This window comes from Chryseobacterium sp. AG844 (assembly GCF_003182335.1).
In the GTDB taxonomy this organism is placed as follows: domain Bacteria; phylum Bacteroidota; class Bacteroidia; order Flavobacteriales; family Weeksellaceae; genus Chryseobacterium; species Chryseobacterium cupriresistens.
This window is the reverse complement of record NZ_QGTV01000003.1, coordinates 57,672-115,342: the sequence shown is the minus strand read 5'-3', so window position 1 is coordinate 115,342 and position 57,671 is coordinate 57,672. Positions and strand designations below refer to the sequence as shown.

Below are 57,671 nucleotides of genomic sequence, written 5' to 3'. Positions count from 1 at the left end.
TGGTGATTGTATCTTTCATAATTGCTTAATTCAAATTCATTGATCATTCCTGCTTGGGAATGACTCCATAACTAAGGATAAATATACAGATTTACTCCATTAATATTTTTAATAATTTGCATGATCTGGCTTTATCATTACAGTTAATATGATGATATGAATTAAAATTTTCCGACATTTGCTCCAATTATAATAGAAGCTTACGCATGGAAGAATTTGAAGTACCGGTAACCTATAAGGGTAAAGAACTGCTTTTCAATGGAAAGCTTGCCACATTCTCTTATGGATATAAACTGTATGTAGACGTAGATGGAACTGAAGTCGTTATTGAGCGTGATGATCACGGTGACTTAAGAGCTCTTCTCCCCGATGCTGCTTCCGAAAAAAATGTAGATAAAGGACTTATTGAAGCCATTATAGAAGTATTTAAAGAGCTTCAGGTTTTATAATTTGTTCTGCATAAAAAAGAGACTTTTCAGAAGTCTCTTTTCATTCCTATATATTGAGTTTCATTTATTCGAAAACTACATAATTGACCTTATCTACACCTGTATTTCCCGTTTTTTCATGATAAGCATACACAACAAGTTCATAGTTTCCCGGCGAACTGATGATATGATCTCCTTCAAACAGATTGGTTGAAACTAAAGACATCTCTACATTTTTCACAAATTTTCCGTCTTTCTTCAGGATTCCTTTCACTTCTATTTCATCGGAATTCCACACTCCTCCTTTATCAATAACACATCCGCACATCATCACAATATTGGCCTGAAACAGGAAAGGTTTATCTTTAATACTTTTCAGTGCAATATACTGATGGGTTCTGGGTTTCAGAATATCAATAATATACCCCGGAATCTCAAGGATAATTCCTTCTCCTAAAATATGTTTCCCGGGAATCAGCCATAGCTCTGTACTTACTACCGCCTGAGCCTGCTTGCTGTTCAAAGGAGAAATTACTTCTATATTCACAAATGTAGGTTCATCAATATCTATGGCAGCCATAAAACCTCCTGTCTGTTCATCTGCAATGGAGTTTCCTCTTACTTTGGGTGTTTTCATAATCAGATCGGTGTTTCCCGTGCTTCCGGTAGTGTTTCCTTCTGCCAGAATCCTTTGATTAAGCTTATTTCTGATGATAATATGAGCGCCGCCCAATGAAGTTCCGATAAACTTTGCATCTTTTGCTTTGGCTCTGATCATGATTTTCGTTTCTGTTGCCGAAATCAAATTCGTGGAAAAAAGAAATGCTGTAATGAGAAGTAATGCTTTCATGATTGAATTGATTTTAAATATTCCTGTTTAAATCTGTGATGAAAAGATTCATTTTTTAATTTCTGATCAATATGATCCAGATACGTAAAAATCGACAGATCTTCTGATAATACCTTCAGAATTGCTTTTTCACAACAGTCCCAGATCTGCTTCAGCTGAGGAAGCATATCAATGGCTTTGGGAGATAATGAAATGATCTGCTTTCGCTTATCTGCACTATCTTTTTTGATGATGAGATAACCGCTTTCGCTCATTTTTTTGACGATAGCCACAACGGATGGATGCGAATAGCCCAAAGGCTCAGCGATATCGGTAATAGAAATTTCGCCTTTTTTTTGCAGCAACATAAAAACCAGATACCAGTTGGGTTCCACATCAATTCCGAATTCTTTATAAAACTTCCGCACATCATGAGACATGCGGTCACTGATTCTCTTCAGTCTGCTATCCAAAGCTTTATATCCTAATTCTTTAATAAAGTCAAAATCCATCTGAAATATATTTGCTGTAAATATATAAAAATATAAAGTCAACTATATAGCTAACTTTATATTTTTTAAAATCAAATTTTAACCTAATAAAAAAGGCCTTCTTATAAAAAGATATTTACTTGAAACTTTTCCTGTATTCTCCGGGAGTTACTCCTCTGTATTTCTTGAACAGTTTGGTAAGATGGCTTTCATCGCTGAACTGGAGCTCGTAGGCAATCTCACTGAGTCTGACACTGCTGTATTTTAAATAGGTTTCCACCAGTTTTAATCTATAGTCCAGCAGATAATCCTGATAAGAAATTCCGGTTTGCTGTTTAAAATATTCTCCGAAATAAACAGCTCTAATTATCGATAAATAGGTCTGTACAAATACAATCGGGAAAGGGTTTAGTATGATTTCCTGAAGACTTTCATCTGACCCGCCATAATCGCCAGTAAAATCCCAAAGCAGGCAAAAAGACCATATGAGTACCTGAGATCAAAACTTTCTGCAATATATCCGATAAGAGGCGGCCCCATCAGAAATCCTAAAAATGATATGCTGGAAACAAATGACAAAGCAATACTCGGAGCTACTGTACTCACTTTTCCTACTGTACTGTATACGGAAGGTACACTCAGGGAACTTCCAAGGCCAATAATCATAAAGGCGATAATGCAGATCCACAGTTCAGGAAAGAAAACACTTAGAAAAAGCCCGCTGCTCATCAGCAGTCCACAACACTGCAGAACGATCTTTTTTCCATATTTTTCAATGATTTTATTCCCGATAAAACGACCTAAAGTCATCATTAAGATAAAACTTGTATATCCCATTATGACAAGGTTTTCAGGTGCCTTAACTATAGTTTGAAAATAAACCCCGCTCCAGTCGAACATTGCGCCCTCAATCGCCATACTCAGGAAGCCTATAATTCCCAAACCAATCAGTGTAGGATTCACCGCTTTGAAAATTGAACGGGTCTGCGGTTCTGCTTTATGAATAATATTGGTCAGATTTTTTGTACTGTAAAACCAAAGTATTCCTACCAGAGTGAAAATAAAAACAAAATGGTAAAAAGTTCCTACATGGAGATTAATCATCAGCAACCCGATTAAAGCCCCTGTAAGCCCTGCAAAGCACCATGCCCCGTGATAGGAAGAAAGAAGGGTTCTTTTTGTGATAGATTCTATCTCAATTGCCTGTGTATTGATGGCAATATTGCAAATATTCCCGGACACGCCGAAAAAGAACAGAACGGCCCCTAAAGTCCAATAAGAAGGTGATAAGCCAATTAAGAGAAGAAAAAAAGGATACAGCATAAAGCATCTTTTAATAATTCCGCTGCTTCCGTAAATACTGATCAGTTTTCCGGCCAGAACCATCGTCGACAGCTGTCCTATCGGCATAAGAAGCAACAGCGTTCCCAACTGTGCTTCAGTAATGGAAAGAGCAGTTTTAATGATAGGAATCCGGCTCGCCCAGGAGGAAAAAACAAGCCCGTGGGCAAAGAATAGTAAAAAACAGGCGGTCGGCATTTTTGCATTAAAAGATGGGATCTCGTTCATTATAACAGGGTAATAAAAATCCTTTTTGCAAATTTAGACACGCTGCGCTATTAAAATGTAGTTCATTTTTGTCATTTTTATGTTCCATTTTAACCAATTAATGAAATTGCCGACCTCATTATGGTGGAAAATCACCTTATTTTTTGAACACAAATTTTTATTTTCAAGTCTGTTTAAACTTAACCACAAAAGTCACAAAAGTTTTTATTTTCTAAACACTTTGGTATACTTTAGAAAGTTTAAGGAAATACCGTGTAATTAAGTTCACATAAAATGAAAATCTTTGATTTTCAACAAAACTTTAGGATACTTTTATACACAAAGCATATAACTTAAAATAGTTTAAGTGTTTAAAAAGCTTTTGTGTCTTTTTTGTGGTTTTATAACGTTTAAATAACTTTTTCATTAATTTCGTTGTATAAAAAATGAGCCATGAAAGAAAAATGGATCGCCTATCCAACTATTTTGGAAGGAGAAACTGTTGAATTAATTCCCCTTGAAAATGAGCATTTTGAAGAATTATATGCTGCTGCTTCAGATAAAGAACTCTGGGAACTGATTCCTACCGATTGTTCTGAAGAAACCCAGTTTTATAAAACGTATGAATTCGCCTTATCAGAAAGAGAAACCGGAAATCAATATCCATTTGTAATACGACATAAAGAAACCGGAAAACTCATCGGCTCCACCCGCTTTTTTGAAATATATCCTGCAGACAGAAAACTGGAAATCGGATGGACATGGATCACCAAAGAGTTCTGGGGAACAGCCATCAACCTGGAATGCAAATTACTACTGCTCACCTTCTGCTTTGATGTGCTGAAAACAAACAGGGTACAGTTGAAAACGAAAGACGATAATTTCAGATCACGAAAAGCGATCGAAAAAATCGGTGGTGTATTTGAAGGTATTTTACGTAAAGACAAAGTTCTCAGGGATGGAAGCACAAGAAATGCGGCTTATTACAGTATTTTGGATGATGAATGGGCCACTGCAAAATTTAAAATTGAAGCTTTCATTAAAGAAAAACAAAGTGTTGGCTAAAAAGCATACAATAAAAAACACCTGATATTTGAACCAGGTGTTTGTATTTTATTTAATTGAAAGACTGTCTGTAACTCAATGGTGTTTTATCAGTTTTCTTTTTAAAGAGCTTGTTGAATGACTGCGGATGTTCAAATCCGAGAGCATATGCTACTTCAGAAACAGAAAAGCCTGTCGTAGTAAGGTATTCTTTTGCCTTCTCGATCAGTTTTTCGTGAATATGCTGCTGGGCATTTAATCCGGTAAGGTTACGAAGCATATCACTCAGATAATGGGGTGACAGATTGAGTGTGGATGCCAGAAATTCTACCGTGGGAAGGCCTTTATTCAATGTTTCCTGCTCGTTAAAATACTTTTCCAGCACCACATCCATTTTAGCCAGCACATCATTATTGACTGCCTTTCTGGTAATAAACTGTCTTTTATAAAAACGGTTGCTGTAATTGAGAAGAACATCAATATAAGAAACAATAACATCCTGGCTTACTTCATCAATGGCTGTATTCAGTTCATTTCCAATATAATCAAGAAGCCCCGTTATTGTTGTTTTTTCCTGATCCGATAAATGCAGTGCTTCATTCGTATCATAAGAAAAGAAACCGAAGTTTTTGATATTCTTTGCCAAAGGATAACTTCTGATAAAATCCGGATGTACCAACAAAGTATATCCGCAGTATTCTGCATTCTCATCAGTAGAAAGAACCTGACCGGGAGCCGTAAACATCATTCCTCCCTCATTGAAATCATAATATCCCTGTCCATAGCCCATTTTCCCAACCGTGGAATATTTATATGAGATCTTATAAAAATTCAGGATAAAGCTTCTCTTCAGCATATCTTTTCTGATGCTCATTTTCGTATTATCCACAAGGCTTACCAACGGATGAAGCGGCTTGGGCAACTGCAGCATATCGTGCAATTCTGATATGGATGAGATCTTCAGGGGAATATTATCTTTCTTTTCCATGATATAAAATTATAAATTATTGAGTGAAAAAGACAGTACAAATGTAATTTACTTATACTGTCTTTCAAAAACCTGATTACATAAACTGTTTTCCGAACTGCTCTCTGAATGCTTCATCACCTAGTTCAAGACGCTGTGCATAGATGGCTTTAGCATCTTCTCCGGCCACATATCTCAGTTGTTTTTTACCATCTGTTGCAGCCTCATAAACTACTACTGCAATCTGTTCCGGTGTAGATGCTGCTTCCATCATTCCTTCCATTTTAGAAAACAAAGAATTCGTCATCTCTTCATAAGCAGGACTGGATGCTGAGTCCAGAGAACGGCTTACAAAATCCGTTTTAATTCCTCCTGGAGAAACAGTTTTAATATCAATTCCCAAAGTATTAAGCTCAAAAGCTAAGCTTTCACTCCACCCTTCAAGGGCCCACTTGGTCGCATGATAAGTAGAACCCAATGGGAATGCCACCAGTCCTCCTATAGACGTTGTAGAAATGAACATTCCTTTTTTCTGTTCTCTGAAGTAAGGAATAAATGCCTGTGTAACGCGTATAACCCCTAATAAATTCGTGTCAAGCTGTTTGACGATCTGATCATCAGAAAGTGCTTCCAAAGGTCCTATAAGGCCATATCCTGCGTTATTATACACCACATCGATGTCTCCAAGTTCAAGAGCCTGCTTTACAGTAGACTTAATCTGTTCCGGATTGGTAACATCCAGCGGAAGTACAGTTACATTCTCCAAAGCCGCAAGATCAGCTGCTGCTTCAGGGGTTCTCATAGTCGCGATTACTTTCCATCCGTTGTTTTGAAATAATTGGGCAGCTGCTTTTCCTAATCCTGTAGAAGCACCTGTTATAAAAATTGTTTTCATTTTTCTTGGTTTAAAATTACAGGACAAAGTTCTGCATTACAACAAACGCCGGAGTTGCCAAAATGGGGTAAGGTGTAGCCAAAACGGGTTCTTCAATATATTTGTTTTTTGTAAGTTTGTCCCGATCTATTTTTATGGCAGAATATATTCTTGACAACATCAATATCAGTACACTTTCCGTATATGACCTGCTGAAACATACCTCAGACAGTGCATTTATCGGGATCAGGGATTTTCGTGAAATCTATCCTGTTGCTATTGAAAACAATACAGGAATATTTACAAAACAATCTTCACTGCAGGATTTTCCGATGGTTACCATCAGCAAAATAAACAGCACTCTGCTTTGTTCCTGCACCTGCAGCAATGAAAAGAACCAGCTTTGTTCTCATCAGGCAGAAATAATCCACTGCATTATTGAGGATAAAAACTATCGCCTGTTTTTTGATGAAGCACTCCGCAAAAAAACCTTTCTTCCCAGAGCAAAAGAATATGGGCTGGAAAATGAGCCGGATCTGGATCAGTATTTTGAACTGGAATATACTGAAGGCAAAATTAAAATACTGCCCAGAATCAAAGAAATGCTTCCTGCAGATGATGTGATGCTGGCAAGGGATCTTCTTCCTCAGCTTCCTTCTAAACTGGATGAGCTGGCAGTATTGGAATCGGGTAAAAAGCAAATATTGGTTATCGGTAAACACCGTTATTACAATCATATGACCTTCTCACTGATGGAGGCAGAAATAACTCAGACAGGAAAGCTCAAAAATCCCGTAACTCCTGTAGATGCCATGCAGCTTATCTGGAAAGCAGAAAAACCTGCAGACATCAAATTTTATACTGCCATTACTACTTTTCAGAACAACTATAATGAAGATTACAATACGGGAGAACTGGAAGCGTTAAAACTTATTGTACAGAACCCTCTGGAACTGGAAGTCTATTATCACGACCGGGAAATCGCAGAAACCGTTTCCGCAAAGTCACTTTCCCATATTGAATTAAACACTTTAGATGCAGAAGTTCAATTATCTGTCTTTAAGAAAGATCCGTTTTTTGAAATCACCGGAGAACTGTTGTTTAATGACATTGCTCTTCCCTTTAAAAATATTGTTCTCAGAAATGAGTATTTTGTGTATAACCGAAACATTTTCAGCTTTGTAGACAATCCGGACATGCTCAGAATCATCCGGTTCTTTAAGGCTCATAATGAAATTTTACTGGTTCATTCTTCAAAATATGAAGCTTTCATGCAGGACATTCTGTCTGCTTTAGAAGAACGTATTAACATCAATTACAATTATATACGACCTGCAACGAAAGTGCAGCTTGAAGACAAAAATTATCAGACTGAAAAAGTCATTTATCTCCGTCAGCAGGAAAATTATATAGGAATTACTCCCGTCATGAAATATGGTGATGTGGAAGTTCCGGTCTATTCCAGGAAGCAGATTTTTGATACCGATCATAATGGAAATCCATTTAAAATAGAAAGAAATGAATCAGCCGAAGCCCGCTTTACTTCTTTGGTGATGCAGCAGCACCCTGATTTTGAAGACCAGATGGACGGCTATCAGTATTTTTATCTTCACAGGGATAAGTTCCTGGATAATAACTGGTTTCTTGAAGCATTTGAGACCTGGAGAAATGAAGGAATCATCATACTTGGTTTTAACGAATTAAAAAACAATAAATTAAATCCGCATCGGGCAAAAATCAATATTCAGATTACCAGCGGACTGGATTGGTTTAACGCTAAACTGAAAGTAGGATTTGGTCCCAAAGAAGCTTCTCTGAAACAGCTTCACCGGGCCATCCGGAATAAGAGTAAATTCGTCCAGCTGGATGACGGCAGTATGGGAATTCTTCCCGAAGAATGGATGGAAAAGATAGCTGCTTACTTCAGAGCGGGAGAAATTGATGAAGAGCTTTTAAAGATTCCGAAAATCAATTTTTCGGAGGTAACGTCACTGTTTGAAAAAGAAATTCTGAGCAAGGAGATTCAGGAAGAACTTACCTCCTATTCCGCTAGGTTTTCAAAAGTAAAGAACATTCCGGAAGTAGCTGTTCCCTCTGAGCTGAATGCTGAGCTGAGAGATTACCAGCATGACGGATTGAACTGGCTTAATTTTCTTGACAGTTTCAACTTCGGAGGATGTCTTGCAGATGATATGGGGCTTGGAAAAACCATTCAGATCATTGCTTTTATTCTTTCACAGAGGGAAAAAAGAGGCCACACCACCAACCTGATTGTGGTTCCTACTTCCCTGCTCTTCAACTGGCAGGAAGAGATCAGCAGATTTGCGCCTTCCATAAAAGTTCTGCTTCATTATGGTGCAGACCGTCCAAAAACAACAGCTCATATGCCTGATTACGAAGTAGTTCTTACCACCTATGGGATGCTGCTTTCTGACATTCAATTTTTGAAAAATTTTAATTTCAATTATGTATTTCTGGATGAATCACAGGTGATTAAAAATCCTAATTCAGAAAGATACAAAGCCGCAAGACTTCTTCAATCAAGAAACAGAATTGTACTAACGGGGACGCCCGTTGAAAACAGTACTTTTGATCTTTACAGCCAGCTTTCTTTTGCCTGTCCCGGATTATTGGGAAGTAAACAGTATTTTAAAGACATTTATGCTATCCCTATTGATAAATTTGAGTACAGCAAACGTGCCATAGAGCTTCAGCAAAAGATAAAGCCATTTATCCTCAGAAGAACTAAGAAACAGGTTGCCAAAGAACTTCCGGCGAAAACTGAAACAGTAATCTACTGTGAAATGAATACGGAACAGCGCAAAATTTATGATGCTTATGAAAAGGAACTTCGTGAGTTTATTGCCGCCAACGATGACGATGATCTTAACAAAAACAGCATGCACGTTCTTACAGGGCTTACGAGGCTCAGACAGATCTGTAATTCCCCTGTCCTGATGAAAGAGGGATATTCAGGTGAAAATGCCGTTAAAATTGAAATTCTGATGGAGCAAATCCTTGGAAAATCCAAAGATCATAAAATCCTTGTTTTCTCACAATTTGTCGGAATGCTGGACCTCATAAAGACAGAACTGGAACGCCACAATATTCAGTTTGAATATTTAACAGGTCAAACGAAAGACAGGGGTGAAACAGTAGCTCATTTTCAGAACAATGAAGATATCCGTGTATTTTTGATCAGCTTAAAGGCCGGAGGTGTCGGTCTCAATCTTACCCAGGCAGATTATATTTATCTTGTTGACCCATGGTGGAATCCTGCAGCTGAAAACCAGGCTATTGACCGAAGTTACCGTATAGGACAGACAAAAAATGTAATTGCGGTAAGGATGATCTGCTCCAATACCGTAGAAGAAAAGATTCTTACCCTTCAGAAAAAGAAAAAAGAACTGGCTCAGAACCTATTGCTCACTGACGGAAAGAAGCTTCAGGGATTGTCTAAGCAGGATTTGATGAATTTACTGGGATCTGAATCGTAATATAAAAGCTTAAAACCAGCAAAAAAAACCGACAGGTAAAAGACCTGTCGATTAAAAAAACAAAAATTGATATGGATATGATTTAGATATGATGTGTCTATTTTTTTATCATCTTTTCTGTAAAGATTTTTTGATTTCTTGTGTGAATTTTGATCAAATAAGTTCCTTGAACAAAACGGTCCATTGAAATCGTCATCGAATTACCTTCCAGCATCTTTTGTCCGGACATGTTATAAATTTCATATTTCTCCAATCCTTCTTTCATCTTGATTGTTACAGAATTTGCGGTAGGATTTGGATATATGGCAACAAGACTTGATGCCTCTTTAGAAACTTCAAGGGTTGAAAGACTCTCAGGCTGAATATTTATAGTATAATCTTCTGCCTGACCGATAAACCAATCCGAAGGACAGGGAAGATTCTTCAAAGCTCCCATCCAGGAATTGGATTCATAGGCTTTTACCAGTCTGAAACGGGTTTCTCCCAACTGTGCACCAGCCGGAATGGTGATATTGCCTGTTGCAATCCCGGACTGCTGGCCAGGAACCGGATTGGAATTATCCAGATAGCCCAGATTAAACTGCTCATCAGCATCAAACTGATTATTATGGTTAAAATCAATATAAGCATAAGCGGATACGGTGGTTTGGCCATGGGTACCACCTGTTACGGTTATCGGATAGCTATTTCCACGGTTGACATTGAAAACTGTTGCTGTGAAGTTTTCAAGCACATCGGAATTTCCATCCAATGCACTGTTTCTAACAACTCCGGCAAATTCTACCGTACTGATCTCACTCACGGTTGAACTTGTAATATTTTCAGTACCGCAATAAGGAGCCGGGAAACTCGCTGTATTTCCTATGATATTCACTGTATAATCTTCCGTCTGCCCTGCTCTTAAACTGCTGTCGCAAGCTGAGCTTATAGAATTAGCGGCTGCCGGATCGGAATAAGCCTGAACATTGGTATTTTTAAGAACTCTCATTCTTGTACTTCCGATGGCAGCATTGGCCGGGATTGCTATGGTATTATTAACTGTAAAAGCATTGGCCGGATTGGCTGCTCCAAGTCTTCCGATATAAAAGCTCTCTCCTGCATCATCAAAATTTCCGTTCTGATTAAAGTCTATAAAAACAACTACATCGCTGGGAAATGTACTGGAAGGACCTTGCACAGAGATTGGATAAGAACTTCCCGACTGCAGATCTGTGGAGATTGCCGTAAAATTCTCATAAATTTGTGCATTGGACGACTGAACAGGTGATGAATTATTAATCGTTCCGAAAGTCACATTACTGATCATATTACTGTCAGCTCCATACTGAAAGGTTGGCATACAATATTGCAGCTGCGCATTCGTCAGTGATGCAAGTACAATACCAGAAAGAGTAGTTATTTTTTTCATTTTCTTTGTTCAATTTCCTGGGACAAATTTATATTTATTTAGAATGAATAAAAATAACAATGTAATGATATTTGTCAGTTTAATAAAAATAGAGCATTAAACATTCGTCTGCACTTATTGAACATTCTGTTTGACCAATGGATAATCAATCTGTTACCAACGCAAAAGATCCTTCTCAAATTTAACTTTAAGAAAGATCTTTTTTAATATAATAATTGAAATCTAAGGTAATTTATGCCTTTTAACCTATATTTTCGATAAGAACTGCGGAAGCGCCTCCTCCTCCATTACAGATGGCAGCAATTCCATACTTTCCTTTTTCCTGGTGTAAAACATTCACTAAAGTGGTCATAATCCTTGCTCCTGAAGCACCAATCGGATGTCCCAATGCCACTGCTCCTCCGTATACATTTACCTTGCTGATATCATAATCTAGAATTTTTTGATTGGATAGAATTACTGAAGAATACGCTTCATTAATCTCGAAAAAGTCGATATCTGACAGATTGAGACCTGTTTGTTTCAACAATTTCTGAACAGCGATGGAAGGTGAAGTGGTAAACCATTCCGGTGCCTGAGCGGCATCTGCATAGGCTATTATTTTTGCCAGTGGTTTTAAATTATGTTGCTCTATTGCTTCAGAAGACGCTAGTAAAAGGGCTGCAGCACCATCATTCAGATTGCTGGAATTGGCTGCTGTAAGTGTTCCGTCGGCTTCAAATGCAGGTTTCAAAAGGGAAATTTTCTCTGGGATCAGTTTATCAATATCTTCGTCTTTATCAACGATTGCAGTTCCTTTTTTCCCTTCAATGGATATTGGGATCAATTCGTTGCCAAACTTGCCGTTCTTTGCCGCTTCCTGAGCTCTCTGGTATGAGAGAAGGGCATAATCATCAAGCTCCTGTCTGGTAAGTCCATATTTCTTCACACCCAATTCAGCTGCACTTCCCATATGGAAATCATTGTAGACATCCCATAGCCCGTCTTTAATCAATCCATCAGTAAGATTCGTATCTCCCAGTTTTGTCCCCTGGCGGATTTTGACATAATGCGGAACGTTGCTCATGCTTTCCATTCCTCCCGTCATAACAATATGATCCATTCCAAGCTGAATTTGCTGTGCACCCATCATTGCCGATTTCATTCCGGAAGCACAAACTTTGTTGATTGTGGTAGCGTCTTTGTCCACAGGAATTCCGGCAAAGATAGCCGCCTGCCTTGCTGGCGATTGTCCCAATCCAGCACTCAGCACATTTCCCATATATACACTGTCTATATGTTCCGGAGCAAGTCCGATACTTTCATAAGCATTCTGAATGGCAAAAGCCCCCAGCTGAGTCGCTGTAAATCCTGACAGAATTCCCATAAAACCTCCAACCGGGGTTCGTTTTGCTGCTACTATAAATACTTCTTTCATAGATTTTATTTTTAAATATACCGATCAGTATATTTTGATTAAAAAAAATCCTTTTTATATTGACAAAGGAATATAACAAAGATAATTAAAATATACCAATCGGTATATTCGTAGACAAAAAAAATCTTACTTTTTGTAAGACTTTATTATTTATGCTCTGCTTAGTTGGTCTAATCTTTTCAACAGCGTAGGCATTCTGTAATCGCCATGCATCTGTTGTACTTTTAATTGAACTTCATCTACATTTATTCCTTTCGCTGTTACAAAAAGTGGGGTTTTACTTTCTCCACGAACTGCATTTCTTCGTTGGGAATCAGGAGTTCTAAATTCATTCTTTGCAATCCCAACTATAGGATACTTTTCTTCCAGTTCTTCATACAGATGACCACCCAGGCCAATTTTCCCATTATTATCCAAAGTGACATATCCATCAACAATGATAATGTCTTCTGGTCTTAATGTTATTTTTTTTAGCAGACTCAAAATACAGGGCAATTCTCTTTTGTAAAAAGCCCCGCTTTCATATTCTGAACTTACGGGAATCTGTTCTATAAAGACTTCCACTTCTTTTTCAGAGGTCCAGTCTTCAAATGCAATACACACGGTATTGGCATAATCCTCATAATAATAGGTATCAAATGCGTAAATCATATTTATTTCTTAAAAAACTCACCGAAGTGCCACAATATTCCTGAAGGATCATGTACAAAGCACTCTTTCCCCCAATCCATTGTTCTTACAGGAGTAAGCCTCACATTTTCATATTTTTCTGTAAGCTCCAGAGACAAGAGTTCTTTCCAGAATTCATCTGTATTGGCAACTTCCATAAAGATCATGGTATTATCCACCCAGTCTTTTGCATAATAATCCTGGAGATAAAAACCGATTTCTTCTCTTGTAAATAAAGACAATTTAGATTCCAGAACTACTTCTTGAAATCCCATATCTCTGTAAAAATTTCTGCTGATCTCAAAGTTTTGCGCTCCGATAAAAGGTCTGATGGATTTCAGTTTTGGTGTCATAATTTTTTATTTTTCCAGTTTTCAGAACTCATTTGAAACTTGATTTCTCCTTTTCCATGGGGTCCAGCTTCCTTCCATCCAGATTTTCTGTAAAAGATTTCAGCCCTTGTTCCAGGTGAAGTACCCAGCCATACGGAATCTTTATTTTGTTCAAAATACCAGTCCAGCATAATATCATGGAGTTTCCTGCCTATTCCAAGGTTTTCAAAATCCGGATGTACAAAGAGCGCCCAGATATTGTTTTCTTTCAGATCTGCAATGGAAAAACCAACGATCTGATCTTCCATCTCACAAACCCAACCTTTTCCTCTTTGGAATAGAAATTCCTCACAATCTTTATCGGTAACCAATCCAGGATCTGACAGCGTGTTTTCTTTCACGGAGTTTCTCACAACCTGTATTTGTGGAATGTCTTTTGGCCTTGCTTCCCGGATTATGGTTTTCATGGTAATGTTTTGCTGGCAGTTTACAGGAATGATATTTTTTAAACCTTGATAAGGTTAAAAAAATATCATTCCAATTAAAGTTAATAATTATTTTCTGTCAACCACAATTCTTTCTTCTCTGTTGGCAATATCCCATGCAGTGGTAAAAATAAGCTGGGTTCTTTTCTCCAGCAACTGATAATCAATTTTTTCAGGATCATCACCTGGTTTGTGATAATCTTCATGAATACCGTCAAAGAAAAATGCTACAGGAATATTATGTTTAGCAAAATTATAGTGGTCTGAACGGTAATACAATTGTTCAGGGTCATTCAAGTCATCGTATTTGTAATTCAGTTCCAGGTTGTTAGTTCTTTTGTTCGCCGCTTCGTTGATTACTTTAAGTTGGGAGCTCAACATTTCAGAACCAATCACATAGACATATTGTTTTCCTCTGTTGGCAGGATCATCACGTCCGATCATATCAATATTAAGATCAACCACGGTATTGGCTAACGGGAAAACAGGATTTTCGGAATAATATTCTGAACCGAAAAGTCCATGTTCCTCTCCTGTAACATGAAGAAACAGAATAGATCTTTTAGGCCCTTTTCCTGCTTTTTTAGCCTGTTGGAATGCTTTTGCAATTTCCATTACAGCTACAGTTCCACTTCCGTCATCGTCTGCTCCATTGTACACAACTCCATTTTTGGTACCTACGTGATCATAATGAGCAGAAACCACCACAATCTCGTCCGGTTTTTCACTTCCTTCAATAAAAGCTAAAATATTTTCAGAATCCGGAAGGTTACCTCCTCCTCTTTTCTTCATGAATTCAGACGGTACTTTCTGATAGTAAGAGCCTAGTGCTTTAGGAGCTGAAATACCCAGATTCTTATAGTAATTAATCATATACTCACCCGCTTTTTTCTGTCCTTTGCTTCCGGTATCCCGCCCTTCCATATCGTCTGCTGCAATGACGTAAAGGTTTTTCTTTAAATCCTCTGCATTAATCTCTTTATAGGCATTGTTAAACGCTTTGTTATGTTTTGTTGAAACAGGATGTGAAGCATTCCCGTCAGATATTTTTGCCGTTCCACAACTGGTTACTACAGCCATTGCCAATAACGGAATAAGTATTTTTCTCATAAAAGATAAATTTCTTAAAAATAACAATTTTTATTGAATCCCAGTATTAATAATCAATAGGACAAAATAATATGCAGTTCATTACAAATCTACCAATACATAAGCTTAAGTGCAATTTTAATATTAAAATTTTATTATATTTGATAAAAATACAAAATAAGTGAAAGAAATTTACGGATTTACTCATTATTCCTTTTTTACGGAAATGTCCGAGCTGGCAGCCAGGCACGGAAGCTTTGATCTTTCTCTGGGACTTCCCGATTTTGATATTGATGAACGCCTGAAAGTATTTTTAAAGGAAGCTGCTGAACACAACACGCATCACTATGAACCTCTTGCAGGCAATCCTCTGCTGATGGAGAGCATTATCAGATTCAATGCAAAACGAGCTCATCAAATAACGGTTACCACAAAGGAAATCACGATTGTACCCTGTGCAACCTTTGCTTTATATACTGCACTTAAATCAATTCTGAATCAAGGTAATGAAGTTATCATTATTCAACCTTCATACTACACTTATGGGCCAGCTGTTGTTATGAATGGAGGAATTCCTGTTTATTATGATCTTGATGGTGATTTTACCATAGATTGGAATCTGTTTAAAGACTGTATTACTGAAAAGACAAGAGCAGTCATTGTCAACTCTCCCCAGAATCCAACCGGAAAAATATGGAAAAAAGAAGACTGGAATCAGCTCTATGAACTGATCAAAGACCGTGATATTTATTTGATTTCAGAAGAAATATATGATACTTATTGTTATGATGAAACTGAACATTACAGTTCTTTCATCCATCCTGAACTCAGGGAAAAGACTTTCTGTATTTTTTCTTTCGGTAAAATGTTTCATACTTCGGGATGGAAAGTGAGTTATATGCTTGCTTCAGAAGTTTTAACAACAAGATTTCAATGTCATCAACAGTATATTTCTTACAGTGCCAATGCTCCTGCACAATATGCTATCGCAAAATATCTCGACGTATTTGATCCGGATCTCAATAAAAAACTCATGCAGAAAAAAAGAGATATTTTTAATGAAATGATTAAAGAAACACCGCTTCAGATCGAACAACAAGCGGAAGGAAGTGTTTTTCAGGTTGTTAATTTCAGGACTATTTCTAAAAACATGACAGATGTAGAGTTTTCAAAATGGCTTACCATTGATAAGAGGGTTTCCTGCCTTCCACTTTCTGCTTTTTACAATTCCAGAGATAATTCTGATTATATCAGGTTTAGTTTTGCTAAAAAAGATGAATTGATTATTCAGGCTTTGGAGCATTTGAAAAGAAGTCTTTGATTTTTCTGGATTTGCTTTTCCCAAAGATCACACAAATTTTCACAGATGATGGCTGATATTTTTTGCCTGGATTTTTTATGACGTGGATAGACGTGAAAAAGCACCGCCATAGCGATGCTTTTGTACTATTTTCACATTGATTTTAAAGAGCCAATACTCTTACATCAATTCTTCTGTTTTTTGCTTTGCATTCATCAGTGTCATTAGCTTCACAAACAGGATGCTGTGAACCATATCCTTCTGCTTCTATTCTGTCTCCAGAAATACCTAGTTCGAGCAGTTTAAGTTTGGCTGTCTGTGCTCTCAGATTGGATAATTTGATGTTACTATCTTCATTACCGCTGTTATCTGTATATCCGCCCAGTTTTATTTTCAGATCCGGATAAGCATTTAAAATTTCTGACAAAGTATTCAATTGAAGCACGGATTCTGCTTTCAGATCACTTGAACCTGTTTCAAAATAAAGGTTTTCAATGGTATACCACTTATTTGGATCTAATGCAGACTTATCTTTTTGTTTCACCACATTGTAAAGTTGGTAAAGCTGGCTTCCGTCACCAATAGCAATTGTTTTTCCTCCGTCCAGTTTTATTTTCTGAATATTACCTGTTTCATATACAAAGTCTCCGTTTTCATTAAGGTGTCCTTTAATTTCTCCCGGAATGACCGTAATGATTTTAGAATCTCCATTTACAGCAGGTGCAGAACTGGAAATTCCTGTAAGACTTTCAATTTTTGCTTTTCTGTTAGCTTCAATTTTATCTTTATGCAAAACAGCCAAAGTAGGTGCAATCACCAAAGAAACGATTGACATTAATTTGATCAGGATGTTCATCGAAGGTCCTGATGTATCTTTAAACGGATCTCCCACCGTATCACCTGTCACAGATGCTTTATGAGGTTCTGAACCTTTATAATAGGTCTGACCATTGATGTCAACTCCTTTTTCAAATGATTTTTTGGCATTATCCCAGGCCCCGCCTGCATTGTTCTGGAACATTCCCATCAAAACACCGCATACTGTAGCACCAGCCAGAAATCCTCCCAGTACTTCGGGACCAAAAATAAATCCTATTAATAAAGGAGAAACGATGGCTATGGCACCAGGAAGCATCATTTTTCTGATGGAAGCATCTGTAGAAATGGCAACACATTTTTCATATTCGGGCTGTGCTTTCCCTTCCAGAATTCCCGGAATTTCACGGAATTGTCTTCTTACTTCTTCTACCATTGCCATAGCAGCCTGTCCTACTGCGGTAATCGCCAATGAGGAGAAGATAAACGGAATCATCCCACCTACAAAAAGTCCGGCAAGAACATCTGCTCTGTAAATATCAATACCATCAATTCCTGCAATTCCTACAAAAGCAGCAAATAAGGCCAATGCTGTTAAGGCAGCTGAAGCAATGGCAAATCCTTTTCCTGTAGCAGCCGTTGTATTTCCTACGGCATCCAGAATATCTGTTTTTTCACGTACTTCTTTGGGAAGTTCACTCATCTCAGCAATACCTCCGGCATTATCTGCGATAGGTCCAAAAGCATCAATAGCAAGCTGCATGGCTGTGGTAGCCATCATTCCAGCTGCGGCAATTGCCACTCCATAAAGTCCGGCACACAGATAAGAACCATAAATTCCTCCCGCCAATACAATAATAGGAAGCAAAGTAGATTCCATTCCCACGGAAAGCCCACCGATAATATTGGTTGCATGCCCTGTAGAAGACTGTCTCACAATACTGGAAACCGGTCTTTTTCCCATGGCTGTATAATATTCTGTAATGATACTCATTAAGGTTCCTACTACTAATCCCACCATTATCGCTCCGAAAACACCCATTTTAGTAAACTCATGTCCTCTTAAAACCATTTTTTCAGGAAGGATATACGTTACCAGAAAATAGGAAGCAATAGCCGTAATCACAATACTTCCCCAGTTTCCAAGATTTAATGCATTTTGTACGCTGGAAGTGGATGAGCCTTCATTATCATTAATTTTCACAAATAAAGTTCCGATCATTGAAAATATAATTCCCGTTCCTGCAATCAGCATTGGTAAAAGAATCGGGGCAAAGCCTCCGAAGGCGTCATCAGAAATGGTTTCTCTGCCTAATACCATGGTAGCCAAAACCGTTGCTACGTAAGAACCGAAAAGGTCAGCTCCCATTCCTGCAACATCTCCTACATTGTCTCCCACATTATCTGCAATGGTAGCCGGGTTTCGGGGATCGTCTTCGGGAATTCCGGCCTCCACTTTTCCCACAAGGTCAGCACCTACGTCTGCAGCTTTTGTATAAATACCGCCTCCTACTCTTGCAAAAAGGGCAATAGATTCAGCTCCAAGAGAAAATCCGGTAAGAATTTCAATGGTTCTTTCCATTTCATGAGAATCTACGGTAGCTTCAGGGGCAAAAATCTGTTTAATAATCAGAAATAAAGCACCTAATCCTAAAACAGCAAGGCCAGCGACTCCCATTCCCATCACAGAACCTCCGGTAAAAGATACTTTAAGGGCTTTTGACAGTGAAGTTCTTGCCGCTTCAGCTGTTCTGACATTAGCTTTGGTAGCGATTTTCATTCCGATAAAACCTGCACATGCTGAGAAAATAGCACCTACTACAAAGGCAATTCCTATACTCCAGTGTGAATTGGCATTACTTGACCCCATCACTGCCAGTAAAATGGCAACGACTACAACAAAGTACGTTAAGATTTTGTATTCAGCCTTTAGAAAAGCCATTGCACCATCTGCAATGTGGCCGCTGATTGTTTTCATTTTTTCATTTCCGGCATTCTGTTTATTGACCCAGCTGCTCTGAAGAAATGTATAAAGCAAAGCTATGACACCAAAAATTGGCACTAACACAAATAGATCCATAGTTTATTATTTTATATTAAAAAATTGAGATTAGTCTTATAAATATAATGAAATTATAAACACGCAATAAAATTCACTAATAATAATCTATTATTTTGTAAATTTGTTTCTCACCACAATTTGAATTAATCATTTATGAAAAGGATTTTATATACACTTTTTTTATCTGTAAGCATAAGCAGTTGTCATAATAAGATACCTAAAGAAAAAGCTGAAATACTCTATTTTGGAGGTCCTATTATAACCATGGAGGATTCTCTTCCGCAAGTTGAAGCAGTAGCAGTTAAAGACGGGAAAATACTTTTTGCCGGAACAAAATCGGAGGCAGAACGTTTTTCAGAACCGGCCACCAAAATGATTAATTTAAATGGAAAAACCCTTCTTCCCGGTTTTATAGATGTTCATGGGCATCTTACTTCAAGAGCAGGAATTATGGATGCTGTAGATCTGTCTCCCGAACCCTATGGCACGGTGAATTCAATCAAAGATTTGCAGAATACAATTAAAAGCTATATCAAAAACAATAAAATTAACGGTCAGCAACCCATTATCGGAAATGGGTATGATGATGCGATTATGACAGAGCACCGTCATCCTACAAAAACAGAACTGGATGCCATCAGCAAAACCAATCCTATTATTGTTATTCATGCTTCGGGCCATGCCAGCGTTGCAAACAGCGCCATGTTACAACTGCTGGGAATAACAGAGTCATCAAAAGATCCTGAAGGAGGACACATTGGCAGGGACAAAAAAACAGGAAAACTGAACGGAAAACTAGAAGAGAATGCCAGTTTCACTGCTTTATTGACCTTAACGGAAAAAATGAATAAAGGCAAAGATACTCAGGCTCACGCCATGGAAAACCTGATGAAGGCTCAGGATGAATGGCTCAGCTATGGACAGACTACCATTTGTGATGGGAGAACCATGGGCGAAAGTGTTGCTCTGTTAGAAAAGGCAGCATCTCAACATCTTTTTAAAGCTGATGTTGTTTACTTTCCCGATTATGAATATTTCAAAAAGGATTTCAACAGTTTCAAACCAAAATATATGAAATATGAAAACCGCTTGAAACTGGCCGGGTTCAAATTTTCTGATGATGGTTCTCCACAGGGAAAAACGGCCTGGCTCACTCAGCCTTATTTAGTTCCACCTGAAGGTCAGTCTAAAGATTATAAAGGGTTTCCCATCTTCACGGATGAAACGTTATATAACGACCTGAAAACACTTTTCCAGAATCACATAACTGCACAGCTTCATGTAAATGGAGATGCCGCCATTGATCAGGCTATACGGGTTATTAAAAGGTTAAAAGATGAAAATATTTACCATCCGGAATTACGGGCAACGTTAATTCATGTGCAAAACAGCCGCCCGGATCACATTCAGAAAATAAAAGAATTAGGGGTAATTCCTTCTTACTTTTCTACTCATGCGTATTTATGGGGAGACTGGCATTATTCAAGTGTTTTCGGTCCTGAAAGAGCTGCTTTTATAAGTCCGGCCAACTCAGCATTAAAAGCAGGAATTACGTTTACCATTCATCATGACGCTCCGGTTACACCACCCGATCTGATTACCGCAGTTTATGCAGCAGTGAATAGAAAGACGCGTTCGGGAATGATCTTAGGACCTAATGAAAGAATTACTCCCATGGAAGCTTTAAAAGCGATTACCATTAACGGAGCCTATCAGTTGCAGGAAGAAAATAAAAAAGGTTCTATTAAAGCAGGTAAAATGGCTGACTTTGTTATTCTTGATCAGAATCCTTTAACGATAAGTCCTGAAAACCTCAGAAACATTAAGGTGCTTGAAACGATAAAAGAAGGAAATTCCGTATACCAAAGAAACTGAATCTATTGATATCATAAAATATTTACAAAGAAAAAAGCAGATGAAAATTCACCTGCTTTTTTGTATGTGTTGGGAAGAAAATCTTATCCTCCGAATTTTTCTGCGTAATCCGCCTGAGAAGCTTTGATCACTTTTCTTGCGTGCTCAGCTCCGTAAACTTCCTGGATTCTGCATTTTGCAGGCTCATCCGGTAAGTTTTTATAGGTAAGGAAGTAGTGCATTAATCTTTTTACTTCTGCTTCCGGTAATTCAGAAATATCTCTGAAGTGTCCGAAAGCGTGGTCATTGATCATTACAGCAACAATTTTATCATCCGCTTCACCACCGTCGATCATTTTGAAACCACCGATTGGAATAGCTTCCATCAATAAGCCTCCTGCATGGATATTGTGAGAACTTAAAACACAGATATCAAGCGGGTCATGATCTCCCATCGTTACATCATCAGCTCCAGCCTCTATAGCAAGTTTCATTACTTCATTATGGCAGTAAGTTCTAGGAACAAAACCATATAAAGCAGGGATAATGTTAGAGAATTTCTGCGGCCTGTCTACCTTTAAATATCCTGTTTCTTTATCTACTTCATATTTAATAGTATCTGAAGGAACAATTTCCACAAATACGTTTACAACATTTGGCGCATCTTCTCCTGCAGAAATTCCGTGCCATGGATGTGCTTTAAAATTTGGAATCATTATTTATCTGTTAATTTTTAAGTTATTATTAAAATTTCTTTTCTTAAATCTTCAATGGTTTCAGCAATATAGTCATTGCCTTCCATATAGTTCATGATGAAAATCGTTTTGAATTCATCCAGCTGAACCTCTCCTGTCAGCCCGTCATAAGTTTTATGAAGCAGTTCTATAATTGCATTTTTTGAGTCTACGATATTCTTCCAGGAGTTTTTTGTAATGTATAACTGCTGTGAAGAGTTGTATTCAAATTCTTCATTGATCGCCTTTTCAGTCAGGAAAATAAACTCATGAACGGCCAGTCCCCTGTCGAACCTCTGTATAAGGTTGGAAGGCTTCATTCTGTCCAGAAACAAGGTCATTCTTTCATAGGAATGTGCTTTGTTCTCTGAATTGGATTTCACACTAAGTAATTTGATTTCCTGGTTCTTAAGAGTAATGTATGAGTGTACAAATTGTCTGAGCAAAACCAGAAAAGGAATTGCAATAATCAATGCAAATGCATAGGGTAAATATCCTGATAGACTCGTCATAATTTTAGACTGCAAAATTACTAATTATTTTCCGTCTTCTAAAGAGTTTTTAAAGATATCCACTTTAGAAATTTGTATATAGACCAAAGCAAGGATAATTATAAGATAAAAGCCAAGCATCATCCTGTTTACCAGAGACGGAAAAACCAAAAATCTCAGCATGACAGTTGTGTAAATAACAGCAAAAAACAAGAGCTGAGCCTGATTCTTCTTATTGTAAAACGAGAAACGATTGGCTAAAATGATTACAATAAAAATCAATAAAACCGGAAAGTAAGAAGAATTGAACTCCAACATTACATTGCTTTTAATAAAGTGAATATAATCTGCAAAGGAAAACGGATCAGGCTGCGACACAGGATAAATCTGAACTTTGGTAAACTGATTCATAAAAAGGGCAGACCACGAAACCCGATTAAAAGCCTGTATTAAAAAGAAGGAAAGAAATATATATCCATATGATACCAGTAATGAACCTGTTGTAATCTGAAAGTTATTTCTATAAAAATAAATAAGGGCGTACAGGAATGAATAAAAAATAAAATATTCAGGTCTTGTAAGCACACACAGCATAGCCAATATGCCTGCGAAAAAGAAATTTTTTCTCACTAAAAATACATAAAAGCTCAAAAGAAGCAGCAGGCATGATAAGGAATCTGCTGAAACATGCCGGGCCGATTCCGGCAAGGGCTTGAACAGTGAAATTAAAACAGTAAGGATAAAGGCAAGAGGATAATTTCTCAGAATTTTTATCAAAAAGCTGAAAATCAGAACCAGAATCAATGCATAAGAGATAACTGAAATCAGGGAGATTGAAGCAGAAGCACTGAAACCAAGCTTAAACAATGACCAGCTGATAAAATTATAAAAAGGTTTTACCACAAAAAGCTGTAACTCTTCTTCGTAGGCTTTGGGATTTTGCGAGATGATTTTATAGTAAGTACTCTCCCCTTTGGCTACTTCCTCAGCCATTGGATTAACAGAACCAAGTCCCGCGAAATCAGGACTTTTTTCTCTCAGTTCGTCATATACCCTCTGATGAATTTCTTCAATTTTCATTTCAGGATATTCCGTTTTATAGATGAGTCCCATATAGGCTTCCATATCAGTATTGTAGTAATGGTGGGTATACAGGTAGTATGACATAACGCATACATACATTGAAAATATAAAAACAAGAATATTCTTCTTTTTTCCCATACACTGATATTAAGAATACAAATGTAAAAAAACTATCATTTAAAATGCCTAAAGAAAGTTTTTATGAAGAAGTGCCCTAAAGTTCAAACAGAGCAGGTCTTTGTGTTACTTCATGATAGCAGACACTGTTTTCGTCAAAGAAGTGGTACACAAGGCTTTTTCTGGTTCTGTTTTTATCTGTGTGAGGTTCTCCGCCGTGAAGAATATTGGCATGCCAGATCAGTAAATCTCCTTTTTTTGCTTTAAAAATTTCTTTCTGTAAGCCTAATTCTTTTACTTTATCTTCCAGAAAGGTTTCATAGGCTCTGTAGCTTTTCTTGCCGATTTTCAGGGCTGTACCTTCATTATCATAATCAGAATTCAAGAAATAAGGAAGCTTATGACTTTTAGGAATATAATGAAGCGCTCCGTTACTTTCGTCTACATCTTCCAGGGCAATCCATACTCCAAGCAGGCCTCCCAATGGATAAGTGGTCATATGGATACTGTCAGAATGGGTTTTCTGCTGGCTGCCGTTGATGAAGTTGATACTTTGGAAAAGCTTGGATTTTCCGTCCAGTAAAACAGATAAAAAGTCTAACAGTTCTTGATCACTTCCAATATTTTTAATGATTTCTGAATGATGGATTGCAAACATCAGTTTTCCTCCGTAAATAAATTTCAGAGTCCCGTCCTTCATCAGTTTATCAATTTCAGTATTGATTTGATCTGCTGTTTCCGGACTAAGGAAATTTCTCAGAATCATATACCCATTCTCATCATACTGAAGAGCACTTTCTTTATTTTCTTCAGAAAGCTTCTTAAAAAAAGGGGTTTCCTTCAATTTTGTATAATCCAGTGTTCTTTCACTAGCTGGAAGATGAGCAAAATCTTTGCTTGAAATACTTGAAAAATAGTTCTTATTGATTCCGTATTTTTTATATAATGGAATATTATGCTTTAATTTATTCTTTTTAAACAAGTTATAAAGCATGTATGATAATTTGTACTGACGAATCTGTTGTAACATAACTGTTTTACTAAGGATTTTATAAAGTTACGGAATATTACTTAATTAGAACCAATCTAAACAATGCTTTTCATCATAAAAAAGACTTTCCTCTCAATATAAGATACCCTAACTTTTTGAAAAGGTTCTTTTTTGAATTCTCAATAATTCCGTAAGGCCTTAATTCCGGCCGGAATCCGCGGAAAAATTCCTCAATATTGGGGAGTTCTCCTCCTTCAAAATCAAATATATGAGTTTCAATATTCTCTTTAATGACATGATCAATCAATACGGATGCTCCTGATAATCTGACATAATTTTTATCATTAAAATTTCCTAAAAGCGCTACCATACCACAGTCCGTATAGGTAGCAATTATATTGATAATCTTATGCTGATAGTAAAATGCCGTAAATTTGAGGTAACCAAGATGATGAAAACTTTCAAAGATCCTCATGAATTCTCCGAGATCATTTTCTTTGCTCAACCCTATAGTATTCGCTTCAATAAAAGCTTTAGCTTTATCATAAGTGATTGTTTTAATTTCTGATTCTTTTAAAACACCTTCATCTAACCGAAGTTTTCTTTTTCTTTTGGGTGAGTATCTCGAATATACTTTCTCATAATCCTCAGGATACAGTAAAAAATTCTTCTTGATTCTGATCTTTGTACGAAGCTGATTGACATCATTGAAAGGATATGCCCTGATCATATAGTTTTTTTCCAGATATTCCAGAAAAGCCTCATTAAGATCCACATCATCTTTAACGGAAAAAACACCAAGCTGCTGACAAAGCTTAGGGTTATGCACGATTTTCAGCCCATATTTTCTTACGAAAGGAACAGGCATTACTGCTTGGTAATCTTTATAAACAAGAATTTCCCAGGGCATTGTAGAAGTAGTATCTAAGAAATGCTTTGTAGCAGAATATTTTCTCTGCTCGGAATTTTCTAAACATTGAGCATATTTTACAAAGTCAATTTCATGGTATTTTAATCTTCTAATCATAACAATCCTGCGTCCGAGAAACTAAAATAAGCATCCTGCGTGACAATAATATGGTCTAAAAGCTGAATACTTAGTGTATTTCCTGCTTCTTTTATTTTCTGTGTGATATTGATGTCTTCCCGGCTTGGTTTTAAGCTTCCGGAAGGGTGATTGTGGGCAATGATAATGCCGGTTGAAAAATGATCCAGTGCGGCTTTATAAAGAGTTCTTACATCTACAATAGACTGGCTGATTCCTCCCTGGGTAAGCTGGGAGACATGAATCACTTTATTGCTGTTGTTAAGGAAAATCGCCCAGAATTCTTCTGTTCTCAGATCAGAAAGCTGGTTTCTGAGAATGACATAGGCATCGTGACTGTTTCCAATCACCGTTTTTTCAGGAATTTCCTGAACAGCTCTCCTCTTTCCGATCTCTAAAGCCGTAATGATTGAAATAGCTTTTGTAGCACCAATTCCCTTGAATTTCATCAGGTCTTTAACGGATAGCAAACTTAGCTGATGCCAGTTGTTACTGACAGAATTCAGAATTTTTCTTGCAAGCTCTACAGCATTCTCATCCCTGTTTCCACTTCCCATAATAATCGCCAACAGCTCAGAATCCGAAAGTGAGCTCTTGCCTTTCTGCAAAAACTTTTCTCTGGGTCTGTCATCTTCTGCAAGAAATTTTATAGCCATGGAAAAGGAATTATAAGTTAATAGAATGCATATAAAATGATCGGCTTCTTCGACTGATCAATATATTTTGCCGTTTCTTTAAAAGCATTTATTGAAAGCATAGGACAGCCTAAACTTAAACATGCAGGATTCCGGGATTCAGTATCAGGAATGCATCCGTAAGAATGAAGAACAATGGCTCTCTGCATAGCATTACTGTTGGTAGAATCCAGACCTGCCAGCCGATACGATTTACCAAATTTTCCTACATAGCTTTCTCCAATAGCATATTTTCCAAGGGATGACTGATAAGATCCTTCAATATTACTGAATTTCAAAGCATCTGACTTTGGAATAACTGAACCTGAACCATGAGAGACAACAGCCTGCTGTAAGATTGTATTGTTTTTCAGGTTATAAATAAAATAGCGATACTTTCCTGAAGGGATTTTAAAGTTGATAAAAACAGCCAGTTCCTGATTGTACTCTTTTCCTTTAATATAATTTTTAATCTCCGAAATCCTTGCCTGAGGAATACCCAATGGATTCAACTGCTGGGAGTCAGCTTTTGAACAGGAAATTACTATTAAAAAAAGAAAAATAAGGTGTTTCATCATCCGGTTTTGTATACTGCTACTCTATGATCATTCCGTCTTTCATAACAAGCTTACGGTCTGTAATTTCTGCAAGATTAGGGTTATGGGTTACAATAACAAAAGTCTGGTTGTATTTGTCTCTAAGATCGAAAAACAATCTGTGAAGGTCATCCGCATTTTTGGAATCCAGGTTACCTGTAGGCTCATCTGCAAAAATGATTTTCGGTGAATTGATTAAAGCCCTTGCCACCGCTACCCTTTGCGCTTCTCCACCAGAAAGCTGGTTGGGTTTATGATTCAGTCTTTGCTCTATCTTCAGATCTTCAAATAAAGCATAAGCCTTTTCGATAGCTTCTCTTTCGTTGGCTCCTGCTATTTTTGTCGGAAGCAATACGTTTTCCAACGCGGTAAACTCCGGAAGAAGCTGATGAAACTGAAATACGAAACCGATATTCTGATTTCTGAATTTTGAAAGCTGCTTATCATTCATATTGATAAATGATTCACCTGCTATTTCAATTTCAGTATCGTATTTACCGGACTGGGTGGGATGATCCAGTGTTCCTAAAATCTGCAGCAGTGTAGATTTACCTGCTCCTGATTCTCCTACAATAGAAACCACTTCTCCTGTTTTGATATGAATATCAACTCCTTTCAGTACCTCTAAATTCCCATAAGATTTATGGATATTTCTTGCTTTAATCATGATTCAAAAATAGTGAATTGCCTGCAAATAAAAAACCGCTTTTTGAAGCGGTTTGTATTTTATTTTACTTTTTGAATGTTTAGATTCCGGCAATCTACTTATACAGTTCTTTTCTATTAATTTTTTAAATTATTACAGTCTTATTTTTTATAAAAATATTTGTACCAGAAGCTTTTTCTAAACCTATAAGGTTTTTGAAACCTTATAGGTTTATCATTCATCATCATTTCCATTTACCCAAAAAAACAAAAAAAACCTCCCAGTCCGGGAGGTTTCAATATTTTCAATTCAGAAAATTACAGTAACAATGTTAATGGACTTTCTAAATAGGTTCTTAAAGTTTGTAAGAACTGAGCACCCGTAGCACCGTCTACCACTCTGTGGTCACAAGCTAATGAAAGTTTCATAGTGTTTCCAACTACGATCTGACCATCTTTAACGATAGGCTTCTCGATAATTGCTCCTACTGAAAGGATAGCAGAGTTTGGCTGATTGATGATACTTGTAAACGTTTCAATTCCGAACATTCCTAAGTTGGAAATAGAGAATGTAGATCCTTCCATTTCGTTAGCCTTAAGACCTTTACTCTTAGCTCTTGATGCCATATCTTTCACAGCTGCGGAAATCTGGGTATACGTCATCTGATCTGTATTTTTCAATACAGGAACTACCAATCCGTCCGGAATAGCTACTGCTACACCAATATTGATATTTCCTCTGTGGATGATCTTATCACCGGCCCAGCTTGAATTTACCTGAGGGTGTTTTCTTAAAGCAATTGCAGTGGCTTTAATGATCATATCATTGAAAGAGATCTTGGTATCCGGTAAAGAATTGATTTCTTTTCTGGCCTCAATTGCCTTATCCATATTGATCTCAACCATCAGATAGTAGTGAGGGGCAGTGAATTTACTTTCAGAAAGACGTTTTGCAATAATATTTCTTACCTGAGAGTTTGGAGTTTCTGTATCTTCACCCTGTACAAAGCTTACTGCAACAGGAGCAGCGCTTGCTGCAGGAGCTGAGGCAGCTGGTTTTGCAGCTGGCTGATAGTTTTCAATATCTTTTTTAACGATTCTTCCGTTTTCACCAGATCCCTGAACACTACTGATATCAACTCCTTTATCCTGAGCCATTTTCTTAGCCAGTGGAGAAATTGCCACTCTGTCAGAAGATGAAGAATTGGCAGCCGGAGCAGCTTTTTCTTCTGGTTTAGCTTCTGTTTTTTGTTCAGCTGGTTTTTCAGTTGACTGACCCGCAGCTTTTGGAGCTCCTACAGCGGAAACATCTGTTCCTGCAGGGCCAATGATTGCTAATACGGAATCAACCGGAGCAGCACCTCCTTCTTCTACACCTTGCTTCAATAGTACTCCATTGAATTCAGATTCGAAATCCTGTACCGCTTTATCTGTTTCGATCTCAGCAAGAAGATCTCCTTCTTTTACTGTATCACCTACATTTTTGTGCCATTTAGCCACCTTACCTTCTGTCATTGTATCAGAAAGTCTCGGCATTGTAATAATTTCAACTCCTGCCGGAACTTCTGCAGCAGCAGACGCAGCAGTTTCTGCTTTAGGCTGTTCTTCTGATTTTTTTTCTTCAGTTGCAGCAGCGGGAGCAGCAGCCCCACCTGTCAATCCTGAAATATCTTCTCCTTCATTCCCGATAATAGCTAAAACAGAGTCTACAGCAGCAGCAGATCCTTCTTCTACACCTACGTATAAAAGAGTCCCTTCTATTTCAGATTCGAAATCCTGAACTGCTTTATCAGTTTCAATTTCAGCTAAAATATCTCCTTCTTTTACTTTATCTCCTACTTTTTTATGCCATTTGGCCACCTTACCTTCCGTCATTGTGTCGGACAGGCGGGGCATCGTAATTACTTCTGCCATAATCTATATTGATTTGAGATTCGAGATTTGAGATTTGAGATTTCAGAAATTTCAAACTTCAAATTTCAAATTAATTTTTATTTTTTAGTTTTCTAATTTGTCTAGGAATGGATAGTCTTCCTGAGCATATACATACTCATAGATTTTTTCTGCATCAGGATACGGAGAGTTTTCCATAAATTCGATACACTCTTCAACAAAGTCTCTGGACTTGTTATCGATAGCTTCCAATTCTGTTTCTGTAGCCCATCCGTTTTCTAAGATTCTATGTTTTATCAATTCGATCGGGTCATCATTTTTATGAAGAGCTACTTCTTCTTTAGATCTGTATGGCTCAGCATCAGACATTGAGTGTCCTCTGTAACGGTAAGTTCTTGCTTCAATAAATGTAGGTCCGTCTCCTCTTCTTGCTCTTTCAATAGCTTCGTAAGCAGCTTCTGCTACTTTCTCAGGATCCATTGCATCTACAGCAAGGCAAGGCATTTCGTAACCTAATCCTAATTTATAGATATCTTCGTGGTTGGCAGTTCTTTTTACAGAAGTTCCCATTGCATATTGGTTGTTTTCCACAACAAATACTACCGGAAGTTTCCAGTTCATTGCCATATTGAAAGTTTCATGTAAAGAACCTTGTCTTGCAGCACCATCTCCAAAGAAACAGATGTTTACAGCTTTTCTGTCGAAATATTTATCAGCAAAAGCAATACCTGCACCTAAAGGAATTTGTCCTCCAACGATACCATGTCCTCCGTAAAAACGGTGTTCTTTACTGAAAATGTGCATAGATCCACCCATACCTCCGGATGTCCCTGTAGCTTTACCACAAAGTTCTGCCATGATTCTTTTAGGATCCACGCCCATCGCCATTGGATGAATGTGACATCTGTAAGCAGTAATCATACTGTCCTTTGTCAGATCCATTGCATGTGTAAACCCGGCAGGGATAGCTTCCTGACCGTTATACAAATGTAAAAATCCTCTGATCTTTTGTTTTAGGTAAAGAGAACGGCATTTGTCTTCAAACCTTCTCCACATTGTCATATCTTCATACCACTTCAGGTATACCTCTTTAGAAAATTCTTTCATGTGTTAGCTCTTGCTTTTTTATGATGAAATAGTTGAGCAAAATTATGAAAAAAACTTTGTTTTTATTCTATACATAGATAACTTTTCGATTTTTCTGTAAAATCTACTTGCAGGCCGGACGGATTATTCTTAATTTTCGAGCCTTTGAAACTCTCATAAAGCAACCTTTTATTAATCATTTTCTTATCATGACAGCTAAGCAATCAGCCTGTTAATGTGGCTTTTCCGAAATTACGATTAATATAAAAATACAGGAAAATGATTATGCTTCACTCTCCATTTCCTTCCCCTTTAATTATCGTTAATATATCTTTTGGTTATTTCAATAGCTTTTTTTTCGGAGAAAAACCGGTAAGTTTGAGCGTTCTGTCTTCAATTTCATTAACAAAATTGCCATATTGGCTGGCTGTTCTTGCTTTAATTTCCTTCCATTCCTGATCTGCCAAAAATCCTTCCCAGGCCGTTTTCATAGTGGCTTCATCTTTCCATTCAAGCAGATAAACAAATTCTGTTTTATCTTTAAATTCCGATTCCCAGATAGACACAATGGTAAACCCATATTTTTTCATTATTCTCAAAGCATGATCTCTGAAGCGGTCCAGAAAAACCTGCTTGTTCTCTTTAGGAATTTCATAAATTCTTAATTGATGTACAGGCGGCGAAGAAATATTTTCCGTGGAAACCTTTTGGCCGAAAGTAAAAAATCCTAAGATAACCAATACGAATGTGAATAGGTGTTTCATGATAATGATTAAACTGATCAATTAAAAATAAAACATTTCCTGCAAAATTTAATATTAATCTAAAAAGTAAAAAAAAGTTAGTACATCAAAACCTATTAATAATGAATTATTTTCTCAATTTATCCATCAACTTCCACCGGCTTCTTCCCCTTGTTTTTTGATGTTATAATGGTATATTTGACCTTTAAACTTGATTATGGAAGAAAAACAGTCTTCATTATTACATAAAATTTCAAAAGTCATTTCTGATTTTTTTAATCCTTTGGTCTCTCTGATCATTTTCTTTACCTACATGAGCATCAGGGAATATTCTCTTAAGGATTCTATGCTGTATTTTCTGCCTGTATTATTAATGATCATTATTCCGGTTGTTGTATGGCTGGTATGGAATGTGAAAACGGGAAGATATACCAATATGGATGTCTCCAATCGTGTTCAAAGGAAAAGCCTGTATATATTTATTGCAGTTTGTGTCATTGTTTATCTTCTTTTTAATTATATCAGAAACGGATATATTGATCTTGTCATGTTGTTTATTCTGGTACTTCTTTTCGCCCTGCAGATCAGTAATCTTTTTATCAAAAGCTCGATGCATACAGCATTCAATGTATTTGTAGCAGCATTATTTTTCTCACTCGACTGGAAAATGGGTCTGGTGTGGCTGGGAATTGCTGTTTTGGTCGGAATTACCCGTATCATTTTAAAAAGACATACCGTAAAAGAAGTATTTATGGGGGCTGGAATAGCTTTTCTGGTATCTTTTATCTATCTTTATTGCAATATTCAATTTCAACATTAGAATACTCTATGAAAATAAATCATCTTACTGCCGCAGAAGAAAACTTTATGAAGCTGTTTTGGAAAATGGAATCTTTCTATCTGAAGGACGTTATGGAGCAGCATCCGGAACCGAAACCACACCAGAATACGGTTTCCACTTATTTGAAAATATTAGTTGAAAAAGGCTATCTGTCCACTGTAAAAGAAGGGAGAATCTTCAAATACAGCGTGCTTGTTCCTTTAGAAGAGTATAAAAAATTCCTGTTAAAAGAGCTTTCACATAACTTTTTTAATCATTCAGGGAAAGAAATTCTGGAGCTTTTATTAAGTGAAAAATTAATTTCCCAGGAAGATATGAAAGGCTATTTCGATCTTAAAATCGAAATAAAGCCGGCAAAAATTGAAGAACCTAAGTTCGAAGTAGCTGAAGAAATCCTGAATCCCAAAAAAGAAAAGAAAACCAAAGGAAAGGAAAAAGAGAAAGACAAGGACAAGGACAAAAAGAAGAAAAAGAAAAAAGATTAATTTAAATTCAAAAAACACCAAATCATGAAAACAAAATTCCAGGAAACTCTAAGCCGGGCCAATGAAGCCATTTTCCGATATCCGATGGTTTTGGTAATGGCTTTATTAGCTTCTGCCGGTGCCATATGTATCGCGGAAACAGATCGCTTTGAAATCACTTCTTATATCAAATTTATCATTTGTGCCTGTTTGGGAATTTCCCTGATGTTTGCATTAAAAATGCTGTCACAAAGGATCGGAAAAGAATTATTACTGCACGTATCCGGCGTTATCTTTCTCATCGGTTTTTACTGTATTCTCCCTGACAGAAAGGAAAGTTTTACAGAAGTGCATGCTTATCTTATCGCTGTTACCGCTCTTCTCTCCCATTTACTCGTATCATTTATTCCGTTTCTGGAGAGAGACAGAGAGCTCAGGTTCTGGCAGTACAACAAAAATCTTTTTATCAATATCTTTCTTACTGCCGTATTTACCGGAGTTTTGACTGGTGGCGTTGAATTGGCAATTCTGGCCATTGATAGACTTTTTGATTTTAACTTTCATGACAGAATTTACAGAGATACTTTCTTTGTTCTCGCTATTTTCGGGAGCAGTTTTATATTCCTTTTATTTAATGATAAAGGCTTAAACAACCTTGAAAAAGATGGTACCTATCCTGTTGTTCTGAAGTTTTTCACTCAGTTTATTTTAATTCCTTTACTCCTGATCTATGTAACGATCCTTTATTTCTATTCTGTTAAAATAGTCATCAACTGGCAGCTTCCGAGAGGCTGGGTTTCTTATCTTGTTTTAGCGTACAGCATTGTGGGTATTCTTGCATTGCTTCTGGTACATCCTCTGAAGCAGGAAAACGCAAAATCCTGGGTCAGGATATTCTCAAAAGCATTCTATTATACAATCCTGCCTTTGATTATTCTGCTTTTCACTGCAATTTTTACCAGAATTTTAGAATATGGTTATACAGAACCAAGATACTTTGTTCTCCTGCTTGCTTTATGGCTGTTAAGCATTGTAGTATATTTTATTTTTAACAAGAAAGCCTCTATAAAATTCATCCCTGTCAGCTTATTTTTATTTGGCGTTTTTGCATTGATTTTCCCTTACCTTAATGCTTTTAGCGTAGCTAAAAGAAGTCAGAAAACGGAATTAATGAATATCTTAAACCAACATCAGCTGATCAGTGCCGGCAAGATTAATTTCCAGAAAAAGGTTACAGATACAATCCGTACTGAAATTGCCAATAAATTTGAATTTCTGGCTGAAAGAAAACAAGGGGCATTCCTATCGGGTTTACTGAATGAAAAAGATCAGGCTGAATTGTCAGAAAATATTGAAAAAGGTTCCTTTTACAGTATCAATTACAGCATTCAGAATAAGTTTTCAGATGTGAATGTCACTGTAAAAAACAGGGCGTACGAAATGAACAGACTCGTTCTTGTTCGTGAAGAAAAGGCTGTAGGAATCGGGAATTATCAATATTTAATTTCTTTCCATCGGTATAGCAGAGATCCACAACAACTGAATAATGATCAGTTTGAGCTTACGGACCAACTGACAGAAAAATCCTCATTGAAACTCAGTTTAAATGATCAGGAAGAAGTAGATTTCGGACCACAGATTATTAAACTATTTGAGGAAAATAAAAACAAAACAGGAAACGTAAAACTTTCTGAAATTGCGATGGAATCTGACTTAGGCAAGTATCACGTTAAACTTATTTTCAATGAGATCACAAAGGAAAAATACTCTGAAAATGACACTGCCGATATTTATTACGAAAACGTTTACATTCTTATAAAATTAAAATAACGTTCCAATAAAAAAGAGACTACCTTCTGGATAGTCTCTTTTATTTATCTGAGTTGTATAATTTATCTGTTCGTTCCGGAACTCCAAAGCGGAGAGTTTCTTCCGTAGATCACAAGATTTCCGTCATCCTGAACGGACAACTTGTTTGCTCCTTTACCACCTGTATTTGAACTGAAGGCAACGCCATTTCCACGGGTATACACTACCAGATTACCATCTTCCTTGAAAATTGCTCTTACTCCTCTGCTGGTTGTCTTTGCTTCCCATACAGGAACACCGGATTTGTTATAAAATACCACAACATTTCACCCCAAAATTATAATTAAATGATTTACTGGAAATAAAATTTCCATAAAAAAAGCGGCTTAAAAGCCGCTTTATATTTTTACCAACGATTTCCGCCTCCGCCACGGTTGTTACCATAGCCTCCGCCTCTATTGTTGTTGTTACCATAACCTCCACCTCTGTTGTTATCGAAGCTTCTTCTTGGTTTTTCTTCTCTTGGTTTAGCTTCAGATACGTTTAGAGTTTTTCCGTTGAATTCTTTTTGGTTAAGAGCTTCAATAGCTTGCTTTCCTTCTTCATCACCCATCTCTACGAAACCGAAACCTCTGGAACGACCAGTTTCTCTGTCTGTAACGATTTTAGCTGATGATACATCTCCAAATTCTGCGAATAGATCGTGCAACTCATACTCTTTAGTTGCGTAATTGATGTTTGAAACAAAAATGTTCATTTTAAATAAATTAAAAAATTAATAAAAATTTGGTATATAAAAGAAAAACAACATAAATTAATGAACAAATATTGATTCCAAATATAAACGTATGCAAGATACAATTAAAAATTTCAAATCAAAGCTTTTTTTACATATTTCTCACATTATGTTGAGTACAAGCGATCAAAAAGGATATAAAAACAATTTAAATAACTGAAAATCAAACAATTAAATACTGTATTATCATTTAGTTAATTTATTTAACATTTGACGTAAAAAACAACCTTTATCCAACTTAATCCCGCATTTATATTGACGCACTTATTTTCATTTTAAATTCGAAAAAACATCAAATCATCAACATATGAAACAGCATATCACCAATTACACAGATACTCTTATTGAAATTGCTGAAGACCGTCCGGTTTCCCAGGCACAGATTCCTCCGGAAAAGAAAACAAAGACACTCGCCAACCTTCAATATGAGAAGCTGATAAAACAGCCTTATCAATACTCGTCCGATGATCTTATTTTTGAATGTTATGCAATTAAAAATGATCTATCAGAAAGCGAAAAACAAAGTGAAAGAGAAAAATTCTTTTCCAAAGGCCAGCCCTGCCTCCGGTGCTCTCCTCTTGCAAAAAAATACGGATTCGGATTTCATCACAATTCCGAAGGAAAAGTTGCCCTGATTCCTGTGGAGAGTGAAGAATATCAGATATTGCTAAATGACCGTTCTGTAGCAAAAACAAAAGCCATGCGTTCCAAAAGAAAATGATTGAGAAAATGAATGATTCTTTTCAGTTCAATGAATACTATTCTTTTGAAAAGATCAGCTTTTAACACTAAATTTGTACTTCAAATTATTAAAAGATATGAACTACCATACCAGAAAATGGGTGAAGCCCGAAGATTTAAACCCCAACCATTCACTTTTCGGAGGAAGACTTCTTCAATGGATTGACGAAGAAGCGGCATTGTATGCTATTATCCAATTGGAAAACACAAAAGTAGTAACCAAATTTATCTCTGAAATCAACTTCGTGAGCTCCGCCAAACAGGGAGATATTATAGAAATAGGAATTGAAGCTACTCATTTCGGTTCTTCTTCTATTACTTTGAGATGTGATGTAAGAAACAAAATGACTCATCAGACGATTATTACTGTAGAAAGAATTGTTATGGTCAACCTTAATGCGGAAGGTAATCCTGCTCCTCATGGCAAGACCCAGATTGAATTCGTAAAAGACAGGTTAAACAAAAGCTTATGAAAATATTCATAAAGAATATGGTCTGCAACAGATGTATTGCGGCGGTAGAAAATATTTTCCGTAATGCAGATGTAAGGATAAGCAATATCTTATTAGGTGAAGTAGAAACAGAGAATGAAATTTCACCTGAAAAAATCCAGATGATAGAAAAGGAATTGCTTGAGACAGGTTTTAAAAGGATCATGGATTCTGCACATCAGACCGTAGAAAAAATCAAAAACCTGATTATTGTGAAAATAAGCGACCTTGATATCCCGGAAGACTTTCTGCTTTCAGAATTTTTAAGTTCAAAATTTCACAAGGATTACAGCGCCCTTTCAAAAACATTTTCGCAAAACGAAAATATCACATTAGAGCAGTTCTTCATTCTTCAGAAAATTGAAAAAGTAAAAGAACTTCTTTTGTACAATGAATTCAATCTTACCGAAATTGCAGGAAAACTAGGCTACAAAAGTGTTCAGTATCTTTCTTCCCAATTCCGCAATATAACCGGATTTACTCCCACAGAGTTCAAAAAACTTAAGGAACACCATCGCAAGGCGCTTGACAATCTTTAATACGTTTGAGTGTTTGAGGAGTGAAGGAATTAAGTATCCCTATCATACTTACAAACTCTCAAACGCTCAAATCCTACAACTCTACAACTCTCAAGCCCTCTTACTCTTATACTCTCAAACTCACCCACTCCACCTAATTTTATAACTATTATCCTTAAATTTATAACAACCTTAGTTTTCCATTTTGGAAATTTGTAGTATAAATTTAAGAATCATGGAACAACAGTATAAAATACTCGGAATGACCTGTTCCGGCTGCCAGAAAAAGATATCCAACCAACTAAACAGTGTTGATGGTGTTAAAGCCGATGTAAATCTGGAAACCCATACCGCCACCATCACTTCTGATCATGGAGTGAAACTTTCAGTTTTAAATGATGCTTTGGCAGAAATAGGAAAATACAGACTCGAAGATCCCAATACTCCAGATACAGCCTTTGTAAAACCTCAGAACCGTGTATCTCCGTCTTCGGTATACTATTGTCCAATGGAATGTGAAGGCGATAAAGTTTATTTCAAGCAGGGCGAAAGATGTCCTGTCTGCAAAATGTATCTGGTTCCTATTGAAGAAAAGCTGGCTAAGGATCCTAATCATAAACCAACCTATTCATCAACCAACCTTCCTGAAAACTTTAAAGATAATATCGGGAAGCATTATTGTCCGATGTTCTGCGAAGGGGATAAAGTATACGATGAGAAAGGCAGCTGCCCTGTTTGTCATATGGATTTGGAGCCTATCACTGAAGAACTTGTACAAAATGTAAGCTCTCATCAGCATCACGCTCATTCGCATACTGCCCACAATCATCACGATCACCATCACAGCCATCATCACGAAGCACCAAAAGTGACTGATGAAATGGCCGGCAGATATTACTGTCCGATGTATTGTGAAGGCGACAAAACCTACGATTCCAATGTAGGATGTCCCGTTTGTGGAATGGACCTTGTAAAATATCCTGAAAAGAAAACTGCAAAATACACCTGTCCTATGCATCCGGAAATCATCCGTGACGAACCCGGAGACTGCCCGATCTGTGGAGTGGATCTCGTAAGAATGCCAGACAGCGGTGATAACGAGGAAGATGAAACCTATACCATATTAAAGAGAAAATTCATTACCTCACTGATATTTACGATTCCGGTTTTCATTCTTTCGATGGGAGGAATGTTGATCAATTTTCCTTTTTCTCATCAGGTTCAGGGATTTATTGAGCTTGCTTTAACGCTTCCGGTCATGTTTTATTCAGGATGGTTTCTGTTGAAAAGAGGCTGGGTTTCTTTCAAAACATGGAATCTCAATATGTTCAGTCTTATTGCTCTTGGAGTAGCCGCAGCATTTATTTTCAGTATTGTGGCCTTATTCTTCCCGGATATTATTCCACATGAAATTCGTGGACACAATCATGAAATCCCATTGTACTTTGAGGCTGTCTGTGTGATTTTAACCCTTGTTATTTTAGGTCAGCTGATGGAAGCAGCAGCTCATAAAAAAACGGGAAATGCCATTAAAGAATTAATGAACCTTTCACCTGATGAAGCCAATCTTTTGATAAACGGTGAAGAAAAAAAAGTACTGCTTTCCCAGGTAAAAATAGGAGATTTATTAAAAGTAAAACCGGGTGAAAAAATTCCCGTAGACGGAAAAATCATTGAGGGAAATTCTATTGTAGATGAAAGCATGATTACCGGAGAACCCGTTCCTGTTGAAAAAAGTGTAGACGATAAAGTATCTTCCGGAACCATCAACGGTAACCAGGTATTCATTATGAAGGCAGAAAAAGTAGGTGATGAAACACTGCTTTCCCAGATCATTAAAATGGTGAATGAAGCCAGCCGCAGCAAAGCTCCTATCCAGAAGCTTACCGATAAAGTTTCTAAAGTATTTGTCCCTGTAGTCATTCTTATTGCTGTGCTTACTTTTATTCTGTGGCAGTTTTTCGGTCCGGAAGGGAAAAGAACCTTATTTGCTTTTGTGAATGCTGTTGCAGTTCTTATTGTGGCTTGTCCCTGTGCCCTTGGACTGGCAACTCCAATGTCTTTAATGGTTGGAATCGGGAAAGGTGCTAAAAACGGAATCCTTATCAAAAATGCAGAAGCTCTGGAACAGATGAATAAAGTAAATGTTTTGATTACTGATAAGACAGGAACTTTAACAGAAGGGAAACCCTCCGTAGAACATATTGAAACGGTAAACGGAGATGAAAATCAAATTTTAAAACTGGCTTTTTCTCTGAACCAGAATTCTGAACACCCGCTTTCCAATGCCATCATAAAAAGAGCAAAAGAAGAGAATGTAAGTGCTGAAAAAGTAGATCAATTTGAAAACATATCTGGAAAAGGAGTCAAGGGAAATATCAATGGCAAGACCGCTTATCTTGGAAATGAAAGTCTATTGACCTCGCATCAGATTATGATTCCGGAGAGCTTAAAACAGAAAGCAGTAGAGGTTCAGTCTAAAGCCCATACAATTTCTTATATCGCACAGGAACAGCAGGTGCTGGGATTCGTAAGCTTTACAGATAAAATCAAAGAAAGCTCTAAGAAAGCCGTAAAACAGCTGATGAGTGAAGGTATAGACGTCATCATGATGACCGGAGACAACGAACACACTGCCAAAGCTGTTGCTGATGAGTTAGGAATCAAACATTTCAAAGCCAACTGTCTTCCTGAAGACAAACTGAATGAGGTAAAAAAACTACAGCAGCAGGGCAAAATTGTAGCGATGACGGGAGACGGAATCAACGACTCTCCTGCCCTTGCACAGTCTGATGTGGGCATTGCTATGGGTACAGGAACAGATGTTGCGATTGAAAGTGCTGAAATTACTTTATTAAAAGGCGATATCCTAGGTGTTGCAAAAGCTAAATTACTGAGTGAAAAGCTTCTCAGAAACATTAAGGAAAATCTGTTCTTCGCATTCATCTATAATGTGCTGGGCGTTCCGGTTGCGGCAGGATTATTGTATCCATTCTTTGGAATTCTTTTATCACCAATGATTGCAGCTGCTGCGATGAGCTTCAGTTCCCTGTCTGTGATACTGAATTCATTGAGATTAAACTCCGTGGATCTGGATATAAAATAATAACATGACAAAAGAAAATCTTTACATAGGGTGTTCGGGATTTTATAATAATGACTGGAAAGGGTCTTTATATCCTGAAAATGCCCCAAGTAAAGATTTTCTTTCTTTATACTCAAAAACGTACAATGCCGTAGAAATCAATTCTACTTTTTACAGGAAGCCAACCTCAAAAACACTGTTGAAGTGGCATGATGAAACACCCGAGGGATTCAGATTTTTCATTAAAATTCCAAAGGTAATTACGCACCAAAACCGGCTTGAAAATTCCAAGGACGAGATTGCTGTATTCTGTGAGCACATTCAGGACAGTCTGAAAGATAAACTTTCCGGATTTCTGTATCAGCTTCCTCCTTCCTTTAAAAATACTGCAGAGAATACAGAACGGATTATCAACAATATCGATTCCAGATTTCTGAACGTCATTGAATTCCGGCACAGCTCATGGTGGCAAAAAGAGATATTCGGTCTTTTAAAACAACATGATATTGTCTTCTCAGGCGTAAGTTTTCCAGGCCATCTTCCTGAAGACTTTATTATTAATCATCCGGAAATACTCTATTACAGACTTCATGGAAAACCAGTTCTTTACAAATCAGAATATAGTAAAGATTTCATAGATGCATTAGCTGAAAAGATTAAAAATACCTCTCAAACCTCTTTCATTTTCTTTAATAATACCTGGGGAACGGCAGCTATTAAAAATTCGCTGTATTTAAAAAGCATTCTAAAATAATGAACTGACTCTAATGATTTGATTTTGTTAAAATAAAATAATTCCCCGTCAATTGAAGAATATTGAAATCTTAACAAACATAGAAAAATACTATCGTTTTCATATTTATAAATGTTAAATTTTAAAGAAAAGAAAATCATAAATTTACAACTTGTCAGGTAATGGAAACCTCCCTTAAAATAAAGTTCTTAAAATAAACTTAAAAAGAAAAAACACTGCACAGCTTGGCATATAATTTGTTAATTTTCAACTGTTATTTTTAACGATTTTTAACAATTTAAAATTCCATTATTTTTATGAGAAAAATTTTTGCGGGAAAGTCAAAAAATATGACTTTTCTTGGGATGGTTGCATTGATGAGTGCAACTTCAGCATTACTGAACAGCTGTAATTTCAAAAACGAAGTGAATAATGACCCCGTCGTCAGTTCACAGGAACATCCTTCCGCAGAAATAGTCCCCGATAATAATGATGAAGAAGTAGACCCTGATAAAAGAGTGATTTATCTTACTTTCGATGACGGCCCCAATCAGGGAACAGAAAATCTTTTAAAAATCCTTGACAAAAGAAACGTTTGCGCAACTGCCTTTCTGGTTGGTAAACATGCTTATGGAAGTAAAAGACAAAAAGATGATTTTCAGCTTTTGAAGCAAAATCCCCTTATAGAACTGGCTAATCACAGTTTCACGCACGCCCATAACAAATACACTGATTTTTATAAAAATGCTGACGCTGTAGTTCATGATTTTGATATCGCCAAAGACAGCCTGAAGCTTACTGATAAAATAGCAAGAACTCCAGGAAGAAATATCTGGAGACTCAACAATATTAACGTAACAGATATTAAAAGCTCAACAGCCGCTGCAGACGGCCTTAAAAAAGCCGGCTACAAAGTAATCGGTTGGGATCTTGAATGGAGACCTTCACAAAAAATGACTTTAAAAGGAAGCCATGAAGCCATGATCAAGAAAGTTGACAGTATCTTCTTAAACGATCTTGAGAAGACATCAAGACACCTTGTATTCCTTACCCACGACCAGTATCTTAGAGATGCAGACTCAATCAATGAACTGGATATGTTTATTGAGAAACTGCAGAAGAGCAACAAGTTTGTGTTCAGAAAAATATCTCAATATCCTAAAATCAATGAGGTTTTGAATTAATAACCGCTGCAGACCTGATATCACTAAGCTTTGAACATTCAGAGAATTTTCGGACATTTGTATTATGAGTATTAAAGAGAACTACAACACTATAAAAAACCAGCTGCCATCCACTGTGCAGCTGGTTGCCGTTTCTAAAACCCATCCGGTTTCTGCAGTACAGGAAGTCTATGATCTCGGACAGAAGGTTTTTGGAGAAAACAAGGTTCAGGAACTGATGGAAAAAGCACCTCTTCTTCCTCAGGATATCCAATGGCACCTGATTGGCCACTTACAGACCAACAAGGTGAAGTACATTGCTCCTTTCATAGATACCATACAAAGTGTGGATTCTGAAAGATTATTAACAGAAATCAATAAAGAAGCAGGAAAAAATAACAGAATCATCAAAGTCCTTCTGCAGGTAAAAATTGCAGCTGAGGATAGCAAATTCGGGCTTGAAATTTTTGAAGCAAAAGATCTTTTCCAGCAATACATTGAGGGTAAATTTCCGCATGTTGAAATTACCGGCCTCATGGGAATGGCCACATTCACCGATGATGGACAGCAGGTTAGAAATGAGTTTTTAACCCTAAAGAAGCTTTTTGATGAATTAAATCAATCAAAAACATTAAATACCCTATCAATGGGAATGAGTGATGATTTCCCGATAGCGATCGAGTGCGGGGCCAACTCTGTGAGGGTCGGATCTGCTATTTTCGGGAGAAGAGACTACTCCAAATAGAATATTTAGGTACAGTTTTTGCTAATAATTGAAACAAAAAATTTAAATTTGCAACTATGCAAAAAATCCTTATAGTAGAAGACGAAAAAGCAATCTCGGGAGTACTTCACAGTATTCTTTCGGATGAACTCACCGATTATGAATTTGTTATTGCCGAAGATGGCCTTGAAGGTTACAAACAGGTGGAAAAAGAAGATTTCGCATTGGTGATTTCTGATATCAAGATGCCTAAGCTTTCAGGAACCGAGCTTTTGAAACAAAGTCTTGCCTTAAAACCGGAAACTACTTTTATCATGATCTCAGGCCACGCAGACATCGATTCTGCTGTTTCCTGCCTGAAAGAGGGTGCATATGATTTTATTTCCAAACCCATTGACATCAACAGACTTATTACAAGTGTGAAAAATGCATTGGTAAAAGAAACCCTGAAGAAAGAAAACAAAAACCTTCAGACAGAAAATAAAACCTTAAAGAAAAAAGTAAGTAAAAAATACCAGATGATCGGTACCTCTCCTGCTCTTCAAAAGATTCAGGATATGATTGAAAAGGTTGCCGCTTCTGATGCCAGAGTTCTGATCACCGGGCCTAACGGTGCAGGAAAGGAGTTGGTAGCTCATGCGATCCACAATCAAAGTGAGCGTGCAAGAGGTCCCATGGTAGAGGTAAACTGTGCTGCGATTCCGTCTGAACTTATTGAGTCTGAACTTTTCGGACATGTAAAAGGATCTTTTACAGGTGCTATTAAAGATAAGCAGGGAAAATTTGAACAGGCCAATGGCGGTACTATTTTCCTTGATGAGATTGGAGATATGAGTCTTATTGCTCAGGCTAAGGTATTGAGAGCACTTCAGGAAAGCAAAGTTTCTCCTGTGGGAAGTGATAAAGAAATTAAAGTTGACGTAAGAGTAATTGCGGCAACCAATAAAAATATGCAGAAAGAAATTGAGGAAGGAAAATTCAGAGAAGACCTTTATCACAGACTTTCTGTTATTGAAATCTATGTTCCGCCATTAGATGAAAGAAAAGAAGATATCAAATTATTGGTTGAGCACTTTTCAGGAATGATTGCTGATGAGCATGGTACTGCTGCGAAAAAGTTTGATGATAAAGCTATTGATGCTTTAAAAGCGCTTTCGTGGACTGGAAATATCCGAGAATTAAGGAATGTTGTCGAGAGATTGATTATTCTTGGTGGAAACACTGTTTCCGAAGGTGACGTTGCAAGTTTTGTAAGGAAATAATAAGCTATTATTGACCATATTATAAAAATTTGCAGTGTTACACTGCAAATTTTTTTTGATCCTATTTGAATGATAAACTATATGAATCTTAAAATATTATGAACTTTTTAAACAAAAATTATACGAAAGAATGCCTGACTTTGGCTCTGCCTGTAATGCTTACTCAGGTGGGGCAGGTTTCAGTAAATTTATTCGATAATATTATTGTCGGAAAATTGCTGGGTGCCGATGCGCTGGCATCCGTTTCATTGGGAAATGCTGTATTTTTCTCCATATTTGTACTAGCTCTGGGCTTTTCATTTGCGATTCCGCCATTGGTTTCAGAAGCACACTCCAGAGAGGATCATGCTACGATCAACTCTGTGTTCAGCCACGGTTTTATTATCAATATGTCTGTAGGGATTATCCTGATGGTCATCTTATTGTTGGGAATGCCGCTACTCTATCATTCCGGACAGCCTGCCAAGATCATTCCTGATACGGTAAGCTTTCTGAGCATAATGGTAGTGAGTATGATTCCTTTCATGGCATTTCAGACCCTTCGTGAAGTTTCTGAGGGACTTTCTTATACGATTGGAGTTACCAAAGCAACCATTATTGCCAATATAATCAATATTGCCTTAAACTACGTATTTATTAAAGGACTTTGGGGAATTCCTCCAATGGGAGTTAAGGGATCTGCTTTAGCAACTTTGATTTCCAGAATTTTCATGGTGGTTTTCCTTTATTTTGTATTGCTTAAAGAAAAAAGAACAAGACGTTATATCAAAGATTTCTCTTTAAAAATTCAGAATTTTTCAAAGCAGATGTTTGATAAAATGGTAAAACTGGGATTGCCTACGGCCTTACAGATGTTCTTTGAAGTAACCGCTTTTGCCGGAGCTGCGTTTATCTGTGGATTGATCTCTGCTCATGACATTGCTTCCCATCAGATCGCTTTAAGCATGGCTTCATTTACCTTCAACCTGTGTGTCGGTTTCAGTGTTGCATCTACCGTAATGATTGGCAGAAAACTGGGTGAACAGAACTTTGTTGAATTGAGAAAAGTAGGAATCAACAATCTGAAAATTGCTTTTATTTTCATGTGTATCTGTGGACTGGTATTTATTTTAGGCAGAAACATACTTCCGACTTTCTTTACCAAAAAAGAAGAAGTGGAAGTGATTACACTGGCTGCGAAATTAATGATCATCGCCGCTTTATTCCAGCTTTCTGATGGAATTCAGGTGACTGCATTAGGAATGCTCAGAGGTTTGCAGGATGTGAAAATTCCTTCTATTTATACCTTTATTGCATACTGGGTGATTACCATTCCTTTGGGATATTTCTTCTGTGTTACTTTGGAAATGGGCGCATTCGGAATGTGGATCGCACTTGGACTGGGATTAACGGTCTCTGCTGTCTTCCTGGTGAAACGATTCCTGAATATGTCTGCTAAAAGAATTAAGCAGAATTCATAAAAACAAAAAAAGCTGTTTCAATATCTGAGACAGCTTTTTTTATTCTTTTTACAGCAGAACATGATTGATGTCCTTTCTTCACATTATGTGTATTTTCTAAACACCAATAGCACAAATTCATTCACAAATAGACACAAGGTATTTATTTTCATGTTCTATTTAATCTATCCTCTTTCCTAAAATCTTCAAACTTCTTTCCACACCATCCAGAATGGCTACATTAGGAAGGCTTCCCCAATCTTCAAATCCAAAGTGCCTGAATAGTTTTAAACTTGGTTCATTATGAAGGAAAATAAGGGCTACAAGATTTTTTACTCCAAATTTTCCGGCGTTATCAATACAATACTGAAGGATGGTTTTTCCGTATCCTTTTCCTCTTGAGGTTTCGTCCAGATAAATACTTACTTCTACCGTACCGTTATACGCAGCCCTTTCATGGAATGAACTGAAACTTACCCAACCAACGGTTTGCTTCTGGTCATCTTCAACTACCCAAAGCGGCCTTGTCTGGGGATTATGCTCTTCAAACCATTTTAACTTGCTTTCCACAGAAACTTCTTCCATGTCTGCAGTGACCATTCTTGAAGCAATGGTTGAGTTGTAGATGGCTACGATTTTATTTAAATCTGCTAATTCAGCATTTCTGAACTTTAATGTTTCCATGAATATTGAAGTCAAATTATTGTAATGCAAAAATACTACATTTTAAAAACACCCCTGTAAAAACACAGTTAATTTATTTTATTTTTAATAATTAAAGCAAATACACCCCCAAAAATACAATCATTTTTTTTGGAACACGCAAAGACGTAATAAATTTAAACTTTGAATATTTTTAAGGAGCAAGGAAAATTATTTCAAATCTTTAAAATTCTATTTAAACTTCTTACTGTAATTCCTAAATAAGCCGCCATATCTTCTTTGGAGATATGAATATTCTGCTTAGCCTGCATTTGTAACAATTGTTTTAAAGTATGTTCTACCGTATATAACTGCTGATAGGATGCTCTGCTGGAAGTATTGATAATTCGTTCTGCAAAAGACTCTAAAAGAAGATGGTTCAGGGGTAAGGTCATTTTTAACCAAAGCTTTAAAAAACGGAATCTTTACTGCATACACTGTCACTTCATTGAGAGCCTCAATACTGCACAGACAGTTTATATTTTTAATCAATTCCACTTCCCCGATGATTTCCCCGCTCCCCAGAAACTCAACAATATATTCTTTTCCGTTTTCTTCGGCGAGAAAGCATTTGACAATCCCTTCTTTAATCATCATGACATGAGAAAGCTGATGATCCTGTATCAGTATTTTATCCCCCGCAGAAAAAGATTTTACTATAATATCGTCACTCCTGTTCTGCTTTTTGTGCAGTTCATCAAGATAGTTTAAAAATGTCTGATTCGTCCTTAACATATTCTCCCGGGACAAATGTCCTTTTCTTATTGAGTTTTTATACTGAATTTTGCGGACAGAAAATTACAAAACAAAAATGAATAATCATATTACAACCATTGCTTTTGATGCGGATGATACACTTTGGATCAACGAACCTTATTTTCAGGAAGCAGAAAAAGAATTCTGTGTACTTCTTGAAGATTATCTTCCACAACATTCGGTATCACAGGAATTGTTTAAAACAGAAATGCAGAATCTTCATTTGTACGGTTATGGAGTAAAAGGATTTATGCTTTGTATGGTTGAAACCATCACTAGAGTTTCTAATAATACAGCGTCATTGGAATTGGTTAACAAAGCTATTCATCTAGGCCGGGAGCTTCTTCAGAAACCTATTGAATTGCTGGATGGTGTTACAGAAACCCTTGACAGTTTAAAGGGAAAATACAGGCTGGTAGTTGCTACGAAAGGAGATCTGCTGGATCAGGAACGTAAATTGAAAAATTCCGGTTTACAGGAGTACTTTCACCACATTGAAATCATGAGTGACAAAAAAGAAAATGACTATAAAAAACTGCTGAAACATCTGGATTGCCAGCCTGAAAACTTTCTGATGCTTGGAAATTCCATCAAATCAGATATTTTACCGGTACTGGAAATCGGAGGTTTTGCAGCACATATTCCTTACCATGTCACATGGAGCCATGAACAGCATGATGTTACTCTGGAGCATCCGAATTTTATGGAGCTTACAAGTATTGACGAGATCCTGAAGCACCTTACCATTTAAACCGTTAAAATTGATTAAGCAGGTAAGATTTAAAGAGAGCTTCGCTGTAAGAAATTTTACTTCCCCATTATATTTTAAGTAAAAAATAGAGACTGTTTATAGCAAACAGTCTCTTTTGTCATTTATTTCTTCAAACACTTTTCAAGGAACTGATCCTGTTCCCATAAAAGGTGTAAGATATTTTCTTTAGCCTGGTATCCGTGAGCTTCTTTTGGAAGAAGAACCATTTTTACCGGAGCACCCAGATTTTTCAATGCCTGGAAGTATCTTTCCGTCTGCAATGTAAATGTTCCCGGGTTATTATCTGCATCACCGTGAATCAGAAGAAGCGGTGTCTTCATTTTGTCTGCATGCATGAACGGAGACATCGTATTATAGATTTCCGGAACATCCCAATAGTTTCTTTGTTCACTCTGGAATCCGAATGGTGTTAATGTCCTGTTATAAGCACCACTTCTTGCAATTCCACATGCAAAAAGATTAGAATGGGTCAAAAGATTTGCAGTCATGAAGGCACCGTAAGAATGTCCTCCTACAGCCACTTTCTTTTTGTCGATATATCCCAGATGCTCCACTGCATCGATAGCAGCAGCAGCATTGGCTACCAATTGCGTAATGAAGGTATCATTAGGCTCTGTTTTTCCTTCACCGATAATCGGGAAAGCGGCATCATCCAGAACAGCATATCCTTTCGTTGTCCAATACACAAAAGATCCGTAATACGGGAATGTAAAGTCATTCGGGTTTTGGGTGTTCTGTCCTGCTGTATTTTTATCTTTATATTCAGTTGGATAAGCCCAGATTAGCAACGGAAGCTTCTCTTTTTTTGCTTTTCTGTCGTAATTGGCAGGAAGATAAAGGGTTCCTGTTAAGGTAACACCATCATTTCTCTTGTAGGTAATCACTTCTTTGTAAACATCTTTGATACTTTCAAAAGGATTGGCAAAATTGGTTACAGCTTCTGCTTTATTAGATTTAATATTCTTTCTGAAGTAATTCGGATAAAGACTTGGTGATTGCTGAGTTGTAAGGACTTCACCCTTTGAAGCATTAAGGATATCAATGATTTCTTCTTTACCGTTTTTTATATTAGATGTATAAAGTCTTTTCTTTTTCAGTGATTTAACATCCATTTCGTCAATAAATGGGTGCTGGCCGTCTTTGGTAAATCCGTCCCCGATCAGATAGGCTTTTCCACCTTTCATATCGATTACATATCTCCCGTATTGGTTTTTCGTTGTGTTAAATCTTCCCGGATCGCTGTATACATCCTGATAATTTCTGTCATCAAAAACTTTGGATTCTCCGTTGTTAATATCTATCAGGTAAGATTTTGTATTTCGTGTGTCATACCAGCCTTCAGAAACAATCGCATAATGATCATTGGTCCAGACTACGTCTTCATATCTCTGTCTGGTTTTAAAGAAGGATTTTGGAGCTGCTTTAAACGGAGCTTCCCAGGTAAATATTTCATCTCTGTAATCTGCTTTTTTAGACTGGTCTCCTCCATCCAAAGCTTCAGCATAGGTAAGCGTAGCAGGAGCATCACTTCTCCATGCCATATCTCTTTTTCCGGTTCTTACAGAAGAAAATCCTTTCGGCATGATTTCATTCAACGGAACATCATTTACTGTTTTCACAATATTTCCTTTCATATCATAGACAACCGTTGTGGATGGGAACCTATTAAGGGGAACGATATAGGAAAATGGTTTCTTGATCATGGTAGCCATCAGATAATTTCCGTCCGGAGAAAAACTTAAACCGGCATACATATCCTGCTCTTTCAGTTTCTTAAGATCTCCTGTAAGATCTACGTTGTAAAGTTCGGAAGCTGTAAGGGTCTCAAAGTTTTTTTCGTCCTGAGGATTCTTCAAAAGATCCTGATACGTTCTGTTCTGGGAAACCTTACCGTCTGCTGTTGAAACAATAGGGCCTGTAGGAAGATCTTTAGCGGCATCTATAAGAGCAGCTCTGTTTTGCGGAAGTGTTCTGATCAGGAAGCTTTGAGAGTCATTGTACCATACATAAGGCATTCCCAAATTGGCATTTAGATTATCTGCTGTAATTTTTTTAGCAGATGCAGTTTCCATATCCACTACCCAAAGCTCTACTCCTTTAGCGGTTGTATTGGTAAAAGCCAGTTTTTTTTCATCCGGTGAAAACGAAATATAGGCAATTTTTGGATTGGAAGGCAGATTTTTTACCATAATCTCATTTTTATCATTGATCTTTCTGATCTTCAGATTATTTGAGTAGGTCATGCTGCTTGAAATATTCGTAACCGGGTTGATTCTAAGTCCACCAAGCTTCATTTCACTCTGGCTGAGATCTTCTAATGTTTTATATGTTGGACGATAGGTAAAAACTACCCAGTCTTTTTTGCTGTTCATCAGAACACCTGGAGGTCTGTCATAATCTGCCAGTTTTAAAATCTCAGCAGAAGGTTTTTGATACGTAATATTTTCCTGTGCATCATAAAAATTGAGAAATGCCAGAAGGCAAATAGTCAGTTTTATCTTCATATAAATTCATTTTCTACGAATGTAGTGAATTTTAAAAGAATTTTAAGATTAAAAAGACTCTTACCGCATCGCAATTATTAAAAACAGAAAAGGCACTTCATTTCCTGAAGTGCCTTTTATTTATTGTGCTGTAAAATTACCAGTCTGAAGCTCTTTTTCTTCTTTCTATCATATGATCTACTGAAACTTTCCCGGCTCCGGTTACCATGAGTAGAAGATAAACAGAAAGATAGACAAGTGCCATTTCTCTTTTCTCAAAAGGATCTGCTCCATGTACTGCAAAAGCAGCAATGATCATGGTAAAGATCAGGAAGCCTAAAGAAACTCTTGTAAAAAGCCCTAAAATAAGTAGTATCGAACATACAAATTCAGCAAAAACCGTAAGAATCAGTGAAATCTGAGGGCCAAGTCCCATAAAATCGAAAAATTCGATTTTACCGCCTGCCAACAGCATCTGAAGTTTTGGAAAACCATGGGACAGCATGGCAAAACCAACAAACACTCTCACTGCTAATAATATAATATCTTTAGGTATTGAGCTCCAATTTGAATTATTATAGTTCATCTACTAAAAAATTTATACTAAGGTAATAAAAATCTTTTAATACAACGGGATTCCGGCTATTTTAGTTTATCTGTAACCGAAATTTTTAAGATCTCTGTCGTTCTTTCTCCAGTCTTTTTTCACTTTCACAAATAAGTTCAAATGAATTTTTTTGGTGAAAAACTTCTCCAGATCTATTCTTGCTTCAGTTCCTACTTTCTTGATCGCTTCTCCTTTGTGCCCGATAATAATTCCCTTCTGAGTATCTCTTTCAACATAGATAATTGAATCGATAAAGATAATTCCTTCTTTCTCCTTGAACTGTTCTGTTACCACTTCTACAGAATAGGGAATTTCCTTATCATAATTCAAAAGGATTTTCTCACGAATGGCCTCATTTACGAAAAATCTTTCCGGTTTATCCGTGTACTGATCTTTATCGTAGTAAGGAGGGTTTTCGGGAAGTAAAGATTTTATTTTAGGTAAAATAACTTCTGTGTTGAAGGCATTCAGTGCAGAAATAGGCAGAATTTCAGCTTTTGGAATTCTGTTGTGCCATTCTTCAACCAATTTTTCAAGGCCTGCCTGATCGGTCTGGTCTACTTTATTCAAGAGAAGAAGTACAGGTACGGGGATTTTATTCAGTTTATCAATTAAGAATTCTGATGGTTCCGCTTTATCGGTAACGTCTACAATAAACAGGAAAACGTCAGCATCCTGTAAAGAATCCTTTACAAAATCCATCATTTTTTCCTGCAGTCCGTATTTTGGATCCAATACTCCCGGAGTATCAGAAAATACAATCTGAAGGTCATCTTCATTATAAATACCAAAAATTCTGTGGCGGGTTGTCTGAGCTTTCTGCGTTACAATCGCCAGCTTTTCCCCCATTAATTGGTTGAGCAAGGTCGATTTTCCTGCATTGGGCTTTCCAACTATATTTACAAATCCTGCTTTGTGCATAAAAATAATATTACGAACTGCAAAGTTAGTAAAACAAAATTGGTCTTTACGGTTAATCTTAATTTTTAAAGGAAAAAAGAGAGTTATAGTTTAAAATAAGAGATGTTGAAAGAGGAAATCTAAAGGGATCCGATGGCTGAGATAACCACCCCATCAAAAAATTCTTTGAATTTTTGACAGTAAAAATACTGAATCAGGAAGAATTTTGATCGTAATCATTACAAGATTTCTGACAAAAATTAAGGGATAATTTTGTATTGCATTACTTAAAACTGATATTTTTGAATATTAGAATTCATCTTTATGAATATAGACCAGATTCTTGATAAGGTTTACCTTCTTCCTGAAGCATCAAAAAACAGCTTAAAAGAGCATATTACTGAAGTTTCCTATCCTAAAGGATTTTGTCTGATGGAAGCCGACAAAGTGATTCCTTATCTTTATTTTATACGAAAAGGTATTGCGAGAGCCTATTCTTCAACAGCTGACAATGATATTACCTTCTGGTTCGGAAGTGAAGGTCAATGCATTCTTTCAATGAAAAGCTATGTGGAAGACCGGCCCGGCTACGAGAGCATCGAGCTTCTGGAAGACTGCGACCTCTATCGAATGGAAACGGAAAGCCTCAGAAAACTGTTCAATGAAGATATTTATATTGCCAACTGGGGGCGAAAGCTTGCTGAAGCAGAAATGATAAAATCCGAAGAACTGATTATTTCAAGACAGTTCAAAACTTCTCTGGAACGCTACAAAGATATTATGACCTATCAGCCTGAGCTTCTTAAAAGAGTACAGCTGGGTTATATTGCCTCTTATCTTGGGATTACACAGGTAAGTCTGAGCAGAATAAGGGCGGAGATAAAATAAATTTAAAGATTCAAAGATTTAAGAATTGAAAGATTTAAATATTCTCATGTTTTGGCTAAATCCAAAGGAATGATTATCTACATTGAAAGCGGACTAAAGTCCGCTCCTATTGATATGAGGCAATCTTTTCTTTTTTCTTGCAGCTTACTATTCAAATCCTCCAGCTTCCAGCTTGCTTTTATTTTTTAACAATTGTAAAATTTTTTCTCCTGTCAAATTCTGAACTTTGCAGTAGAAAAATTTAAAAAATGAATTGGTTACTATTAGTTATCGCAGGATTATTTGAAGTTGCCTTCGCATCATGTCTGGGAAAGGCAAAGGAAACGTCAGGAACTGAAATGTACCTGTGGTACGCGGGATTTCTGATCACCATGACGATCAGTATGCTTTTGCTGATTAAAGCAACTCAAACGCTGCCTATCGGGACTGCTTATGCAGTATGGACGGGCATCGGAGCAGTGGGAACTGCCTTAATGGGAATTATCTTTTTTAAGGATCCTGTAAGTTTCTGGAGGGTATTTTTTATTATAACACTTATCGGTTCTGTGGTAGGATTAAAGGCTGTATCTTCATCACACTAGAAAGCGCATAAACTTCTATCAATATTTAAAAATGGGCCGTCTTCGTCATGAAGGCGGTTTTTGTTTGTCTTAATTTTCATCTTGATGATCCTTATAAAAAGAGCAAACAGTAAGTAATTCTTTTATATCTTTACCGAAAACTTTTAACCTATGAAAAAAATTCTATTCCTTTTAGCAGGTGGTTTACTGACTGCCCAGCAAACTTCTGAACTGCTTTCCAATAATTGGTATATCTCCAAAATGGTGACCAGTAGCGGCCAGACCACCAACACACCTTTAATAGATAATGGAGTACCTGCTACTACATTTAATTCGGCAGGAGGTACAAGCTATGTTATTAATTCCAGATATTATAATACGTCCATGATGAGTTTCGGAGTTATACCTGGAAGTAACAATCTTATCAAAACAGCCAGCTCGTGTACTCTTTTGTTTTATAATGGCGGAAATGCTCCAGCCGTTCGGGCCTACGATCAGAAAAACTGTGACACTTACGTATCAGGAGCCTATGCATCTATATACAGCTATCAGATTATCACAAATGGCAGCCTCAAAACGCTGATAATAACGGATCCTTCAGGAAATAAGGTCTATTACAACAATAATACTGCACAAATGAGTACTAAAGAAACTGATGCCGCTGCAAAAACGTTTAAAGCATATCCAAATCCTGTAAAAGAGGTTTTACATCTTGAAAATATTGAGAGAAACCTTTCTCTTAAGATCTACGATATGTCAGGAAAACTGGTATCTGAAACGACAACTAACGGCAGCAAAATGTCAATTGATACAAGCAGTTTACAGAAAGGACAATATATGATCAAGATAGAAAATTATAAGTCATATCCTTTTGTCAAAGAATAACAACTGACTTTTCAATTATACAAAACCCGTTTCAAAAGTTGAAACGGGTTTTTATTTTATTTTTTATAAACTACCGGTAAGATTTCGTTATGTCTTAACCCGTACTTTTTTATTTCTTCTTCAGAGAATTTCTGTGAATAGAAGTTGGGTTCTATTTCAAAGCCAGCTTTTCTTAAACGGTCGAAATAATCCATTCCGTACCAACGAACGTGATCATACTGCCCGAAATGCTTCTGACGTTCTTTTGGGTCTTTAATGGTAAAATCTTCATAGGTTTTCTCCAGTGAGTTTTTCATCGGAACCTGAAGAATTCCCCATCCGCTGGGCTTCATTACCCTGTATAGCTCGCTCATTGCTTTTGCATCGTCTTCAATATGTTCCAGAACATGGTTACAGAAAACAATGTCAAAGCTGTCATTTTCAAAAGGTAAATCCAGAATATCAGCCTTCACATCTACAATCGGAGAATATAAGTCTGCCGATATATAATTCAGGTTGCTCATTCTCTTGAATTTTCTTAAAAATTCCTGTTCAGGAGCGATATGCAGAACTTTATAATTTTTAATAAAAAAATCGGTTTCGTTCTGAAGGTACAGCCACATCTGGCGGTGTCTTTCCAAACTTAACGTTCCCGGAGAGAGTGCATTTTCTCTTTGTTTTCCATATCCGTACGGAAGGAATTTTCTGTAAGATCTTCCGTCAATGGGATCTAAAAACTGATCTCCTTTGAAAAACTGATAAATAAGCGGTCTTGCCCAGATGCTCATTTTAATAAGCATAGGACGTGGAATTTTATTCAGTAAAAGCTTCGTTACCTTTTTCATTAAAAATCCAGTTGGAACTGCTTTTCTTCATCACTTACAATCCCTAAAGCTTCGTATACATAATCAAATGTTGAAAGCAATACCGGCTTACCATTGATTACCGCTACATCATGTTCGAAGTGAGCAGATGGCATGTTATCTAACGTTGTTACCGTCCAGCCGTCGTTATGGAACTTCACTTTTTCGGTTCCCATGTTCACCATCGGTTCAATAGCAATTGCTAAACCGTCTTTAATAACTTTTCCGCTTCCCTGTCTTCCATAGTTCGGAACCTGCGGATCTTCGTGCATTTTTCTACCTAATCCATGGCCTACAAGCTCTCTTACCACTCCATATCCTTCTTTTTCACAATGTGCCTGAATCGCATGGGAGATATCTCCGATCCTCTTTCCTCTGACACACTGCTCAATCCCTTTGTACAGAGATTCTTTGGTAACCTGTAGTAATTTTTTAATCTCAGGCTTTACTTCCCCGATTTCAAAAGTGTAGGCATGATCTCCTACAAAACCGTTCAGAATAACTCCACAGTCTACAGAAAGAACATCTCCTTCTTTTACCACATCATTGTTTGGGAAACCATGAACAACCTGCTCATTGGGAGAGATACAAAGGGAGTTTGGAAATCCTCCATATCCTAAAAATGCAGGCTCAGCACCATGATCTTTAATAAAATCATGAGCCAGTTTATCTAAATATAAGGTAGTAATCCCCGGTTTAATTTCTTTTGCCAACATTCCCAATGTTTTAGAAACCAATCGGGCACTCTTCTTCATCAGACGTAATTCGTCTATCGTTTTTAATTGAATCATTGTTGTATAGATGTTAGATATTAGATGTTAGAAGCTAGATTACAGCATGATGTGTATTTCTATATTATAACAATCTAAAACTTTTTTTGATAAAAAAACAGAAGTTTTAATTAGCCGTTAAAAACTAACTTCTAATTTCTGGCTTCTCATTTCTGTATTCTACCAGAAAAGTCCTTTTTTCTTTTCTTTTTTAAGTTTTGAATAGGCAAGAACCTCTTTTCCTTCCACACGGAATTCTATTCTTTCCTGAATGATATTGTAGATTTCACCCCATCCCGGGAATCCTCCTAAATTTCTGTCGTCAATAAACCAGTCTGCATCTAATTTTCTGGACTGATTTTCAGGATCAAAAACTTCTCCTTCAAAGCTTGAGTTCACAGCATAAAATTCTATTCCGTTTTTTTTGCAGAATTCTACCGCTTCATCTAATGTTTTTCCGTGTCTGTATGTCCAAAGTATCAATCTGAATCCTTCAGACTGAAGTCTTTTCAAAGTTTCGAATGCAAAAGTTTTCGGTTTTCCAATGGCCGGGTAAGCATCATCCACAATAGTCCCGTCAAAGTCAACAGCAATCTTTTTATTATTTAACATTTTGTCTTTTTTTAGCTTTGCAAAGATAAGAAATAAAAAGAGTGCCAAAAAGAAAGGCACTCAATACTTTTATATTTTAATAATAATAAAGATCTTATTAGCTTTTTACCCAGCTAAACTGGAACTGAAGATCGGGAGTAGAAACTCTGTCTGTGATCTTCTGCAGCCTTGCAGGAAGCTTCATCAGGTATTCCTGAGCTTTTTCAGCTTTTTCTGTAAGTCCTTTTACGTGCTCAATTTTCCATTCATCTAAAAGGTCTTTCATAATGTTGATATAATCCTGGCCAGTGTACACCATACATCTTTGTGCAGCATCTGAGAAATGCCCCCAAAGTTCACCTGCTTTTTGTCCTGACTGTCTCATTAAGTGAGCAGGCATTACAATTTTTTTACGCATCATATCTTCAAACGCAAGAATCATTTCCGAAGGGTCTACTTCAAGGATTTTTGCTACGAAATGTTTGTATGCTTTAGCGTGTCTTGCTTCATCTGCAGCAATCACACCACACATTTTTGCCAATTTTCCGTTTCCGGATTGTTTAGCCAATGTTCCTACTCTTCTGTGAGAAATATTGGTAGCCGTTTCCTGGAAACTCGTATAAATGAAGTTTCTGTATGGGTCCATACTTGTTCCCAGATCGAATCCGTCATTGATCAGGTATTGGGTAGTGATTTCCACTTCTCTCATGTTTACTCTTCCACACAGATAAAGATATTTGTTTAATAAATCTCCGTGTCTGTTTTCCTCAGCGGTCCACGCTCTTACCCAATTGGCCCAGCCTACTTTTTCTTCCTGATTTATTCCATCAACTCCCATTAACCAAGACTCATAAGATGGAAGTGCCTCTTCCGTGATACAGTCACCGATTAATGTTACAAAAAGATCATAAGGCATTTCGCGGGCAAAAGTCTGAATTTCTTCTAAGTCGTGTTTAAATTCTTCACTTGAAGGATCTGGTAAATAATCGGAAGGCTGCCATATTTTTTCAATTGGCGTTAAAAATTTATCAAGAAAAGAACCTACTTCCTTTTCCAATAATCCCATTACTTCTTTCCTAACAAGCTTTTGATACATTTTACTATTCAGTTTTAATTTACAAAGATATGATTTATTTATTATTTAACGCATAATAAAGTATGACTTGCATACTTTATCTGACATAAATCATAAAAAAAATGCCGCTACTAAAGCATAACGGCATTTTTTTAACAATATTATTGAATATTAATTAACCAAAACTTCTCCAGTCATTGCATCTGGTATTTCAACACCCATTACTTTAAGGATTGTGGGGGCTACATCGCCCAGTTTTCCTGGTTTTAAATTCCATGTATGGTCTTTATCCATCACGATAAAAGGAACCAGGTTTGTAGAGTGCTGGGTATTTGGAGTTCCGTCCGGATTGATCATTACATCTGAGTTTCCGTGATCGGCAAGAATGAAAACAGCATATCCGTTTTCATAGGCTGCTGTAGCCACTTTTTCTATACATTGATCTACCACTTCTGCTGCCTTCACTGCTGCTTCAAAAACACCTGTATGGCCTACCATATCTGTATTGGCGAAATTTAAGCAGACAAAATCAGCTGTTCCCTGCTCCAGTTCGGGTACTATAGCAT

Annotated in this window: 57 protein-coding genes and 1 pseudogene (2 of these 58 cut by a window edge); 21 read left to right on the top strand and 37 right to left on the bottom strand. The window is 37.0% G+C overall.

The genetic code is table 11. The features are described from left to right. Positions 1–19: the beginning of a cryptochrome/photolyase family protein gene (locus tag DEU40_RS04415; protein ID WP_110008710.1), read on the bottom strand. The gene continues 1,277 nt to the left of window position 1, outside the view; only the first 19 of its 1,296 coding nucleotides appear in the window; it begins with the start codon at positions 17–19; its stop codon lies off the left edge, out of view. 187 nt (positions 20–206) lie between these two features. Here DEU40_RS04415 and DEU40_RS04410 point away from each other — a divergent pair, with 187 nt between their 5' ends. Further along, positions 207–449 (top strand): hypothetical protein, encoded by a 243-nt coding sequence (locus DEU40_RS04410; protein ID WP_110008709.1) that lies wholly within the window; start codon positions 207–209, stop codon positions 447–449. Between the two features lie 64 nt (positions 450–513). On the opposite strand, the gene DEU40_RS04405 is transcribed toward DEU40_RS04410, so the two are convergent. The 4 genes and pseudogenes from DEU40_RS04405 to DEU40_RS04390 form a co-directional block, all read right to left on the bottom strand. After that, positions 514–1,278 (bottom strand): hypothetical protein, encoded by a 765-nt coding sequence (locus DEU40_RS04405; protein WP_110008708.1) that lies wholly within the window; start codon positions 1,276–1,278, stop codon positions 514–516. Beyond that, a complete protein-coding gene (locus DEU40_RS04400; RefSeq protein WP_110008707.1) occupies positions 1,275–1,769 on the bottom strand; it encodes a MarR family winged helix-turn-helix transcriptional regulator in 495 nt (164 codons plus the stop codon). Before DEU40_RS04400 ends, DEU40_RS04405 begins: the two co-directional genes overlap by 4 nt. A 115-nt stretch (positions 1,770–1,884) precedes the next feature. Beyond that, positions 1,885–2,103, bottom strand: a pseudogene (locus tag DEU40_RS04395) (helix-turn-helix domain-containing protein); the annotation flags it as partial. A 53-nt stretch (positions 2,104–2,156) separates the two neighbouring features. Next, complete coding sequence (locus DEU40_RS04390; protein ID WP_110008706.1) at positions 2,157–3,317, bottom strand: MFS transporter; 1,161 nt, start codon at positions 3,315–3,317, stop codon at positions 2,157–2,159. 432 nt (positions 3,318–3,749) lie between these two features. Here DEU40_RS04390 and DEU40_RS04385 point away from each other — a divergent pair, with 432 nt between their 5' ends. Further along, entirely contained in the window at positions 3,750–4,361 is a 612-nt protein-coding gene (locus DEU40_RS04385) for a GNAT family N-acetyltransferase (RefSeq protein ID WP_110008705.1), read from the top strand. 52 nt (positions 4,362–4,413) lie between these two features. Here DEU40_RS04385 and DEU40_RS04380 read toward each other — a convergent pair whose 3' ends face one another. Next, positions 4,414–5,328 carry a helix-turn-helix domain-containing protein gene (locus DEU40_RS04380; RefSeq protein WP_110008704.1) on the bottom strand — a complete coding sequence of 305 codons (915 nt, stop codon included), beginning with the start codon at positions 5,326–5,328 and terminating at the stop codon, positions 4,414–4,416. A 76-nt stretch (positions 5,329–5,404) separates the two neighbouring features. Further along, positions 5,405–6,202 (bottom strand): SDR family oxidoreductase, encoded by a 798-nt coding sequence (locus tag DEU40_RS04375; RefSeq protein ID WP_110008703.1) that lies wholly within the window; start codon positions 6,200–6,202, stop codon positions 5,405–5,407. Between the two features lie 134 nt (positions 6,203–6,336). On the opposite strand from DEU40_RS04375, the gene DEU40_RS04370 reads away from it, so the two are divergent. Beyond that, positions 6,337–9,678 carry a DEAD/DEAH box helicase gene (locus DEU40_RS04370; RefSeq protein ID WP_110008702.1) on the top strand — a complete coding sequence of 1,114 codons (3,342 nt, stop codon included), beginning with the start codon at positions 6,337–6,339 and terminating at the stop codon, positions 9,676–9,678. A 97-nt stretch (positions 9,679–9,775) separates the two neighbouring features. On the opposite strand, the gene DEU40_RS04365 is transcribed toward DEU40_RS04370, so the two are convergent. The 6 genes from DEU40_RS04365 to DEU40_RS04340 form a co-directional block, all read right to left on the bottom strand. After that, complete coding sequence (locus tag DEU40_RS04365; RefSeq protein WP_110008701.1) at positions 9,776–11,086, bottom strand: T9SS type A sorting domain-containing protein; 1,311 nt, start codon at positions 11,084–11,086, stop codon at positions 9,776–9,778. A gap of 241 nt (positions 11,087–11,327) precedes the next feature. After that, a complete protein-coding gene (locus tag DEU40_RS04360; RefSeq protein WP_110008700.1) occupies positions 11,328–12,503 on the bottom strand; it encodes an acetyl-CoA C-acyltransferase in 1,176 nt (391 codons plus the stop codon). A 150-nt stretch (positions 12,504–12,653) separates the two neighbouring features. Further along, entirely contained in the window at positions 12,654–13,154 is a 501-nt protein-coding gene (locus tag DEU40_RS04355; protein WP_110008699.1) for an endonuclease V, read from the bottom strand. Positions 13,155–13,156: 2 nt separating this feature from the next. Next, a complete protein-coding gene (locus tag DEU40_RS04350) occupies positions 13,157–13,525 on the bottom strand; it encodes a glyoxalase (RefSeq protein ID WP_062670171.1) in 369 nt (122 codons plus the stop codon). After that, complete coding sequence (locus DEU40_RS04345) at positions 13,522–13,971, bottom strand: GNAT family N-acetyltransferase (protein WP_110008698.1); 450 nt, start codon at positions 13,969–13,971, stop codon at positions 13,522–13,524. The genes DEU40_RS04350 and DEU40_RS04345 overlap by 4 nt, the downstream gene beginning before the upstream one ends. Positions 13,972–14,058: 87 nt before the next feature. Beyond that, entirely contained in the window at positions 14,059–15,099 is a 1,041-nt protein-coding gene (locus DEU40_RS04340; RefSeq protein WP_062670175.1) for a M28 family metallopeptidase, read from the bottom strand. Between the two features lie 160 nt (positions 15,100–15,259). Here DEU40_RS04340 and DEU40_RS04335 point away from each other — a divergent pair, with 160 nt between their 5' ends. Then, positions 15,260–16,399 (top strand): aminotransferase class I/II-fold pyridoxal phosphate-dependent enzyme, encoded by a 1,140-nt coding sequence (locus tag DEU40_RS04335; RefSeq protein ID WP_110008697.1) that lies wholly within the window; start codon positions 15,260–15,262, stop codon positions 16,397–16,399. Between the two features lie 142 nt (positions 16,400–16,541). On the opposite strand, the gene DEU40_RS04330 is transcribed toward DEU40_RS04335, so the two are convergent. Further along, positions 16,542–19,274 (bottom strand): sodium-translocating pyrophosphatase, encoded by a 2,733-nt coding sequence (locus tag DEU40_RS04330; RefSeq protein WP_110008696.1) that lies wholly within the window; start codon positions 19,272–19,274, stop codon positions 16,542–16,544. 135 nt (positions 19,275–19,409) lie between these two features. On the opposite strand from DEU40_RS04330, the gene DEU40_RS04325 reads away from it, so the two are divergent. After that, positions 19,410–21,131, top strand: coding sequence for an amidohydrolase (locus DEU40_RS04325; RefSeq protein WP_110008695.1), 1,722 nt, complete (start codon positions 19,410–19,412; stop codon positions 21,129–21,131). 83 nt (positions 21,132–21,214) lie between these two features. Here the strand turns inward: DEU40_RS04325 and DEU40_RS04320 are convergent, their stop codons facing one another. The 11 genes from DEU40_RS04320 to DEU40_RS04270 form a co-directional block, all read right to left on the bottom strand. Further along, complete coding sequence (locus DEU40_RS04320) at positions 21,215–21,826, bottom strand: inorganic pyrophosphatase (RefSeq protein ID WP_047495607.1); 612 nt, start codon at positions 21,824–21,826, stop codon at positions 21,215–21,217. 17 nt (positions 21,827–21,843) lie between these two features. Then, on the bottom strand, positions 21,844–22,356 hold the full coding sequence (locus DEU40_RS04315) for a hypothetical protein (RefSeq protein ID WP_110008694.1): 513 nt from the start codon (positions 22,354–22,356) through the stop codon (positions 21,844–21,846). Between the two features lie 24 nt (positions 22,357–22,380). Further along, the gene (locus DEU40_RS04310; RefSeq protein ID WP_110008693.1) at positions 22,381–23,556 is read right to left on the bottom strand and encodes a hypothetical protein; all 1,176 of its coding nucleotides are present in this window, start codon (positions 23,554–23,556) and stop codon (positions 22,381–22,383) included. Between the two features lie 76 nt (positions 23,557–23,632). Further along, on the bottom strand, positions 23,633–24,529 hold the full coding sequence (locus tag DEU40_RS04305; RefSeq protein ID WP_228406441.1) for a phytanoyl-CoA dioxygenase family protein: 897 nt from the start codon (positions 24,527–24,529) through the stop codon (positions 23,633–23,635). 109 nt (positions 24,530–24,638) lie between these two features. After that, positions 24,639–25,553 carry a hypothetical protein gene (locus DEU40_RS04300; RefSeq protein WP_110008691.1) on the bottom strand — a complete coding sequence of 305 codons (915 nt, stop codon included), beginning with the start codon at positions 25,551–25,553 and terminating at the stop codon, positions 24,639–24,641. Further along, positions 25,550–26,227, bottom strand: a complete 678-nt coding sequence (gene radC, locus DEU40_RS04295) for a RadC family protein (protein ID WP_110008690.1) — start codon at positions 26,225–26,227, stop codon at positions 25,550–25,552. Before radC ends, DEU40_RS04300 begins: the two co-directional genes overlap by 4 nt. A 17-nt stretch (positions 26,228–26,244) precedes the next feature. Next, positions 26,245–26,823, bottom strand: coding sequence for a murein L,D-transpeptidase catalytic domain-containing protein (locus tag DEU40_RS04290; protein WP_110008689.1), 579 nt, complete (start codon positions 26,821–26,823; stop codon positions 26,245–26,247). 16 nt (positions 26,824–26,839) lie between these two features. Continuing rightward, positions 26,840–27,508, bottom strand: coding sequence for an ABC transporter ATP-binding protein (locus DEU40_RS04285; RefSeq protein WP_002979895.1), 669 nt, complete (start codon positions 27,506–27,508; stop codon positions 26,840–26,842). Positions 27,509–27,804: 296 nt separating this feature from the next. After that, positions 27,805–29,400 carry a pyruvate dehydrogenase complex dihydrolipoamide acetyltransferase gene (locus DEU40_RS04280; RefSeq protein ID WP_110008688.1) on the bottom strand — a complete coding sequence of 532 codons (1,596 nt, stop codon included), beginning with the start codon at positions 29,398–29,400 and terminating at the stop codon, positions 27,805–27,807. An 84-nt stretch (positions 29,401–29,484) separates the two neighbouring features. After that, positions 29,485–30,486 (bottom strand): pyruvate dehydrogenase (acetyl-transferring) E1 component subunit alpha, encoded by a 1,002-nt coding sequence (gene pdhA, locus DEU40_RS04275; RefSeq protein WP_110008687.1) that lies wholly within the window; start codon positions 30,484–30,486, stop codon positions 29,485–29,487. A gap of 317 nt (positions 30,487–30,803) precedes the next feature. Further along, positions 30,804–31,229, bottom strand: a complete 426-nt coding sequence (locus DEU40_RS04270; protein ID WP_110008901.1) for an NIPSNAP family protein — start codon at positions 31,227–31,229, stop codon at positions 30,804–30,806. A gap of 196 nt (positions 31,230–31,425) precedes the next feature. Between DEU40_RS04270 and DEU40_RS04265 the strand changes: the two genes are divergently transcribed. The 3 genes from DEU40_RS04265 to DEU40_RS04255 are packed head-to-tail and all read left to right on the top strand — an operon-like array spanning position 31,426 to position 34,343. Continuing rightward, complete coding sequence (locus tag DEU40_RS04265; RefSeq protein WP_110008686.1) at positions 31,426–32,028, top strand: phosphatase PAP2 family protein; 603 nt, start codon at positions 31,426–31,428, stop codon at positions 32,026–32,028. 8 nt (positions 32,029–32,036) lie between these two features. Continuing rightward, positions 32,037–32,534, top strand: coding sequence for a BlaI/MecI/CopY family transcriptional regulator (locus tag DEU40_RS04260; RefSeq protein WP_110008685.1), 498 nt, complete (start codon positions 32,037–32,039; stop codon positions 32,532–32,534). A gap of 24 nt (positions 32,535–32,558) precedes the next feature. Next, entirely contained in the window at positions 32,559–34,343 is a 1,785-nt protein-coding gene (locus tag DEU40_RS04255; RefSeq protein WP_110008684.1) for a DUF4153 domain-containing protein, read from the top strand. A 62-nt stretch (positions 34,344–34,405) separates the two neighbouring features. Here DEU40_RS04255 and DEU40_RS04250 read toward each other — a convergent pair whose 3' ends face one another. Together DEU40_RS04250 and DEU40_RS04245 are read right to left on the bottom strand one after the other, a co-directional pair. Continuing rightward, positions 34,406–34,642 carry a hypothetical protein gene (locus tag DEU40_RS04250; RefSeq protein ID WP_110008683.1) on the bottom strand — a complete coding sequence of 79 codons (237 nt, stop codon included), beginning with the start codon at positions 34,640–34,642 and terminating at the stop codon, positions 34,406–34,408. 86 nt (positions 34,643–34,728) lie between these two features. Further along, complete coding sequence (locus DEU40_RS04245; protein WP_034696719.1) at positions 34,729–35,079, bottom strand: RNA recognition motif domain-containing protein; 351 nt, start codon at positions 35,077–35,079, stop codon at positions 34,729–34,731. A gap of 346 nt (positions 35,080–35,425) precedes the next feature. Between DEU40_RS04245 and DEU40_RS04240 the strand changes: the two genes are divergently transcribed. The 9 genes from DEU40_RS04240 to DEU40_RS04200 all read left to right on the top strand — a co-directional run bounded on the left by DEU40_RS04240 (position 35,426) and on the right by DEU40_RS04200 (position 45,295). Continuing rightward, a complete protein-coding gene (locus DEU40_RS04240) occupies positions 35,426–35,839 on the top strand; it encodes a DUF6157 family protein (protein WP_110008682.1) in 414 nt (137 codons plus the stop codon). A gap of 97 nt (positions 35,840–35,936) precedes the next feature. After that, positions 35,937–36,332 carry an acyl-CoA thioesterase gene (locus tag DEU40_RS04235; protein ID WP_110008681.1) on the top strand — a complete coding sequence of 132 codons (396 nt, stop codon included), beginning with the start codon at positions 35,937–35,939 and terminating at the stop codon, positions 36,330–36,332. Further along, positions 36,329–36,889 (top strand): helix-turn-helix domain-containing protein, encoded by a 561-nt coding sequence (locus DEU40_RS04230; protein ID WP_110008680.1) that lies wholly within the window; start codon positions 36,329–36,331, stop codon positions 36,887–36,889. Before DEU40_RS04235 ends, DEU40_RS04230 begins: the two co-directional genes overlap by 4 nt. Positions 36,890–37,103: 214 nt before the next feature. Then, positions 37,104–39,974 carry a heavy metal translocating P-type ATPase gene (locus tag DEU40_RS04225; protein ID WP_110008679.1) on the top strand — a complete coding sequence of 957 codons (2,871 nt, stop codon included), beginning with the start codon at positions 37,104–37,106 and terminating at the stop codon, positions 39,972–39,974. A gap of 4 nt (positions 39,975–39,978) precedes the next feature. After that, complete coding sequence (locus tag DEU40_RS04220) at positions 39,979–40,707, top strand: DUF72 domain-containing protein (RefSeq protein ID WP_110008678.1); 729 nt, start codon at positions 39,979–39,981, stop codon at positions 40,705–40,707. A gap of 296 nt (positions 40,708–41,003) precedes the next feature. After that, positions 41,004–41,870 (top strand): polysaccharide deacetylase family protein, encoded by an 867-nt coding sequence (locus DEU40_RS04215; protein ID WP_110008677.1) that lies wholly within the window; start codon positions 41,004–41,006, stop codon positions 41,868–41,870. A 64-nt stretch (positions 41,871–41,934) separates the two neighbouring features. Next, complete coding sequence (locus tag DEU40_RS04210) at positions 41,935–42,594, top strand: YggS family pyridoxal phosphate-dependent enzyme (RefSeq protein ID WP_110008676.1); 660 nt, start codon at positions 41,935–41,937, stop codon at positions 42,592–42,594. 56 nt (positions 42,595–42,650) lie between these two features. Next, positions 42,651–43,835 carry a sigma-54-dependent transcriptional regulator gene (locus DEU40_RS04205; RefSeq protein WP_110008675.1) on the top strand — a complete coding sequence of 395 codons (1,185 nt, stop codon included), beginning with the start codon at positions 42,651–42,653 and terminating at the stop codon, positions 43,833–43,835. Positions 43,836–43,933: 98 nt separating this feature from the next. Then, positions 43,934–45,295, top strand: coding sequence for an MATE family efflux transporter (locus DEU40_RS04200; protein WP_110008674.1), 1,362 nt, complete (start codon positions 43,934–43,936; stop codon positions 45,293–45,295). 159 nt (positions 45,296–45,454) lie between these two features. Here the strand turns inward: DEU40_RS04200 and DEU40_RS04195 are convergent, their stop codons facing one another. Then, entirely contained in the window at positions 45,455–45,958 is a 504-nt protein-coding gene (locus tag DEU40_RS04195) for a GNAT family N-acetyltransferase (protein ID WP_110008673.1), read from the bottom strand. 279 nt (positions 45,959–46,237) lie between these two features. After that, positions 46,238–46,711 carry a Crp/Fnr family transcriptional regulator gene (locus tag DEU40_RS04190; RefSeq protein ID WP_317047521.1) on the bottom strand — a complete coding sequence of 158 codons (474 nt, stop codon included), beginning with the start codon at positions 46,709–46,711 and terminating at the stop codon, positions 46,238–46,240. A 76-nt stretch (positions 46,712–46,787) separates the two neighbouring features. Between DEU40_RS04190 and DEU40_RS04185 the strand changes: the two genes are divergently transcribed. Beyond that, a complete protein-coding gene (locus tag DEU40_RS04185; RefSeq protein WP_110008672.1) occupies positions 46,788–47,483 on the top strand; it encodes an HAD family hydrolase in 696 nt (231 codons plus the stop codon). A gap of 122 nt (positions 47,484–47,605) precedes the next feature. Here DEU40_RS04185 and DEU40_RS04180 read toward each other — a convergent pair whose 3' ends face one another. The 3 genes from DEU40_RS04180 to era all read right to left on the bottom strand — a co-directional run bounded on the left by DEU40_RS04180 (position 47,606) and on the right by era (position 51,515). Continuing rightward, on the bottom strand, positions 47,606–50,008 hold the full coding sequence (locus DEU40_RS04180) for an alpha/beta hydrolase family protein (protein ID WP_110008671.1): 2,403 nt from the start codon (positions 50,006–50,008) through the stop codon (positions 47,606–47,608). 136 nt (positions 50,009–50,144) lie between these two features. Beyond that, positions 50,145–50,573 (bottom strand): DoxX family protein, encoded by a 429-nt coding sequence (locus tag DEU40_RS04175; protein ID WP_110008670.1) that lies wholly within the window; start codon positions 50,571–50,573, stop codon positions 50,145–50,147. A gap of 66 nt (positions 50,574–50,639) precedes the next feature. Then, positions 50,640–51,515, bottom strand: a complete 876-nt coding sequence (era, locus tag DEU40_RS04170) for a GTPase Era (RefSeq protein ID WP_110008669.1) — start codon at positions 51,513–51,515, stop codon at positions 50,640–50,642. Between the two features lie 303 nt (positions 51,516–51,818). On the opposite strand from era, the gene DEU40_RS04165 reads away from it, so the two are divergent. From DEU40_RS04165 to DEU40_RS04155, 3 genes are all read left to right on the top strand, one after another. Further along, positions 51,819–52,382 (top strand): Crp/Fnr family transcriptional regulator, encoded by a 564-nt coding sequence (locus tag DEU40_RS04165; protein WP_110008668.1) that lies wholly within the window; start codon positions 51,819–51,821, stop codon positions 52,380–52,382. Positions 52,383–52,630: 248 nt separating this feature from the next. Continuing rightward, positions 52,631–52,963, top strand: coding sequence for a DMT family transporter (locus tag DEU40_RS04160; RefSeq protein WP_110008667.1), 333 nt, complete (start codon positions 52,631–52,633; stop codon positions 52,961–52,963). A gap of 150 nt (positions 52,964–53,113) precedes the next feature. Beyond that, a complete protein-coding gene (locus DEU40_RS04155; protein WP_110008666.1) occupies positions 53,114–53,827 on the top strand; it encodes a T9SS type A sorting domain-containing protein in 714 nt (237 codons plus the stop codon). Between the two features lie 56 nt (positions 53,828–53,883). Here DEU40_RS04155 and DEU40_RS04150 read toward each other — a convergent pair whose 3' ends face one another. The 5 genes from DEU40_RS04150 to gpmI all read right to left on the bottom strand — a co-directional run. Further along, positions 53,884–54,651, bottom strand: a complete 768-nt coding sequence (locus DEU40_RS04150; RefSeq protein WP_110008665.1) for a class I SAM-dependent methyltransferase — start codon at positions 54,649–54,651, stop codon at positions 53,884–53,886. Continuing rightward, positions 54,651–55,460: a type I methionyl aminopeptidase gene (gene map / locus DEU40_RS04145; protein ID WP_110008664.1), complete on the bottom strand. Its 810-nt coding sequence runs from the start codon at positions 55,458–55,460 to the stop codon at positions 54,651–54,653. The genes DEU40_RS04150 and map overlap by 1 nt, the downstream gene beginning before the upstream one ends. 159 nt (positions 55,461–55,619) lie before the next feature. Continuing rightward, a complete protein-coding gene (locus DEU40_RS04140; protein ID WP_062670258.1) occupies positions 55,620–56,051 on the bottom strand; it encodes a BT0820 family HAD-type phosphatase in 432 nt (143 codons plus the stop codon). Positions 56,052–56,148: 97 nt separating this feature from the next. Continuing rightward, positions 56,149–57,126 carry an acyl-ACP desaturase gene (locus tag DEU40_RS04135; RefSeq protein ID WP_110008663.1) on the bottom strand — a complete coding sequence of 326 codons (978 nt, stop codon included), beginning with the start codon at positions 57,124–57,126 and terminating at the stop codon, positions 56,149–56,151. Positions 57,127–57,276: 150 nt separating this feature from the next. Further along, positions 57,277–57,671, bottom strand: the 3' end of a protein-coding gene (gene gpmI, locus DEU40_RS04130) for a 2,3-bisphosphoglycerate-independent phosphoglycerate mutase (RefSeq protein WP_110008662.1). Its footprint extends 1,147 nt past the window's final position; 395 of the gene's 1,542 nt are visible here — the last part of the coding sequence; the start codon falls outside the window, past its right edge — the gene reads right to left on this strand; its stop codon occupies positions 57,277–57,279.

Coding starts and splice junctions, on each gene's coding strand:
- DEU40_RS04150 (WP_110008665.1), bottom strand. CDS start 54,651: ATGAAAAAGGTAACGAAGCTTTTACTGAATAAAATTCCACGTCCTATG.
- DEU40_RS04355 (WP_110008699.1), bottom strand. CDS start 13,154: ATGATTTACGCATTTGATACCTATTATTATGAGGATTATGCCAATACC.
- DEU40_RS04265 (WP_110008686.1), top strand. CDS start 31,426: ATGGAAGAAAAACAGTCTTCATTATTACATAAAATTTCAAAAGTCATT.
- DEU40_RS04255 (WP_110008684.1), top strand. CDS start 32,559: ATGAAAACAAAATTCCAGGAAACTCTAAGCCGGGCCAATGAAGCCATT.
- DEU40_RS04310 (WP_110008693.1), bottom strand. CDS start 23,556: ATGGGAAAAAAGAAGAATATTCTTGTTTTTATATTTTCAATGTATGTA.
- DEU40_RS04155 (WP_110008666.1), top strand. CDS start 53,114: ATGAAAAAAATTCTATTCCTTTTAGCAGGTGGTTTACTGACTGCCCAG.
- DEU40_RS04315 (WP_110008694.1), bottom strand. CDS start 22,356: ATGACGAGTCTATCAGGATATTTACCCTATGCATTTGCATTGATTATT.
- DEU40_RS04305 (WP_228406441.1), bottom strand. CDS start 24,529: ATGCTTTATAACTTGTTTAAAAAGAATAAATTAAAGCATAATATTCCA.
- DEU40_RS04240 (WP_110008682.1), top strand. CDS start 35,426: ATGAAACAGCATATCACCAATTACACAGATACTCTTATTGAAATTGCT.
- pdhA (WP_110008687.1), bottom strand. CDS start 30,486: ATGAAAGAATTTTCTAAAGAGGTATACCTGAAGTGGTATGAAGATATG.
- DEU40_RS04235 (WP_110008681.1), top strand. CDS start 35,937: ATGAACTACCATACCAGAAAATGGGTGAAGCCCGAAGATTTAAACCCC.
- DEU40_RS04405 (WP_110008708.1), bottom strand. CDS start 1,278: ATGAAAGCATTACTTCTCATTACAGCATTTCTTTTTTCCACGAATTTG.
- DEU40_RS04390 (WP_110008706.1), bottom strand. CDS start 3,317: ATGAACGAGATCCCATCTTTTAATGCAAAAATGCCGACCGCCTGTTTT.
- DEU40_RS04165 (WP_110008668.1), top strand. CDS start 51,819: ATGAATATAGACCAGATTCTTGATAAGGTTTACCTTCTTCCTGAAGCA.
- DEU40_RS04410 (WP_110008709.1), top strand. CDS start 207: ATGGAAGAATTTGAAGTACCGGTAACCTATAAGGGTAAAGAACTGCTT.
- map (WP_110008664.1), bottom strand. CDS start 55,460: ATGATTCAATTAAAAACGATAGACGAATTACGTCTGATGAAGAAGAGT.
- DEU40_RS04180 (WP_110008671.1), bottom strand. CDS start 50,008: ATGAAGATAAAACTGACTATTTGCCTTCTGGCATTTCTCAATTTTTAT.
- DEU40_RS04190 (WP_317047521.1), bottom strand. CDS start 46,711: ATGTTAAGGACGAATCAGACATTTTTAAACTATCTTGATGAACTGCAC.
- DEU40_RS04380 (WP_110008704.1), bottom strand. CDS start 5,328: ATGGAAAAGAAAGATAATATTCCCCTGAAGATCTCATCCATATCAGAA.
- DEU40_RS04185 (WP_110008672.1), top strand. CDS start 46,788: ATGAATAATCATATTACAACCATTGCTTTTGATGCGGATGATACACTT.
- DEU40_RS04365 (WP_110008701.1), bottom strand. CDS start 11,086: ATGAAAAAAATAACTACTCTTTCTGGTATTGTACTTGCATCACTGACG.
- DEU40_RS04210 (WP_110008676.1), top strand. CDS start 41,935: ATGAGTATTAAAGAGAACTACAACACTATAAAAAACCAGCTGCCATCC.
- DEU40_RS04385 (WP_110008705.1), top strand. CDS start 3,750: ATGAAAGAAAAATGGATCGCCTATCCAACTATTTTGGAAGGAGAAACT.
- DEU40_RS04320 (WP_047495607.1), bottom strand. CDS start 21,826: ATGATTCCAAATTTTAAAGCACATCCATGGCACGGAATTTCTGCAGGA.
- DEU40_RS04290 (WP_110008689.1), bottom strand. CDS start 26,823: ATGATGAAACACCTTATTTTTCTTTTTTTAATAGTAATTTCCTGTTCA.
- DEU40_RS04270 (WP_110008901.1), bottom strand. CDS start 31,229: ATGAAACACCTATTCACATTCGTATTGGTTATCTTAGGATTTTTTACT.
- DEU40_RS04300 (WP_110008691.1), bottom strand. CDS start 25,553: ATGATTAGAAGATTAAAATACCATGAAATTGACTTTGTAAAATATGCT.
- DEU40_RS04345 (WP_110008698.1), bottom strand. CDS start 13,971: ATGAAAACCATAATCCGGGAAGCAAGGCCAAAAGACATTCCACAAATA.
- DEU40_RS04160 (WP_110008667.1), top strand. CDS start 52,631: ATGAATTGGTTACTATTAGTTATCGCAGGATTATTTGAAGTTGCCTTC.
- DEU40_RS04370 (WP_110008702.1), top strand. CDS start 6,337: ATGGCAGAATATATTCTTGACAACATCAATATCAGTACACTTTCCGTA.
- DEU40_RS04280 (WP_110008688.1), bottom strand. CDS start 29,400: ATGGCAGAAGTAATTACGATGCCCCGCCTGTCCGACACAATGACGGAA.
- DEU40_RS04205 (WP_110008675.1), top strand. CDS start 42,651: ATGCAAAAAATCCTTATAGTAGAAGACGAAAAAGCAATCTCGGGAGTA.
- era (WP_110008669.1), bottom strand. CDS start 51,515: ATGCACAAAGCAGGATTTGTAAATATAGTTGGAAAGCCCAATGCAGGA.
- DEU40_RS04175 (WP_110008670.1), bottom strand. CDS start 50,573: ATGAACTATAATAATTCAAATTGGAGCTCAATACCTAAAGATATTATA.
- DEU40_RS04285 (WP_002979895.1), bottom strand. CDS start 27,508: ATGATTAAAGCAAGAAATATCCATAAATCTTATGGGAATTTAGAGGTA.
- DEU40_RS04195 (WP_110008673.1), bottom strand. CDS start 45,958: ATGGAAACATTAAAGTTCAGAAATGCTGAATTAGCAGATTTAAATAAA.
- DEU40_RS04245 (WP_034696719.1), bottom strand. CDS start 35,079: ATGAACATTTTTGTTTCAAACATCAATTACGCAACTAAAGAGTATGAG.
- DEU40_RS04220 (WP_110008678.1), top strand. CDS start 39,979: ATGACAAAAGAAAATCTTTACATAGGGTGTTCGGGATTTTATAATAAT.
- DEU40_RS04140 (WP_062670258.1), bottom strand. CDS start 56,051: ATGTTAAATAATAAAAAGATTGCTGTTGACTTTGACGGGACTATTGTG.
- DEU40_RS04325 (WP_110008695.1), top strand. CDS start 19,410: ATGAAAAGGATTTTATATACACTTTTTTTATCTGTAAGCATAAGCAGT.
- DEU40_RS04230 (WP_110008680.1), top strand. CDS start 36,329: ATGAAAATATTCATAAAGAATATGGTCTGCAACAGATGTATTGCGGCG.
- radC (WP_110008690.1), bottom strand. CDS start 26,227: ATGGCTATAAAATTTCTTGCAGAAGATGACAGACCCAGAGAAAAGTTT.
- DEU40_RS04260 (WP_110008685.1), top strand. CDS start 32,037: ATGAAAATAAATCATCTTACTGCCGCAGAAGAAAACTTTATGAAGCTG.
- DEU40_RS04225 (WP_110008679.1), top strand. CDS start 37,104: ATGGAACAACAGTATAAAATACTCGGAATGACCTGTTCCGGCTGCCAG.
- DEU40_RS04330 (WP_110008696.1), bottom strand. CDS start 19,274: ATGGATCTATTTGTGTTAGTGCCAATTTTTGGTGTCATAGCTTTGCTT.
- DEU40_RS04375 (WP_110008703.1), bottom strand. CDS start 6,202: ATGAAAACAATTTTTATAACAGGTGCTTCTACAGGATTAGGAAAAGCA.
- DEU40_RS04215 (WP_110008677.1), top strand. CDS start 41,004: ATGAGAAAAATTTTTGCGGGAAAGTCAAAAAATATGACTTTTCTTGGG.
- DEU40_RS04360 (WP_110008700.1), bottom strand. CDS start 12,503: ATGAAAGAAGTATTTATAGTAGCAGCAAAACGAACCCCGGTTGGAGGT.
- DEU40_RS04350 (WP_062670171.1), bottom strand. CDS start 13,525: ATGACACCAAAACTGAAATCCATCAGACCTTTTATCGGAGCGCAAAAC.
- DEU40_RS04400 (WP_110008707.1), bottom strand. CDS start 1,769: ATGGATTTTGACTTTATTAAAGAATTAGGATATAAAGCTTTGGATAGC.
- DEU40_RS04200 (WP_110008674.1), top strand. CDS start 43,934: ATGAACTTTTTAAACAAAAATTATACGAAAGAATGCCTGACTTTGGCT.
- DEU40_RS04135 (WP_110008663.1), bottom strand. CDS start 57,126: ATGTATCAAAAGCTTGTTAGGAAAGAAGTAATGGGATTATTGGAAAAG.
- DEU40_RS04340 (WP_062670175.1), bottom strand. CDS start 15,099: ATGAGAAAAATACTTATTCCGTTATTGGCAATGGCTGTAGTAACCAGT.